At 66.7% G+C, this 47,356-nt stretch carries 35 protein-coding genes, 1 tRNA gene and 3 pseudogenes; 29 read left to right on the top strand and 10 right to left on the bottom strand.

Going from position 1 to position 47,356, the window contains the following annotated elements; all coding sequences use genetic code 11:
• From A5625_RS20515 to A5625_RS20560, 10 genes are all read left to right on the top strand, one after another.
• The coding region (locus A5625_RS20515) for a phosphopantetheine-binding protein (RefSeq protein ID WP_156748407.1) at positions 1-311 on the top strand (311 nt) is incomplete at its 5' end.
• Between the two features lie 8 nt (positions 312-319).
• Positions 320-1,081, top strand: coding sequence for a thioesterase II family protein (locus A5625_RS20520; protein ID WP_066998177.1), 762 nt, complete (start codon positions 320-322; stop codon positions 1,079-1,081).
• Between the two features lie 5 nt (positions 1,082-1,086).
• Positions 1,087-2,406, top strand: coding sequence for a polyketide synthase (locus A5625_RS20525; protein WP_066998180.1), 1,320 nt, complete (start codon positions 1,087-1,089; stop codon positions 2,404-2,406).
• Positions 2,406-5,456 (top strand): mycobactin polyketide synthase MbtD, encoded by a 3,051-nt coding sequence (gene mbtD / locus A5625_RS20530; RefSeq protein WP_066998182.1) that lies wholly within the window; start codon positions 2,406-2,408, stop codon positions 5,454-5,456. The genes A5625_RS20525 and mbtD overlap by 1 nt, the downstream gene beginning before the upstream one ends.
• Position 5,457: 1 nt before the next feature.
• Positions 5,458-12,051 carry a non-ribosomal peptide synthetase gene (locus A5625_RS20535; protein WP_066998184.1) on the top strand — a complete coding sequence of 2,198 codons (6,594 nt, stop codon included), beginning with the start codon at positions 5,458-5,460 and terminating at the stop codon, positions 12,049-12,051.
• On the top strand, positions 12,048-16,487 hold the full coding sequence (locus A5625_RS20540; protein WP_066998186.1) for a non-ribosomal peptide synthetase: 4,440 nt from the start codon (positions 12,048-12,050) through the stop codon (positions 16,485-16,487). The genes A5625_RS20535 and A5625_RS20540 overlap by 4 nt, the downstream gene beginning before the upstream one ends.
• Positions 16,484-17,773, top strand: coding sequence for an NADPH-dependent L-lysine N(6)-monooxygenase MbtG (mbtG, locus tag A5625_RS20545; RefSeq protein ID WP_066998189.1), 1,290 nt, complete (start codon positions 16,484-16,486; stop codon positions 17,771-17,773). Before A5625_RS20540 ends, mbtG begins: the two co-directional genes overlap by 4 nt.
• Positions 17,751-17,969 carry an MbtH family protein gene (locus A5625_RS20550; protein WP_066998192.1) on the top strand — a complete coding sequence of 73 codons (219 nt, stop codon included), beginning with the start codon at positions 17,751-17,753 and terminating at the stop codon, positions 17,967-17,969. The genes mbtG and A5625_RS20550 overlap by 23 nt, the downstream gene beginning before the upstream one ends.
• A 232-nt stretch (positions 17,970-18,201) precedes the next feature.
• Positions 18,202-18,741, top strand: coding sequence for a hypothetical protein (locus A5625_RS20555; protein WP_066998194.1), 540 nt, complete (start codon positions 18,202-18,204; stop codon positions 18,739-18,741).
• 281 nt (positions 18,742-19,022) lie between these two features.
• A complete protein-coding gene (locus A5625_RS20560; RefSeq protein WP_066998196.1) occupies positions 19,023-19,544 on the top strand; it encodes a hypothetical protein in 522 nt (173 codons plus the stop codon).
• On the opposite strand, the gene A5625_RS20565 is transcribed toward A5625_RS20560, so the two are convergent.
• The 3 genes from A5625_RS20565 to A5625_RS20575 all read right to left on the bottom strand — a co-directional run bounded on the left by A5625_RS20565 (position 19,538) and on the right by A5625_RS20575 (position 21,425).
• Positions 19,538-20,428 carry a sigma-70 family RNA polymerase sigma factor gene (locus tag A5625_RS20565; protein ID WP_197516169.1) on the bottom strand — a complete coding sequence of 297 codons (891 nt, stop codon included), beginning with the start codon at positions 20,426-20,428 and terminating at the stop codon, positions 19,538-19,540. The genes A5625_RS20560 and A5625_RS20565 overlap by 7 nt on opposite strands.
• The gene (locus A5625_RS20570; RefSeq protein ID WP_066998218.1) at positions 20,425-21,033 is read right to left on the bottom strand and encodes a carboxymuconolactone decarboxylase family protein; all 609 of its coding nucleotides are present in this window, start codon (positions 21,031-21,033) and stop codon (positions 20,425-20,427) included. The genes A5625_RS20565 and A5625_RS20570 overlap by 4 nt, the downstream gene beginning before the upstream one ends.
• Before the next feature lie 77 nt (positions 21,034-21,110).
• The gene (locus A5625_RS20575; protein WP_064933122.1) at positions 21,111-21,425 is read right to left on the bottom strand and encodes a type II toxin-antitoxin system VapB family antitoxin; all 315 of its coding nucleotides are present in this window, start codon (positions 21,423-21,425) and stop codon (positions 21,111-21,113) included.
• 250 nt (positions 21,426-21,675) lie between these two features.
• On the opposite strand from A5625_RS20575, the gene hrcA reads away from it, so the two are divergent.
• From hrcA to A5625_RS30260, 9 genes and pseudogenes are all read left to right on the top strand, one after another.
• The gene (hrcA, locus tag A5625_RS20580; protein WP_066998221.1) at positions 21,676-22,707 is read left to right on the top strand and encodes a heat-inducible transcriptional repressor HrcA; all 1,032 of its coding nucleotides are present in this window, start codon (positions 21,676-21,678) and stop codon (positions 22,705-22,707) included.
• Positions 22,708-22,764: 57 nt separating this feature from the next.
• Positions 22,765-23,910 carry a molecular chaperone DnaJ gene (gene dnaJ / locus A5625_RS20585; protein WP_066998224.1) on the top strand — a complete coding sequence of 382 codons (1,146 nt, stop codon included), beginning with the start codon at positions 22,765-22,767 and terminating at the stop codon, positions 23,908-23,910.
• Between the two features lie 24 nt (positions 23,911-23,934).
• Positions 23,935-24,783: a 16S rRNA (uracil(1498)-N(3))-methyltransferase gene (locus tag A5625_RS20590; RefSeq protein WP_066998227.1), complete on the top strand. Its 849-nt coding sequence runs from the start codon at positions 23,935-23,937 to the stop codon at positions 24,781-24,783.
• Positions 24,784-24,839: 56 nt separating this feature from the next.
• Complete coding sequence (locus A5625_RS20595) at positions 24,840-25,898, top strand: PhoH family protein (protein ID WP_066998231.1); 1,059 nt, start codon at positions 24,840-24,842, stop codon at positions 25,896-25,898.
• Between the two features lie 19 nt (positions 25,899-25,917).
• Complete coding sequence (gene ybeY / locus A5625_RS20600; protein ID WP_066998233.1) at positions 25,918-26,451, top strand: rRNA maturation RNase YbeY; 534 nt, start codon at positions 25,918-25,920, stop codon at positions 26,449-26,451.
• Complete coding sequence (locus A5625_RS20605; protein ID WP_066998235.1) at positions 26,448-27,716, top strand: hypothetical protein; 1,269 nt, start codon at positions 26,448-26,450, stop codon at positions 27,714-27,716. Before ybeY ends, A5625_RS20605 begins: the two co-directional genes overlap by 4 nt.
• Positions 27,713-29,023, top strand: a complete 1,311-nt coding sequence (locus A5625_RS20610; protein WP_066998237.1) for a hemolysin family protein — start codon at positions 27,713-27,715, stop codon at positions 29,021-29,023. The genes A5625_RS20605 and A5625_RS20610 overlap by 4 nt, the downstream gene beginning before the upstream one ends.
• Complete coding sequence (gene era / locus A5625_RS20615) at positions 29,016-29,915, top strand: GTPase Era (protein ID WP_066998239.1); 900 nt, start codon at positions 29,016-29,018, stop codon at positions 29,913-29,915. Before A5625_RS20610 ends, era begins: the two co-directional genes overlap by 8 nt.
• Positions 29,916-30,133: 218 nt before the next feature.
• Positions 30,134-30,250: pseudogene (locus tag A5625_RS30260) on the top strand (oxidoreductase); the annotation flags it as partial.
• A gap of 90 nt (positions 30,251-30,340) precedes the next feature.
• Here A5625_RS30260 and A5625_RS20620 read toward each other — a convergent pair.
• Complete coding sequence (locus tag A5625_RS20620) at positions 30,341-31,798, bottom strand: aminotransferase class I/II-fold pyridoxal phosphate-dependent enzyme (protein WP_066998241.1); 1,458 nt, start codon at positions 31,796-31,798, stop codon at positions 30,341-30,343.
• A 28-nt stretch (positions 31,799-31,826) separates the two neighbouring features.
• The gene (locus A5625_RS20625; RefSeq protein WP_066998244.1) at positions 31,827-33,296 is read right to left on the bottom strand and encodes an amidase; all 1,470 of its coding nucleotides are present in this window, start codon (positions 33,294-33,296) and stop codon (positions 31,827-31,829) included.
• A gap of 61 nt (positions 33,297-33,357) precedes the next feature.
• Here A5625_RS20625 and recO point away from each other — a divergent pair, with 61 nt between their 5' ends.
• Genes recO through A5625_RS20640 form a run of 3 tightly spaced genes read left to right on the top strand, consistent with a single transcriptional unit; the run spans position 33,358 to position 35,493 of the window.
• Positions 33,358-34,155 (top strand): DNA repair protein RecO, encoded by a 798-nt coding sequence (recO, locus tag A5625_RS20630; RefSeq protein ID WP_066998247.1) that lies wholly within the window; start codon positions 33,358-33,360, stop codon positions 34,153-34,155.
• Entirely contained in the window at positions 34,148-35,065 is a 918-nt protein-coding gene (locus A5625_RS20635; RefSeq protein WP_082984487.1) for a decaprenyl diphosphate synthase, read from the top strand. The genes recO and A5625_RS20635 overlap by 8 nt, the downstream gene beginning before the upstream one ends.
• Positions 35,065-35,493, top strand: coding sequence for a hypothetical protein (locus tag A5625_RS20640; protein WP_066998250.1), 429 nt, complete (start codon positions 35,065-35,067; stop codon positions 35,491-35,493). The genes A5625_RS20635 and A5625_RS20640 overlap by 1 nt, the downstream gene beginning before the upstream one ends.
• 3 nt (positions 35,494-35,496) lie before the next feature.
• Here A5625_RS20640 and A5625_RS20645 read toward each other — a convergent pair whose 3' ends face one another.
• The gene (locus tag A5625_RS20645) at positions 35,497-35,892 is read right to left on the bottom strand and encodes a Fur family transcriptional regulator (RefSeq protein WP_066998253.1); all 396 of its coding nucleotides are present in this window, start codon (positions 35,890-35,892) and stop codon (positions 35,497-35,499) included.
• Between the two features lie 49 nt (positions 35,893-35,941).
• A complete protein-coding gene (locus A5625_RS20650) occupies positions 35,942-36,304 on the bottom strand; it encodes an ArsR/SmtB family transcription factor (RefSeq protein ID WP_369830029.1) in 363 nt (120 codons plus the stop codon).
• A gap of 260 nt (positions 36,305-36,564) precedes the next feature.
• Here A5625_RS20650 and A5625_RS20655 point away from each other — a divergent pair, with 260 nt between their 5' ends.
• The 3 genes and pseudogenes from A5625_RS20655 to A5625_RS30265 all read left to right on the top strand — a co-directional run.
• Positions 36,565-37,956 carry a glycine--tRNA ligase gene (locus tag A5625_RS20655; RefSeq protein ID WP_066998259.1) on the top strand — a complete coding sequence of 464 codons (1,392 nt, stop codon included), beginning with the start codon at positions 36,565-36,567 and terminating at the stop codon, positions 37,954-37,956.
• Positions 37,957-38,208: 252 nt separating this feature from the next.
• Entirely contained in the window at positions 38,209-39,438 is a 1,230-nt protein-coding gene (locus A5625_RS20660; RefSeq protein WP_066998262.1) for a PPE family protein, read from the top strand.
• A gap of 503 nt (positions 39,439-39,941) precedes the next feature.
• Positions 39,942-40,101, top strand: a pseudogene (locus A5625_RS30265) (hypothetical protein); the annotation flags it as partial.
• A 177-nt stretch (positions 40,102-40,278) separates the two neighbouring features.
• Here A5625_RS30265 and A5625_RS20670 read toward each other — a convergent pair.
• Positions 40,279-42,267, bottom strand: a complete 1,989-nt coding sequence (locus A5625_RS20670; RefSeq protein WP_066998267.1) for a TPM domain-containing protein — start codon at positions 42,265-42,267, stop codon at positions 40,279-40,281.
• Between the two features lie 143 nt (positions 42,268-42,410).
• Here A5625_RS20670 and A5625_RS20675 point away from each other — a divergent pair, with 143 nt between their 5' ends.
• The 3 genes from A5625_RS20675 to dnaG all read left to right on the top strand — a co-directional run bounded on the left by A5625_RS20675 (position 42,411) and on the right by dnaG (position 46,366).
• A complete protein-coding gene (locus A5625_RS20675) occupies positions 42,411-43,676 on the top strand; it encodes a deoxyguanosinetriphosphate triphosphohydrolase (RefSeq protein WP_066998270.1) in 1,266 nt (421 codons plus the stop codon).
• A gap of 66 nt (positions 43,677-43,742) precedes the next feature.
• Positions 43,743-44,381, top strand: a complete 639-nt coding sequence (locus A5625_RS20680) for a superoxide dismutase family protein (protein ID WP_156748409.1) — start codon at positions 43,743-43,745, stop codon at positions 44,379-44,381.
• Between the two features lie 29 nt (positions 44,382-44,410).
• Complete coding sequence (dnaG, locus tag A5625_RS20685) at positions 44,411-46,366, top strand: DNA primase (RefSeq protein ID WP_066998273.1); 1,956 nt, start codon at positions 44,411-44,413, stop codon at positions 46,364-46,366.
• On the opposite strand, the gene A5625_RS20690 is transcribed toward dnaG, so the two are convergent.
• Positions 46,350-46,628 carry a hypothetical protein gene (locus A5625_RS20690; protein ID WP_066998276.1) on the bottom strand — a complete coding sequence of 93 codons (279 nt, stop codon included), beginning with the start codon at positions 46,626-46,628 and terminating at the stop codon, positions 46,350-46,352. The two genes, dnaG and A5625_RS20690, sit on opposite strands and share 17 nt — an antisense overlap.
• Positions 46,629-46,795: 167 nt before the next feature.
• On the opposite strand from A5625_RS20690, the gene A5625_RS20695 reads away from it, so the two are divergent.
• Positions 46,796-46,868: transfer RNA gene (locus tag A5625_RS20695), tRNA-Asn, on the top strand.
• A 46-nt stretch (positions 46,869-46,914) separates the two neighbouring features.
• Here A5625_RS20695 and A5625_RS20700 read toward each other — a convergent pair.
• Positions 46,915-47,356, bottom strand: a pseudogene (locus A5625_RS20700) (F420-dependent methylene-tetrahydromethanopterin reductase); the annotation flags it as partial.

The following is a 47,356-nucleotide window of genomic DNA, read 5'->3' on the forward strand; positions in this document are numbered from 1 at the left end:
CACTGGTAATGATTTTCGGTGATCTACTCGGCCGGGAAAACGTCGGAGTCGACGATGACTTCTTCGCGCTCGGCGGCGATTCGGTGCTGGCCACCCAGGCGGTGGGGCGGATTCGGGCGTGGCTGGATGCACCGGACATCATGGTCGCCGACATCTTCGCCAACCGAACCGTGTCGGCGCTGGCCACGGTGCTCAGTGCCGCCGAGCGCGACCCGGGCCGCCTCGACCAGGTCGCCGAGCTGTATCTGGAGGTTATCGGCATGGATGCCGAGTCGGTTTTGGCGTCCTCTCAGCAACCCACGAAATCGTAAACAGCACAATGACATTGAATAATCTTATCGCCGTGTCTGCCACGTTCCCATCCTGGATCAAACTGACCCCGGGCCGCCACAACGGGTCATCCACCGGCGCCATCGTGATCTTTCCGCATGCCGGCGCGGCCGCGACAAGCTACCGGATACTGGCAGCCGCGCTGGCCGCCGGCGCCGATACCTACATCGTGCAATACCCGCAGCGGGCCGACCGCCTCAGCGAACCCGCTCACGACAGCGTGCACGACCTTGCCGTCAGCCTGTTTCGGTCCGCACCATGGCCCAGCGTCGCGCCACTGCAGTTGTTCGGGCACAGCATGGGCGCGGTGGTCGCCTTCGAATTCGCCCGGGTCGCCGAAATGCACGGTGCTGCCGTGCACAAGCTCTGGGTATCGGCGGGCCCGCCGCCATGCGTCGTCGCCGACATGCCCGAACTGCCGACCAGTGACGACGGCTTGCTGGCCGATATCGCCGACTTGGGTGGTACCGACCCCGAACTGCTGGCCGACGAAGAGTTCTCCGAATTGCTGACCACCGCGGTGCGCGCCGACTACCAGGCCTTCAACGGGTATGAGCCCAGCCCGGATGTTCGGATCGGTGCCGACATTCACGTGCTGGGTGGCCGTGATGACCACCGCATCGCGACCGGTGTGCTCCGGCAGTGGCAAAAGCACACCGCCGGGTCCTTTGCCATGTCGTTGTATGACGGCGGGCACTTCTACGTCTATGACCATGTCGAAGCGATCGCCGCGCAGGTGAATGCCGGGTGATATCAATGCCTGACGACCGGGTCGACGCCGAGCGTGCCGACCCGGTGGTGATCGTGGGGATGGGTGTGGAGGCACCCGGTGGGATCGAAACCGCCGAGGATTACTGGGATCTGTTGGCGCACGGCCGTGAGGCGCTGGGTCCGTTTCCCACCGACCGCGGCTGGGCAGTGCGCGAACTGCTCGCCGGATCGCGCCGTAACGGCTTCAAAGAGATTCATGACCGTGGTGGTTTCCTCACCGGGGCAACCACATTCGACCCGGAATTCTTCGGCATCTCACCCCGTGAGGCCGTCGTGATGGATCCCCAGCAGCGGGTCGCGCTTCGCGTGGCGTGGCGCGCGTGTGAGAACAGTGGCATCAACCCCGACGACCTGGCCGGCCACGATGTGGGCTGCTTTGTCGGCGCCTCTGCCACCGGCTATGGCCCGGAGATGGCCCAATTCTCGGAACACAGCGGTCATCTGCTGGCCGGCACCGCACTCAGCGTGATTTCGGGCCGGATCGCTTACACGCTCGGGCTGACGGGTCCGGCGCTGACCCTGGATTCCTCGTGCGCGTCCGCGTTGGTGGCGTTCCACGTCGCGGTGCGCTCCCTGCAAAACGATGACTGTGATCTGGCCATAGCGGGTGGGGTCAACGTGCTGGGCTCACCGGGCTTCTTCGTCGAGTTCTCCAAACAACACGCGCTCTCCGATGACGGCTACTGTCGTCCCTACAGCGCGCAGGCCAGCGGAACCGTCTGGGCGGAGGGAGCGGCAATGTTTGTGCTGCAACGCAAATCGTCCGCGCTGCGCGCCGGCCGGCAGATCGTGGCCGAGGTGCGGGCCACCGCGATGAATCAGGACGGGCGCAGCGCCGGTCTGAGCGCGCCCAGCGGCGATGCCCAGATCCGGCTGTTCCAACGGGCCATCAACCAAGCCGGGATCAAGCCCGCCGAGGTAGGAATGATCGAGGGGCACGGTACCGGTACCCGACTCGGTGACCGAACCGAATTACGCTCGCTGGCCCAGACTTACGGCGAGACCGAGCCCGATGCCGGAGCGCTGCTGGGTTCGGTGAAATCCAACGTGGGCCACTCTTTGGCTGCCGCCGGAGCCCTGGGGCTGGCCAAGGTGCTGGTCTCCGCCGAACACGGCGCCGTCCCGCCGACCCTGCACGCCAGTGAAGCCAGTCCCGAAATCGAATGGGACAGACAAGGGTTGCGGCTAGCGCAGACCTTGACGCCGTGGCCGGCCATCGACGGGCATCGCACTGCCGCAGCCTCGGCGTTCGGGATCGCCGGCACCAACGCACATCTGATCGTCTCGGTGCCCGAGGTCGCGTGATGCTTACCCATCGGCTGCCAGACGGGCGCATCCCGGTACTGCTCAGTGCGCACGACCCGGAGCTGATCCGCCGCGATGCCGCGGCGATCACCGATTACCTGGGCCGCGTCGATGATTCGGCGGACATGACCGCCGCGGTCGCCGCCACCCTGCTGCGGTTGCGCAGGGTGCGACGGCACCGGGCGGTGGTACGAGCGGCATGCAGCGCGGAACTCGTCGCGGGATTGTCCGCGATCGCACGTGGCGAGGAGCACGAGCTGGTCACGTACTCCGCGGCGACAACGCCGCCGCGCATCGCATTCGTGTTTGCGGGCCAGGGCAGTCAATGGCAGGCGATGGGAACCGATGCCTACCGGACGTTGCCGGCCTACCGCGAAGCGGCCGACCGGTGCGCGCAGGCGTTCGCCGCCGCCGGATTCCCTTCTCCACTGCCATATCTGGTGGGGGAGGAAGAGCAGAGCTGGTCACGCCCCGAGATACAGGGAGCGCAGTTCACCCACGCGGTGAGTCTGGCCGAAGCATGGCGCTGCTATGGGGTGCGGCCCGATATCACTATTGGCCACAGCCTCGGCGAGGTGGCGGCGGCCTATGTGGCGGCGACGATTTCATTGCCGGATGCGGTCGCTTTGGTGGTTGCGCGCGCCACCGTTGTCGACCAGCTTTCCGGCCGCTATGCGATGGCGGTGCTCGGAACCGGCCTCGACGTCGCGGAGTCGCTGCTGGCCGAGACACCCGGCTGGCTGGAAGTTTCGGCCGTCAACGGGCCGTTGTCCACCGTGGTCGCCGGCGATCACGAAGCAGTAGCCGCCGCGGTCGTGCTGGCCCAACAGCGCGGCATCTTCAGCCAGCAGTTGGCCGTCGACTATCCCGGCCACACCAGTGCACTCCGACCGTTGCGTGCGCGCCTGGCTGAGCTGACGCCGAAATCGGCTTTCCGGGACGGCCCGGTGAGGTTCATCGGCTCCACGCTGGGCACCGAGTTGGGCGATGCAACCGACTTCTCTCAGTACTGGTATGAAAACCTCTGTGGCACAGTGAGGTTTGATCTCGCCGTGCAGTATGCCCGCGGCTGCGGGGCTGACACTTTCGTCGAGCTCTCGGCGCACCCGTCCTTGCTCTACCCGCTGGGCGGCGTCGTCGACGACGACTCGACCGTCATCGTCGGCTCGGGGCACCGTGACCGATCCATCGCCGATTCGCTGTCGGCGGGCATCACCGCCATCGCGACCGCCGACCCCGGATGCAAGTGGACCAACGCCGTCCCGCCGGCCAATCGCCCCGTGCTGCGGGGATTCCCGAACGCGCCGATGCGGGCGGTGCACCTGTGGGCGGCACCGGAACGAATGATCGAAGCGGGGCCGACGCCCACCGTGGCCGTCGAGGGTTGGCAGCCCACCACGTCTCCGGTCGCAGCGAACACAACGACGCGCGACATCGGTTTCTTCGGTGCGGACGCAATGACCAGCCGACTGGTTGACGCGGTTGCGGCACACGGCGGCTGCCGAGCGGTGCCGCCGCGCGAGGCGGAAATCCTGGTCATCGCCGCCCCAGCACTCGACCAGCTCGACGCCATCGCCGCGATCGAGCAGATCGCCGGCCGGCCCGATGCGGGGCTGCCCGACTACCCCGCCCTCATCGGCCCACGATGCCGGTCCGTGTGGTTGCTCACCGCCGGTGCCGAACACGTGGCGCGGGATACCTGCAGTGTCTCGCCGGCGCAGGCTGCGCTGGCGGCAATGCATCGCAGCGTCGGCTTCGAATTCGCGGAACAGGCGTTCGGACACCTAGACCTGAGCGACCGAGATGTCGATGCCGCCACGGCACAAGCCGCGGTCGACGTGCTGCTCGGTCAGGCGGCCGAGGTCGCATTGCGCGGCGGTGGATCGCCGCGACGCCACATCCGGACGTTCAGGGCGTGCCGCGAATCGGCCACCCCGCGCCCCCTCGATGCCACCACGCTGGACGATGTGGTGATCACCGGCGGTAACGGAGCCATCGGATTGCAGTACGCGCGGTACTGCCTGCAACGCGGGGCCCGGATCGTCACCCTGTTGAGCCGCAACGGTGTTGATCCGGCCGTACTGCATGAGCTCGCCGGGAGATATGACGCCCAGCTGCGTGCCCCGCAGTGCGATATCACCGATCACGTCGCGCTGTCCGCGGTCGCCGCCGAATATGGCGGCAGCGGCGCGTCCTTGCTGATTCACACCGCGGGCATCGCGCAGGCGCGCTCGCGTTCGGATCTCACCGGTGCGGATGTGGCGGCGGTCTGCGCTGCCAAGGTCCGCGGGTTGGCATCGATGGCCGATGTATGGCCGCTGCGGCCGGACTGCCGAATCCTGGCCTGCTCCTCGGTATTCGGGGTGTGGGGCGGGTATAGCCACGCGGCATACGCAGCATCCAACCGGATGCTGGACGTGCTGGCCGCCCAGCTGCGTGCCAAAGGCCGTGACTGCACGGCGATCCGGTGGGGGCTGTGGCAAGGCGCCGGGGTAGTAGTGGGCAACGAGATCACCCGCACCGAACGCTCGGGTTTGATGGCGATGGATCCGGGTCAGGCGATCGAAGCCAGTCTGTACCGCTACGACGGCGATCCGCTGATTTTCGACGCGGACTTCGAGCGGCTCCAGGTGTTCTTCGAAAGTCAGGGCATGACAATGCCGTTCAGTGTTTCGCACGCCGGCGGTGCCGGTGGCGGGGCGGAAACCGATGAGTCCGTTGCGAAGCCACTTGCCGAAATCGTTCGCGCCGAATTGGCCGCGACGCTGCATTTGGGGGATTCGCTATCGATTGACCCGGGCACGCCGCTCATCGACTTGGGCGTTGACTCGTTGCTCGCACTGGATTTACGTAAGCGGTTGCGCCGTGCGGTGGGAAACTCGGTTCCGGTGGCTCGCATGCTCGGCGGCATCACACTGAATGAGCTGGTCGAAGCGTTGCAGGCCGACTCAGCCGATGGGCCAGCGGCGCCACCGGCACTCGAGCGCATCGGGGCTGCAAACGGTGCGCAACACTCCTCGCTCACGATGCTCGAAAGGTTAGATTCCTAGCGTGAAAGACACCACCAGCGCCGACGCCCGTCTCGACGATGAGCGCTTGGAATTATTGCGCCGCAAGCTCGCTGAACGCGGCCTGACCCGGCCGACTGGTGGCGCGGCCGTGGCAACCTCTGACGAGCCGCGTATGTCAGTCGGTCAGCACCGAATGTGGTTCGTGCAGTCGGTTGATACCGACAGCGCTCTGCTCAACATCTGCGTTTCCTACCGCGTGACCGGAACCGTCGACGCCGCACGGCTGCATCACGCGGTCGATGCCGTCGCCGCGCGACATCCCGTTCTGCACACGACCTATGACACCACCGCCGATGGCGACCCGCGTCCGGTGCTCCGCAGGGATCTGCGACCCGACTGGGCCGAACACGACCTGACCGGGCTCACCGATCAGGCCCGTCGCTTGCGCCTGCGCGTGCTGGCGCAGCGGGACTTTGGCCGACCATTCGACCTGAGTAAGGATTCGCCGCTGCGAGTCGCATTGGCGCACTTGGCCGCCGATGAACTGATGCTGCTGATCACCGCCCATCACATTGCCTGGGACGACGGTTCTTGGGCACCGTTTTTCACCGATCTGACTCGCGCGTACACCGACCCGGACGGCTTCGCCGCCGGGCCGGTGCTGCCGGCCTTTTCCGCGGACCCGACCGCAATTCCTCAGGCGGACCTGGACTACTGGCGACCGCTGATGGTCAACCTTCCGGAGCCACTCGAGCTTCCCGGCGCCAACGGCTCGGTGGTGCCCACTACCTGGCGCGCTGAGCGCGCATCCGCGCAGTTGCCGGTTGACATCGTCGATCGCGCCGCCGCGCTGGGCCGCGAGACGGGCGCCACCACGTACATGGTGTTGCTGGCCGCGTTCGGCGCACTGGTGCACCGCTACACCCAGTCGACCGACTTCCTGGTTGCTGTGCCGGTGCTGAACCGCGGAGTCGGAACCGAAGACGTCATCGGGTACTACGGCAATACCGTCGTGACCCGGCTGCAACCCCAGTCACACCAGACGTTCCGTGAACTGCTGGCCCAAACCCGGGACGGTGCGATGGGCGCTTTCGCTCATTCGCGTGCCAACCTGGATTGGCTGGTGCGCGAAGCGAACCCGGACCGCCGGCACGGCGCGGACCGAATGACCCGGGTGAGCTTCGGCCAGCGTGAGTCCGCTGGCGCCGGGTTCTGCCCGCCGGGCGTGCACTGCGAGCGCGGTGAGCTGCGCGGGGATTTCAACCAGCTGCCGCTGAGTCTGATGGTTGAGCTGAACCGTACGCCGGATGGCTCCGGCGAGGGCCTGGTGGAAGCCGAATATCTGGTCGAGGTGCTGGATCAGCAGTTGGTGGAGCAATTGCTGCGCCACTATGCCGCCCTGCTGGACAGCGTGCTGTCCAACCCCGACGCGAAGCTGTCGGCCTGCTCGTTGATGCGCGAAGACGAGGCCGAGTGGCTGCGCGCTGTGTCGACCGGCGAAGAATTCGTCACTCCGGCCAGCACGTTGCCCGAGCTGGTCGGCCGGAGGGCGGCGCTGACGCCCGATGCCGTCGCCGTCGTCTACGAGGGCCGCGCCTACACCTACCGCGAAATCGACCAAGAGTCGAACCGGTTGGCGCACTGGCTCATTGAACAAGGCATCGGCACCGAGGATCGCGTTGCGGTGCTGCTGGACAAGTCCCCCGAATTGGTCATCACGGCGCTCGGGGTGCTCAAGGCGGGCGGCGTATACCTGCCGGTGGATCCGACCTATCCCGAGGACCGGCTGAGCTTCATTCTGGGGGACGCCGACGCCAAACTTGTGCTGCGCGAACCCGTTACCGACATTGCGCAGTATCCCGGTACCGCGCCCGCCGAGTTGGTCCGACCGCTGAGCCCGCAGAACACCGCGTACCTGATCTACACCTCGGGTTCGACCGGGTTGCCCAAAGGCGTACCGGTGCCCCACGCACCAATTGCCGAGTACTTCGTGTGGTTCGGCGACGAGTACCGGATCGACGACACCGATCGGCTGCTGCAGGTAGCATCGCCCAGCTTCGACGTGTCGATGGGCGAGATCTTCGGCACCTTGATCATGGGTGCCCGGTTGGTGATTCCGCGGCCCGACGGGCTGCGCGACATCGGCTATCTGACCGAACTGCTGGCCCGTGAAGGCATTACGTCGATGCACTTCGTGCCGTCGCTGCTGGGGCTCTTTCTGTCGCTGCCCGGCGTGAGCCAATGGCGCACCCTGCGACGCGTGCCCATCGGCGGCGAAGCGCTGCCCGGCGAGATCGCCGACAAGTTTCACGCCACCTTCGACGCGTCGCTGTACAACTTCTACGGACCGACCGAGACGGTCGTCAACTGCACCAGCTACCCGGTGGAGGGTACCCAGGGTACTCGGGTGGTGCCGATCGGCCGGCCCAAGATCAACACGCAGGTGTACCTGCTCGACAATGCGCTGCAGCCGGTCCCCATCGGGGTGATCGGTGAAATCTACATCGCGGGAACACATGTCGCACACGGATATCACCGCAGGCCGCAGTTGACGGCCGAGCGCTTCGTCGCCGACCCGTTCACATCGGGTGGCCGCATGTACCGCTCCGGTGACCTGGCCCGCCGCAACGCCGAGGGCGACATCGAATTCGTCGGCCGCGCCGACGAGCAGGTGAAGATTCGCGGCTTCCGCATCGAGTTGGGTGAAATCGCCGCCGCCATCTCGGTCGACCCCAGCGTCGGACAAGCGGTTGTGCTGGCCATGGACCTGCCCCAGTTGGGCAAGAGCCTGGTGGGATATGTGACGCCGGCCCAGGGCGGCGACACCGAAACGGTTGACGTCGAACGCATCCGCGCCCGGGTGGCCGCCGCACTGCCGGACTACATGACCCCGGCCGCCTACGTGGTGCTCGACGAGATCCCGATCACCGCACACCAGAAGATCGACCGGTCCGCGCTGCCGGAGCCACAGATTGCGGCTGCCACCGAATACCGCGGTCCGACGACTCCCACCGAACATCGCATCGCCCAACTGTTTTCCGGGCTGCTCGGCCACGACCGGGTGGGCGTCGACGACTCGTTCTTCGATCTGGGTGGCCACTCGCTGGTCGCCACCAAACTGGTCACCGCGATCCGCGCGGAGTGTGGTGTCGAAATCGGCATCCGGGACGTGTTCGAACTCGCCACGGTGGGCTTGTTGGCCGAGCGGGTGGACCAGCTCAGTTCGGGCGAACTGATGCAGTCGCGACTTAGGCTGAAAGCCACCGCACACGACGGGCCCATGCCGCTGTCGGCATCACAGCTGCGCAGCTGGTTCGCCTACCGCGTGGACGGGCCGAGCCGGGTCAACAACATCCCCTTTGCCGCGAAGTTGACCGGTCCGTGGGACATCGACGCGCTGATCGCCGCCGTCGGCGATGTCGTTGCCCGGCACGAAATCCTGCGCACCAGCTACGTCGAGTTGGACGGCATGCCGTATCAGCTGGTAGGCCCGGCCGACGCCGAGATTCCGGTGCGCCGCGAGGTCGGCCCCGACGACGCCTGGCTGCAGCAGCAGCTCGACGTCGAGCGGTGCCACTGCTTCGAACTGGACGCCGAATTGCCCATCCGGGTCGCGGTGCTGCGTGCGGAGAACGCCGCAGAGCATGTGCTGTCGCTGGTCGTGCACCACATCGCCTCTGACCATTGGTCGGCCGGCGTGCTGTTCTCCGACGTGATGACGGCCTATCGCGCCCGGCGCGGCGGCGAAGAGCCGTCCTGGGCCCCGCTTCGCGTGCAGTATGCCGATTACGCGGAATGGCAGCGCACCTTCCTGGGTCTGGATTCCGATGCGAACGGCCAGGAATCAGCGATCGCCGCCGAACAGCGGGAGTACTGGACTCGACAGCTGGCCGGGCTGCCCGAGGACACCGGGCTGCGCCCGGACTTCCCGCGCCAGCCGGTGCCCAGCGGCGACGGCGAATCCGTCGATTTCCGCATCGACTCGGCCACCCGCGACAAGCTCAACGAGGTGTGCCGCGAGCTGGGCATCACCGAATTCATGCTGCTGCAGTCGGCGGTCGCGGTGGTTCTGCACAAAGCCGGTGGCGGAGTGGACATTCCGCTGGGCACTCCGGTCGCCGGTCGCACCGAAGCCGAGTTAGACCAGCTGATCGGTTTTTTCGTCAATATCTTGGTGCTGCGCAACGACTTAGACGGCAACCCGACGCTGCGAGAACTGCTCAAGCGGGCCCGCGAGACCGCCCTGGCCGCCTACGCTCACCAGGACCTGCCGTTCGACCGGGTGGTCGACAGCGTCAGCCCGGTGCGGTCGCTGTCACGCAATCCGCTGTTCCAGGTCGTCGTGCATGTCCGAGATCACCTGTCGGCCACCCAGGTCATCGAGACCGCACCCGCCGGCAGCGCCCAGCAGGATACCGTGTGCACCTCGCTGGCCCCCGTCTTCGACATGGCGCACGCGGATTTGAGCGTCAACTTCTTCGGCACCGACGGCTCCGACGACATCGGCTACAACTGCAATGTCATCTTCCGCACCGAGCTCTACGCCAGAACCACCATCGAGCGGCTGGCCGGGTGGCTGACCCGGGCGCTCACCGCGTTTGCCGATGATCTCGATCAGACTTTGCGTGACGTTGAGCTGATCGACGCCGGCGAACAGCGACGCATTCTGCAGGAGTGGAGCCGCGGCGAGCAGGCGCCGCATGACCGGCCGCGCACCATCCCGGAATTACTGGAGCCCAGTCGGGCGTGGGGAACCGACCGGATCGCGGTGCGCTGCGGCGACGAGACCATCGATTACCCTACACTGCACCGCCGTTCGGACCACCTGGCCGCGCTCCTGGTCAAGAACGGAGTAGGCCCCGGGTCGTTGGTCGGGCTGTCGACCCGGCGGAGCATCGATCTGGTGGTGGCACTGGTAGCCATCATGAAGACCGGCGCCGGTTACTTCCCCATCGACCCCGGTTATCCGCTGGCGCGAAAGCAATTCATGCTCGACGATGTGCAGCCGCCGGTCGTGGTCGCAACCGGCGAAGCGGTGGACACCATGCCGCAGGTGTCGGGTGTCCAGCTGATCTCGCTGGACGATCCACAGGTGCGCGCCCTGTTGGACAGCGATGACGTAAATCCGCAGCCCAGGGATTTGCCGCTACCGCATCCCGACGACCCGATGTACCTGGTGTTCACCTCCGGGTCCACCGGTAAGCCGAAAGGTGCAGTGGGAACGCATCGCTCGATGGCGGCCCGGCTCGATTGGCAGCTGCGCCACTACCCCCCGCGAACCGACGACGTCCGATTGGCGCAGGCTTCGATCACCTTCCTGGAAGGCGGCATGGAGATGCTGGCCGGCCTGGCGGCCGGCGCGACCATGATCCTGGCCGACGATGCCGAGCATCGCGACCCGGAGGCAGTCGCGGACTTGATGAACCGGCATTCGGTCGCTCAGGTAACCGCGGTGCCCAGCCTGGTGTCGGCATTGGTGGACAGCCGGCCCGATGCCGTGCGCTCGCTGTCCCGGCTGGTATGCGGTGGCGAGCCGGTGAGCACTGCGCTGCTGCAGCGGCTGGCGTCGGCGTGCGCCGACGGAGACGGTGTCGGCACCGAGCTGTTGAACAACATCGGCTCCACCGAGACCTCCGGAGCGGTATCACGCGGGCGGTTGGGTCTCCCGAATCCGCTTGTGGGAAAGCCGGTTCCGGGTGCCGAGGCCTACCTGCTCGACGACGGATTGCGTCCCGTACCGGTCGGTGTGGTTGGCGAGCTGTATTACGCCGGTGACCAGTTGGCTCGCGGGTATTGGAAACGCGCGGGCCTGACCGCGTCACGGTTTGTTGCCAATCCCTATGGTGCCGAGCCGGGTTCTCGGTTGTACCGCAGTGGCGACTTGGCCCGGTGGACCGAGGACGGCCAACTGGAGTTCGTAGGGCGGTCCGATCACCAGGTGCAGGTCCGCGGTTTCCGGGTCGAGCTGGCCGAAGTCGAGGCCGCACTGGCGGCGGTCGACGGCGTCGCCGCCGCGGCGGCTCGCACCTGGGAGGTGCACGGCGGCACATCGCTGGCCGGATACGTTGTGCCGCAACGACCGATCGTCGATGACTCGGAGAAGGCGGCATTCGCGGGGGAGGTGCGCGCCGCGATCGCAACCAGCCTGCCGGGCTACATGCTGCCGTCGTCGCTGACCGTGCTCGACGTCTTGCCCAAGACCGAATCGGGCAAGCTGAACCGGCCAGGCCTGCCGCGGCCGACGGTCAGCACCGGCGGTCAGATCGAACCGGCACGCACGGACACCGAACGGAAGCTGGCCAAGGTGTTCGCCGATCTGTTGTCGACTTCCGAAGTGGGGCGCTTCGACGACTTCTTCGCCCTGGGCGGCGACAGCATCCTGTCCGTGCAGCTCGCCTCGCGGGCACGGGCGGCCGGCCTGGCGGTGAGCCCGCGGATGATCTTCGAGAATCCGACGGTGCAGCAACTGGCCGCCGCGCTGGATGCCCTGGGCGACGAAGATGATGTCGGCGCCCAGCTGGGTGAACAGGCCGGCGATACCCGTTTCGAGCCGATGAGCGCCTCCGGGCTATCGTCCTCGGATTTGGCTGCTGTGACGCAACTTTGGTCGTCGACACGCGAAGGCACGACATGACTGCTGCCAAGACCGACGTCGCACCCGGCATCGAGGACGTGATGGCGTTGAGCCCCCTGCAGGAGGGCTTGTATTCGCTGACCACGCTTGCCGAATTCGCCGACGGCGAACCGGCGGACGACCCCTACGTGATCGGGATAGCGGCCGACATCTCCGGCGAACTCGACGTCGCACTGTTAGGTAATTGCGCCGAGAAGATGTTGGTGCGGCATCCGAATCTGCGGGCCAGCTTCTTCAGCCGGGGCATCCCGCGCCCGGTACAGATCGTGCCTTCGCGCGTCGAACTGCCATGGCGAATCGTCGCCGCCGCGCCCGAGGACGTGCCGACGCTGGAAACCGGCGAACGCCGGCGACCGTTCGATTTGGAACACGGTCCGGCCATCCGCTTCCTGCTCATCGAATTGCCGTGCGAGCAATGGCGTTTGGTGCTCACCGCCCATCACATCGTGATCGACGGATGGTCGTTGCCGGTGTTCGTCAACGAGATGATGATCCTGTATCAGGCCGGCGGGGATCTGTCGGCGCTGCCGGTCGCACCGCGGCCCTACCGCGACTACATCGGCTGGCTGGCGAGCCGCGATCCGGAAACCAGCCATCGGGTCTGGCGCGAGCACCTTAGGGATCTGCCGGGACCTACCCTGTTGGCGGCTGCGCTGGGGTCCGTCGAGCCGGCAGAGGGGCAGCAGAGGTCGCTGCCGCGCACCACCCAATTGCGGTTGCCGGCCGAGACCACCGCGCGGTTGGTCGAGGACACCCGATCCCGCGGCATCACCGTCAACACCCTCATGCAAATGGCGTGGGCGCTGGTGTTGTCCCGCTTGACCGACAGCCGGGATGTGATCTTCGGCGTCACGGTTTCCGGCAGACCGCCCGAACTGACCGGCGTCGAAACCATGGTCGGTTTGTTCATCAACACCGTGCCGCTGCGGGTGCGGCTCGACCCGGCCGCGCGTGTCGACGAGCAATGCCGCGCCGTGCAGCGCAACGCCGCCCTGTTGCGAGAGCACAGCTACCTCGGGCACGCGCAACTTCGCGCCCTCGGTGGGGTCGGGGAGATGTTCGACACCCTGCTGGTCTACGAGAACTTCCCGATGGACGGCTTGACCGCCGGCGGCGAATTGACCGCCGGCGGTGCGACATTCCGTCCGTCCGCGCTGCAAACCTTGTCCCATTTCCCGATCGCCGTCGCCGCCCACATGGAAGGCGGCGAACTGGTGTTGCTGATCGAAGCGATCGACGGCGCACTGGGCGCCATCTCCGCTGACACATTCGGGCGGCGGGTGTTGACCACCGCCGAGCGACTACTGCAAGGCTGGGTGCGACCGATACGCGAGGTCAGTGTCCTGCTGGAAGGCGAGTCGGACCCGCTGGGCGCCGACGGCGCACCGCTCCGGCCGTCACCGTTGAGCATCCACGCCCGGTTCGCCGACGTGGTGGCCGCGGCGCCGGACAACCCGGCGGTCAGCTGGGCGGGCGGCACGCTCACTTATCGCGAACTGAACGACCAGGCCACCCGGCTGGCGGCGCAACTTGCCCGCAGCGGCGTCCAGCCCGAAACACCGGTGGGCATAAGGCTTTCCAGGGGTCCGCACTACATCGTCGCAATCCTTGCCGTGCTCAAAGTGGGGGGCATGTGCGTGCCGATGGAGCCGGGTATGCCCTCGGAGCGGGTGAACTCGATTCTGCGCCAATCCGGCGCGCTGATCGTGTTGGACGAGGCGAAAACCGAGGAACTGCTGCGGGCCGGCGAACCCCACCATGGCGACTTCGACCCGGTCGACGTTGCACCCGAGCAGGCCGCGTATGTCGTGTTCACCTCGGGTACGACGGGAGAACCCAAGGGCGTCATCGGAACTCACGGTGCTGTAAGCGCTTACGCCGACGATCATCTGGACCGCGTGTTGCGGCCCGCCGCCGGCCGCCTGGGCCGGCCGCTGCGCATCGCACACGCGTGGTCGTTCGCCTTCGACGCCGCCTGGCAGCCGTTGGTCGGTTTGCTCGGCGGGCACGCGGTGCACGTGGTCGATGAGCAGGCCCAGACCGATGCCGAGGCGCTCGTCGCGCTGATCGCCGCGGATGGCATCGACATGATCGACACCACCCCGTCGATGTTCGCCCAACTGCAGGCTTTCGGTTTGTTGAGCGCGGCGCCGCTGACGGTGTTGGCCCTGGGCGGCGAGGCCGTCGGTAGCGCCGCGTGGACTCGGATCCGCACTACCTGCCGCGCCTCGCCGATGACGGCGTACAACTGCTACGGGCCCACCGAGACCACAGTCGAGGCGGTGGTCGCCGCCATCGCCGAGCATGACGAGCCGTCCATCGGGCGGCCGACCCGGCACACCCGTGGCTACGTGCTGGATTCCGCGCTGCGCGCGGTGCCGTGCGGCGCAACGGGAGAACTGTATCTGGGTGGTGCGCAGCTGGCCCGCGGTTATTTGGGCCGCGCTGCCGAGACCGCTTCGCGCTTTGTCGCCAACCCGTTTGCCACCGGCGAGCGGATGTACCGAACCGGCGACCTGGTGCGCCGGTTACCCGACGGCTCACTGCAATTCGTGGGACGCGCCGATGCCCAGGTCAAGATCCGCGGCCACCGCGTCGAGCCCGGAGAAATCGCGGCCGTCCTCGAATCGCATCCGGCCGTCCGGCACGCGGGCGTGCTGGTACAGCAGCGCCAGGGCGTCGCGCGATTGACCGCCTACGTGGCCGCCGACCCGTCAGCCGGGCAGCCCGCGGCATCCGAGCTGCGCGGTATGCTCGGCACCCGGTTACCGCGCTACATGGTTCCGCAGCGCATCGTGATGGTCGACGAAATACCGTTGACCCCTAACGGAAAGCTTGACGAAACGGCATTGGCCGCCGTGGACGCCGCCGAGTCCACGGCCGGGGCGGCGACGCCAGAGACCGCCACGGAATCGGCGCTGGCCGAACTGCTCGCAGAGCTGCTCGGCCAACCGCAGGTCGACGTCAGCGCCGACTTCCTACAGCTGGGCCTGGACAGCATCATGGCGTTGTCGGTGGTGCAAGCGGCCCGGGCGCGGGGAATTGCGTTGCGCGCCAGGCTTATCCTCGAGTGCAGCAACGTCCGCGAGCTGGCTGAGGCCATCGATTCGGAAAGCACGGCCGCTGCCCAACAGGTGGACGGCCGAATCGGCCCAATGCCATTGCTGCCCAACGGTCGATGGCTTTATGAATATGGCGATCCGCGCCGGCTTGCCCAGACCGAAGCCATCCGATTGCCCGCGACGCTGCGCCGCGAACAGTTGGATGCTGCGCTTGCCGGCATCATCGAGAGCCACGAGGTGCTGCGCACCCGAGTGGACCGCCGCACGATGACGCTGATTCCGGTACCGGCCGCCGATATCCGGACCGAACTCAAAGAGGTTGAGGTGCTTGACGACCTGGCCGCGGCGGTGCCGACCCACGTCGCCCAGGCAGTCAACCGCCTCGACCCCGAACGCGGAACGCTGCTGTCCGCGGTGTGGCTTCGGCCGCCGACCGGAGAGAGCGTTCTGCTGCTGGCTGCGCATGTCGTGGCGCTGGACCCGGCCTCGTGGCGAGTGATCCTCGGCGAACTGGGCGCCGCCCTGACCGCCTCGGCCACCGGTCACTCACCCGCACCGATTCGCGAGCACACCAGCTATCGGCGTTGGGCCGACGCGGTGAGCGCGCGTGCGCACCGCTTGGACACCGTGCAATTCTGGGCGTCCCAACTCGACGGCGACGATCCCGATCTGGGTGCTCGCCGGCTGGATCCGAGCCAAGACCGGGCGCGCGATCTGATCGTCCGCAACGTGGCCACCGACGCCGACCTCACCCGCCGGTTGCTGGAGTCGGGTCTGCCATTGCCCACCCTGCTGGTCGCCGCGACCGCGGCGACGGTGACCCGCTGGCGCCGGCTGCGCGGCCAGCCCACGCCACCGCCGCTGCTGGCGCTCGAAACACACGGCCGGGCAGACAGTTTGGTGGACCAGCCGGGTGCGCACACCATCGATACCGGCGACACGGTCGGACTATTGAGCTCCATCTACCCGATCCGGCTGGACTCGGTCGATCCGCGCCAGGTGGGGGAGAAGTTGGCGGCGATCCCGGGCGACGGCCTCGACTTTGGGCTGCTGCGCTACTTGCGGGCCGACACCGCCGAGCGGCTCGCCGCCTTGCCAACCCCGCAGCTGCTGCTCAACTATCTCGGGGCCGCCCACACCGACGGCGGCACCGGCCTGACGCTTCACCGCGAGCTACTCGCCGGGGTGTCGCCGGTGCCGGAGCCCGGGCTGGCGGTGCGCCACGAGCTCACCATCGCCGCGATGGTGTTGACCTGGGACGGGGAGCGGGTTCTGGCCGCGCAATGGCGTGCCCTGCCCGACATTCTCAGTGAGGCGGATATTACTGCGCTACAAGAACTTTGGGTTGAATCACTGCGGGATATGGTGAAATGAGCACACTTGCCATCGTGGGCGCCGGCGCCAAGGCGGTGGCCGTGGCCGCCAAGGCTTCGGTGCTACGCGAAATGGGCATCGAGGTTCCTGACGTGGTGGCCGTGGAGCGGATCGGAGTCGCGGCGAACTGGCAGGCCAGTGGCGGCTGGACCGACGGCGCGCACCGGCTGGGCACCAGCCCGGAAAAAGACGTCGGGTTTCCCTACCGCTCGGCGCTGGTGCCACGGCGCAATGCCGAACTGGACGAGCGGATGACCCGCTACAGCTGGCAGTCCTACCTGATCGCGACGGCATCGTTCGCCGAGTGGATCGACCGAGGCAGACCGGCACCGACGCATCGCCGATGGAGCCAGTACCTGAGTTGGGTCGCCGACCACGTGGGAATGAATGTGGTGCTCGGTGGCGTCGAACGACTGGCGATCAGCGGCGATCGCTGGGCGTTGCACACTCACGAGGCCACCGTGCACGCCGATGCGTTGATGATCACCGGTCCCGGCCAGGCCGAAAAGTCTTTGCTTCCCGGGAATCCGCGGATGCTGTCGATCGCCCAATTCTGGGATCGCGCCGCGAACAACGACCGGATCAAAGCGGAGCGGGTGGCGGTGATCGGCGGCGGTGAGACGGCCGCAACGATGCTCTATGAGCTGTTCCGGCACCGGGTGTCGAGCATTACCGTGATTTCGCCGCAGGCGACGTTGTTCACCCGTGGCGAGGGATTTTTCGAGAACTCGCTGTTCTCCGATCCCACCAATTGGCCGGCCCTCACGCTGGCCGAACGTCGCGATGCGTTGGCGCGCACCGACCGCGGGGTGTTTTCGTCGAACGTGCAAGAGGCATTGCTGGCAGACGATCGCATTCACCACCTGCGTGGCCGCGTCGCCCACGCGGTGGGCAAGGAAGGGCAGATCCGGTTGACGCTGTCGACCAACCGCGGCAGCGAAAATCTGGAGACGGTGCATGGGTTCGACCTGGTCATCGACGGCTCCGGCGCCGACTCGCTTTGGTTCACACCATTGTTCAGTCAGGATGCGCTTGATCTGCTGGAACTCGGTCTCGGTGGGCCCCTGACTTCAGAGCGGCTGCAGGAGGCGATAGGTTATGACCTGGCCGTCACAGACGTGACACCCAAGTTGTTCCTGCCGAACCTGTCAGGACTTACCCAGGGGCCCGGGTTTCCCAACCTGAGCTGCCTAGGACTGCTATCCGACCGGGTGTTGGGATCCACCGTCAGCCCGTCCAGGTATCCCGTGAGAAGGAGATATGATGAGCGCCGCCAACCCCTTTGACGACGAAGACGCGACGTTTGTGGTGCTGGTCAACGACGAGGAACAGCACAGCCTGTGGCCGACTTTCGCTGACATGCCGGCCGGATGGCGGGTGGTATTCGGTGAAGCCAGCCGCGCGGACTGCCTGCAGTATGTGGAACAGAACTGGTCGGACATCCGGCCCAAGAGCTTGATCGACGCCCTCGCCGAGCAGTAGCCGGCCGCGCGCCGGGGGTCTGCGGTAAATTTCGCCGTTACCTGCTTGCGGCACAGAGTATTAACGGGTTTGCACACGTCGCGGCCGTAGCGTCGTCGTAACGTGACCCGCCTGAGACACAAAAACCGTTGGCGCAGGGCACACTTACACCATCTTCAACCATGGAGACGTGTGACCGCGTGTGGCCGTCCGTAGGATCCCGCCACGGTCCATGTGCATCGAAGGGGGACCTGTGAAATCCGTGAAGTCCATTGCCACGGGCGTGGCGGCGCTGACCGCCATTGGCGGCGCCGCCGCCGGTGTGGCTTCCATTGCAGCACCGTTGGATCAACTCCAACTGGCGGCGGTCGGCATGCCACTGCCGCAGGATCCGCCACCGCCGCCGCCCCCGCCGCCCGCGCCGCCGGGTGCGCCAGGGCAATTGCCGACGGCTGACCAGTTGGCCAACCTGTGCACCCAAGTAACCGACCCCGGCGTTAACTACCGGGACAAGGCCAACCTCGTTGAAAACGGCGTCCCTCAAAACGAGGGTATGGTCGCCGACCACGACCTGAGGAAGGCCTACCGGAACGGGAACTTCCCCGAGCAGTTCAACGTGACGAACATTGCGCCGGCGGGGCCGAACATGGCTCAAGCCGATGTGGGCATCACCGGGCCGAAGTTCGCCGGGCCGGTCAACAAGCACCTGGTGTTCGTCAACCAAAACGGGAACTGGGTCTTGCAACACGACGCGGCGCTCGCCCTCTTGCAGGCGGCGACCGCAACGAACTAGTCATACCGACGCCAAACCCCATGCGCCGCGGAACGTGGCGCATGGGGTTTGGCATATCAGGACACGGCCGCAATGAGCGGGCGACCGGGGAATTCGGCACGCCCTCGCACAGCCGACGCACAGTTTTCTCATGATTTCCGCACATCGGACCGCCGTAACGTATCGATGCCGAGACACGAAGTACCAGACGCAACCGGCACGCTGACACCATCCACACCGCCACCAATGGGCGTGAGGATTGCCAACTGCGCGTCAACATTCGTGCCACCGAAGGGGGAACCATGAAAACCGTCAAAGTCCTTGCCACCGGCCTGGCAGCCCTGGCCATCGTCGGCGGCGCCGCGGCCGGCGTCGCCTCTGTCGCGACGCCGAGTGTGCGGGCCGCCGGGGTGCGGCTCGCCGCCGTCGACGCGCCGCTGCCCCAGGATCCGCCGCCGGCCCAGCCGATCGCGGGTGCTGATGTGCCGACTTCCGATCAGCTGACGGGCGTGCTCAACAGCCTTGCCGACCCGAAGGTCTCGTTCACCAGCAAGAGCAACCTGGTGCAGGGTGGCATCAGCGGGATGGAAGCGCACGTCGCCGACAAGAAGCTGCAGAAGGCGGCCAAGAACGGCGACCTGCCGCTGTCGTTCAACGTCACGAACATCCAGCCGGCCGCCGCCGGTTCGGCCACCGCCGACGTCGCGGTCTCCGGTCCGAAGCTGCCGTCGCCGGTCACGCAGAACGTCACCTTCGTCAATCAGGGTGGCTGGGTGCTGTCGCGGGCGTCGGCGATGGAGTTGCTGCAAGCCGCCGGTCAGTGATCGGCGGCCAACCCGCGCAGGTCTAATTTGGCGATGCGGGCCGGATCCGCCAGCACATCGATCGCGCGGATCTGGCCGCCGCGCACCACGAAGGCCATCACGGATGCCGCGCGGCCGGCGAAGAAAATCACCGCGCCCGCGGCACCGTTGACGGTCGCCGCATGCACCTCGCGCTCGGGTCCGGCGTAACTGCGAGCCAGCTCGGCCACCGAGGCCGAGCCCTGAGCGCGGTAAGGGGCCGCGGCGGCACCGAAGTCGCCGCGCAACACCACGTCGGGATGTAGCACCGACACCAAGCGGTCGAAGTCGCCGCTGCGCCCCGCCGCGAAGAAGGCGTCGACGACCTCGCGTTGAGCGGCCAGCGTCCCGTCCGGAACCGGATCGGCCTGTTCGATTCGCCGTCGGGCCCGACTGGCCAGCTTGCGGGCCGACTCCGGCGTCCGGTCGACGATCGCGGCGATCTGATCGAAGGGCACGGTGAAGACGTCGTGCAGCACGAACGCCAGCCGCTCCGCCGGCGGCAACGTATCCAGCACCACGAACAGCGCCAGCCCCACCGCGTCGGCGAGCATCGCGCGGTGCTCGGGGTCGAATTCCCCCGGGGCCTCCACGATCGGATCGGGCAGGTGACCAACCAGCTCCTCACCGCCGTGAATCCGGCGGTGGCGCAACACATTCAGACAGATGCGGGCCACCACCGTAGTAAGCCAGGCGTCCAGGTTGGCGATGCCGGCGTCGGATTCGGCGCTGCGGCTCAGCCGCAACCACGCCTCCTGCACCGCATCCTGAGCGTCCTCGATCGAGCCCAGCATCCGGTAGGCGATGGCCCACAGCTGTGGCCGGGCCGCCTCAAAGCGGGCCGCCAGCGACGCATCCGCCGTCACGGCCGATCGGTCTCCGGTAACGCGCAGACCTGATTGCCGGAGAAACCCGACGAGCCGATGTCGAGCGCGATGTTGAATCGGGCACGAAGATTGCCGAGCGTGATGACGTGGGTCAGGCCGACCAGCTGGGCGGTATCGAAGTGCGCGCGCAGCGCATCGAACAGTTGAGCGCTCACCTCAACCGGCGTGCGGCTGATCGCGGTGGCGTACTGCAGGATCAGCTTGTCGGCTTCGGAAAAGCACGGCGCGTTCTGATAGTCGGCTTGGGGTCTCGACAGGGCCAACAGCTCTTCGTCGGTGATGCCCCAGCGGCGGGCGATCTGTGAACCGAGGTCGATGCAGTATTCGCAACCCACCGTCGTCGCCGACTTCAGCTCGGCCAGCGCCCGCTGCCGGGGACTGAGAACGTCCAGTTTCGACTCGGCCTGCTCCAACTTGCCGTAGGCGTTCAGCAATCGCGGGATGTGCGCATACATCCGCAGCGGTTCCAGCATCCCGGCGGTTTCCAGTCCGGTCATGTGTGCGAGCTTGCGCTTGGTGAAAAAGAAGGCGATCTTGGCGCCGAGGCGGGCGTCGCGGTCGGAGACTCCTTGCAGCCGTGGCATGGCGGTCCTCCTGGCAAGTTGTGGTGTGAACCAACGTCCTTACTAGGTCGACACGCGGCGAGGCCCGAACGTGACCATCAGCCGGGCTGGCCCAGCGGCATGTCCATGTCGAACACCCGGGCATGCAGCACGGTGCGGTTCCGCAGCGCCGCGCGCACCGCGCGATGCAGGCCGTCTTCCAGATAGGTGATGCCTTTCCACCGCACCGCATGCGGGAAGAGATCCCCGTAGAAGGTGGAGTCTTCGGAGAGCAGCCGGTCCAGTGCGAGGACCGTTGTGGTGGTGACCAATTCGTCGAGACGGATCTGCTGCGGCGGTATCTGCGACCAATCCCGATAGGACAGGTTGTGCTCGGGGTACGGCTTGCCGTCGCGCACGCCCTTGAAGATCATCGGCGGCCGACCTTTCCCGACTCATTGCTGTGGCCCGACCGGTTCATTCTGAAAAGGTTAGCCGGACGAATAGTCGTCAGCACCGATGCGTACGACGAAAGTCGCGCGACGGCCGCTGCCGGCCCGGTCACGACTGCGGCCCGCGATCCCGGCGGCCACCGTCTTGGCCGAACGGCCGCGATAACGGTCGGTGTCGCCCGAGCCCGTAAAATGAATCCGGTCCAGGCGGTATCGAAGGAGGTGGCGGCCGGTGGGAAGTGCCGATGACCGTCGGTTCGAGGTGTTGCGTGCCATCGTCGCCGACTTCGTCGCCACCAAAGAACCGATTGGTTCCAAGACGCTGGTCGAACGCCACAACTTGGGCGTCTCGTCCGCGACCGTGCGCAACGACATGGCGGTGCTCGAGGCCGAGGGATACATCACCCAGCCGCACACCAGCTCCGGTCGGGTGCCTACCGAGAAGGGCTATCGCGAGTTCGTCGATCGGCTCGATGACGTCAAGCCGCTGTCCTCAGCCGAGCGGCGCGCGATCCAGGCCTTCCTCGAGTCCGGCGTCGACCTCGACGACGTGCTGCGCCGCGCGGTCCGGCTGCTCGCGCAGCTGACCCGGCAGGTGGCCGTGGTCCAGTACCCGACGCTGTCCTCGTCGACCGTGCGGCACCTCGAAGTGATCGCTTTGACACCCGCGCGGCTGCTGATGGTCGTCATCACCGACTCCGGACGGGTCGACCAGCGTGTCGTCGAACTCGGCGATGTGATCGACGAGCACGAGCTTTCGCAGCTGCGGGAAATGCTCGGTCAGGCCCTGGTCGGCAAGAAGCTGTCGGCCGCCTCGGTGGCGGTCGCCGACCTGGCCGGACAGTTGCGCAGCCCGGACGGCCTCGGTGACGCCGTCGGCCGGTCGGCGACGGTGTTGCTGGAATCGCTGGTCGAGCACACCGAAGAACGCTTGCTGATGGGCGGCACCGCCAATCTGACCCGCAACTCCGCCGATTTCGGTGGCTCGTTGCGGTCCATCCTGGAAGCCCTGGAGGAGCAGGTGGTGGTGCTGCGGTTGCTGGCGGCCCAGCAGGAAGCCGGTAAGGTGACGGTGCGCATCGGCCATGAGACGGCCGCCGAGCAGATGGTGGGCACTTCCATGGTGACCACCGCCTACGGCACCTCCGACACCGTTTACGGGGGAATGGGTGTGCTGGGGCCCACCCGGATGGACTATCCGGGAACTATCGCCAGCGTTGCTGCGGTTGCCCTATATATCGGCGAAGTCCTGGGTGCTCGATGATCGCGCACCCGCACTGTGGCTAGGCGCGGATAAAGACCAGGTATAGGAGAAGCAAGCGTGGCACGCGATTATTACGGGCTGCTCGGCGTGAGCAGAAACGCCAGCGACGCGGAGATCAAGCGCGCGTACCGCAAGCTGGCGCGCGAACTGCATCCCGACGTCAACCCGGATGAGGCCGCGCAGGCGAAATTCCAGGAAATCAGCGCCGCCTACGAGGTGTTGAGTGACCCCGAGAAGCGGCGGATCGTCGACCTGGGCGGGGATCCGCTGGAGAACGCGGCCGCGGCGGGCGGCGGTTTCGGCGGATTCGGCGGCCTGGGTGATGTATTCGAAGCCTTCTTCGGCGGCGGCTTCAGCGGCGGTGCGACCTCCCGCGGCCCGATCGGGCGCGTCCGGCCGGGCTCGGACTCGCTGCTGCGGATGCGGCTGGACCTCGAAGAGTGCGCCACCGGGGTGACCAAGCAGGTCACCGTCGACACCGCGGTGCTGTGCGATCGGTGCCAGGGCAAGGGCACCAACGGCGATTCGGTACCGGTCCCCTGCGACACGTGCGGCGGTCGCGGCGAGGTTCAGACCGTGCAGCGTTCGCTGCTGGGCCAGGTGATGACATCACGGCCGTGTCCGACCTGCCGTGGCGTCGGCGTCGTCATCCCGGACCCGTGCCATCAATGCATGGGCGACGGCCGGGTGCGGGCCCGCCGGGAGATCAGCGTCAAGATCCCCGCCGGTGTCGCTGACGGTATGCGTGTGCGGCTGGCCGCCCAGGGCGAGGTCGGGCCCGGCGGAGGGCCGGCCGGAGATTTGTACGTCGAGGTGCATGAACAGCCCCACGACGTCTTCGTCCGCGAGGGTGACGACCTGCACTGCACGGTTTCGGTGCCGATGGTCGACGCAGCGCTGGGCGCCACCGTCACCGTCGACGCCATTTTGGACGGCGTCAGTGAGATCACCATCCCGCCCGGTACCCAACCGGCCTCGGTCATCACGCTGCGTGGCCACGGCATGCCGCACCTGCGCTCGGGCACCCGGGGCGATCTGCATGTGCACGTCGAAGTGGTGGTGCCCGCCCGGCTCGACCACCGCGACACCGAATTGCTGCGCGAGTTCAAGGCGCGCCGCAGTCGCGATGTGCCCGAGGTCCGCTCGACCCACGCCGGCGGCGGATTGTTCAGCCGGCTCCGCGAAACCTTCACCGGGCGCTAGCCCGCGGCCCGCGAAGGCGCGCACATGGTCGCGACGCTGTTTTACCTCGACGATCTGCCCGAACCCGGCGCGCTCGCCGTGCTGGCCGGCGGCGAGGGTTTTCACGCCGCCACCGTGCGCCGCATCCGTCCCGGCGAGCAACTCGTGCTCGGTGACGGCGCCGGAGCCCTGGCCCACTGCGAAGTGGAGCACGCCGGGCGCGACGGACTGCGCGCGCGGGTGCTGCAACGCTGGAGCGTCGCCCCCGGCTCGCCGCGGGTGACGGTGGTGCAGGCCCTGCCGAAGTCGGAACGCTCTGAGCTGGCCATCGAGTTGGCCACCGAAGCCGGCGCCGACGCGTTCCTGGCTTGGCAAGCCGCTCGTTGCGTCGCCAACTGGCAGGGCAACCGGGTCGACAAGGGCCTGCGCCGGTGGCGTGCCGTGGCCCGCTCAGCGGCCCGGCAATCCCGCCGGGCGCATATCCCGCCGGTCGACGGCGTGCTGTCCACCGCGCAGCTCACCGAGCGGATCCGCGACGACGTGGCCGCCGGCGCGACGGCGCTGGCCTTGCACGAGTCGGCCACCGGCCGACTCGCCGGCATCGAGCTGGCCCAAGCGAAATCAGTGCTGCTGGTGGTCGGTCCCGAAGGCGGCATCGCCGAAGACGAGATGGCCGCGCTGTCCGACGCGGGAGCCGTGGCGGTGCGGCTTGGCCCCCAGGTGCTGCGGACGTCGACCGCTGCGGCGGTGGCGCTGGGCGCCCTCGGTGTGCTGACCCCCCGGTGGGACCAGCGCGCCGACATCCCGGGCAACGGCCACACGCTGCAGGTTCGCGACACGGCCACGTCGTCGAGTACGTTGCTGAACACTGACCAACCGGGGCCCTCGGCGTAGACTGAGACGGCCCAGCAACCGACCGACAAGCCGAGAAAGCAGGCATCGAGAGCCACGTGACGCCCCGCGAGACCAGCGCTGCTGACGCAGCCGGAGCCGTCCCGGCCTCTGCTCAGGTTCGCAGCAGCATCGACGTTCCGCCCGATGCCGTCATGGGCCTGTTGGGTTCGTCGGACCAGAACCTGCGGGCCCTGGAACGCAGCCTGAATGCCGACCTGCACGTGCGCGGCAATGCGGTCACCCTCGCCGGTGAGCCTGCCGACGTCGCGCTCGCCGAGCGGGTGATATCCGAGCTGATCGCCATCGTTGCCAGTGGTCAGCCGCTGACACCGGAGGTGGTTCGGCATAGCGTCGCCATGCTGGCCGGCACCGACAACGAGTCACCGGCCGAAGTGCTCACGCTGGACATCTTGTCGCGGCGCGGAAAGACGATCCGGCCCAAAACGCTCAACCAGAAGCGCTACGTCGACGCCATCGACGCCAACACCATCGTCTTCGGGGTCGGCCCGGCCGGCACCGGCAAGACGTATCTGGCGATGGCCAAAGCGGTCAACGCTCTGCAGACCAAACAGGTCAGCCGGATCATCTTGACTCGGCCGGCCGTGGAAGCCGGTGAGCGCCTCGGGTTTTTGCCCGGCACGCTCAGCGAGAAGATCGATCCGTATCTGCGGCCGTTGTATGACGCGCTGTACGACATGATGGATCCCGAGCTGATACCCAAACTGATGACCGCCGGTGTCATCGAGGTGGCGCCGCTGGCCTACATGCGCGGGCGCACCCTTAATTCCGCGTTCATCGTCCTCGACGAGGCGCAGAACACCACCGCCGAGCAGATGAAGATGTTCCTCACTCGACTCGGCTTCGGATCGAAGATCGTCGTCACCGGGGACATCACCCAGGTCGACCTTCCGGGCGGCGCCAAGTCCGGCCTGCGCTCGGCGATGGAAATCCTGGACAGCGTGGAGGACATCCACGTGGCCGAGTTGACCAGCGTGGACGTGGTCCGCCACCGGCTGGTCTCGGAGATTGTCGACGCCTATGCGAAATTCGAAGAGCCCGGCCTGACGATGAACCGGGCGTCGCGGCGGGCGACCGGCTCGCGCGGTCGTCGATGATGGTGCGGTGAGCGGTTTTATGAGTATTGAGGTATCCAACGAGTCGGGTATCGACGTCTCTGAAGCCGAGCTGATCAGCGTCGCGCGGTTCGTCATCGCCAAGATGGACGTCAATCCGGCGGCCGAGCTGTCGATGGTGCTGTTGGACACCGCCGCGATGGCCGACCTGCACATGCGCTGGATGGACCTGCCCGGGCCCACCGACGTGATGAGCTTCCCGATGGACGAGCTCGAGCCCGGTGGGCGTCCGGACGCCCCCGAGCCCGGGCCCTCGATGCTGGGCGACATCGTGCTGTGCCCCGAATTCGCGGCCGGCCAGGCCGCCGCGGCGGGGCACAGCCTGGGGCACGAACTGGCCCTGCTGACCATCCACGGGGTACTCCATCTGATCGGCTACGACCACGGTGAGCCGGACGAGGAAAAAGAGATGTTCGCTCTGCAGGACCGGCTGCTCGAGGAGTGGGTCGCCGAGCAGGTCGAGGCCTACCACCAGGACCGCCAACAGGAGCGGGACCGTCGATTGCTCGACAAGTCAAGGTATTTCGACCATTGAGGCCACTCAGCATTCTGGCGGCAGCCGCCATCGCATTCGCACCGCTGGCGGTGTTGGTCACCACCACCGATTCGGTGGCGCAGGCGGCGCCGTGTGCGGGCGCGGGATCGAATCCGGTTGCCTGCCAGCACTGCATGTTCTACGTGAACGCCTACCACACCGCGAACGTGTGCAACGAGGATCACCGCGGGGTGGAGGGGCCACCGAGTAACGCGCCGACGCGGCCTCCGGAAGTTCCCATTCCGGTGTACGAGCCGCCTCCACTACCTGCCCCGCCGCAGGGCCCACTGGTCCTGCCGCCGCCCAACTCGGGTCAAACCATCCCGGTGCTGGAGATCCCTCCGCCGGGTCCGGACGCGCCACGTAACGCCCCGGTGGTGGCACCGCCGCGCGGGCTGGAGGCGCCGTCGCTGGCGATCGCGGCGGCCAAGGCCGCCCCGGTGACGCGCGTCGACCCGGCCAACCCGCCGAAGCCGCCGACCCAGGTCGATTTCAACCAGCAGGTGCAAAACGTCGTGAGCTCCCACCGGGATAACGTCGACATCCTGAAGATTGACGATCAGCGGTTCGTGCGGCCGCGGCACTGGGACTACCTCGACTACGACGACGCCTATCGCCGCCCGACCATCTACAACCCGCTCAATCAGCCGATCACGTTCCGCTACGTCTACAACGGCGCCGAACAGCAGGCGTACCTGCCGCGCGGCGCCCGAATGGTGCTCGATGCAGCGACAGTCGGCGTTGTCCCGTTCACCGCAGTGGGTGACAGCTATGTCGCGTCCGGCAGCTTCTACGGCGGCGGATCGATACCGCTGAACGGGTACAACGGCCCGCCCCCACCCGACTTCAAGCCCCCGGCGCCACCGAAGCTGTACGAGAACGTCACGGTGTTTGTCCCCGCCAAAGACGAGACCGTGGAAGTGGGCCACGTAGCGGTGGTGGGTCACGACGGGAGCCAACCGGCGGGCAGCCAGGACACGTTCCTGCTCGACGACTCCACCCTGGCCTGGGGACAGGTCGACAACTCCAGCAGCGCCCCCGCCCAGATCAGGGCGATCAAGACCCAGCCGTTGCCGCGCGTCGGGCCGACCGATGACGGCAGCTTCTTGGTGCTGCTTGCCGTTCACCACCAGGAACCGGGTCTGCCCCACCAAGCCGGATGGCTCTTGGCACTGCGCTACGGCGGATTTGCGGTGATCGTATGCGGGGTTGCCTGGCTACTCGCTCGCCGCAGCCGGACCATGGAGCAGAACGCTGACCAATGACCGGCTGGTCTGAACTGCTCGGTGCAATTGCACTGATCGTGCTCGGCGGATTGTTCGCGGCCATCGACGCGGCCATCAGCACGGTGTCGCTGGCCCGGGTTCAGGAATTGGTGCGCGACGAGCGTCCCGGCGCGGTGGCATTGTCCAAGGTGATGTCGGAGCGGCCCCGCTACATCAACCTGGTGGTGCTGCTGCGGATCACCTGCGAGATCACCGCGACCGTGCTGCTGGTGGTATTCCTCTACGACAACTTCGGACTGCGCTGGGGATTGTTCGGCGCGGCGGCGATCATGGTGGTGACCAGTTTCGTCGTCATGGGGGTGGGGCCGCGTACCCTCGGGCGTCAGAACGCCTATTCCATTGCGCTGACGACTGTCCTTCCACTGCAAGCGATCTCGTGGCTATTGATGCCGATCAGCCGATTGCTGGTGGTGCTGGGTAACGCGGTGACCCCCGGCCGGGGGTTGCGGAACGGGCCATTCGCCTCCGAGATCGAATTGCGCGAAGTCGTCGACCTGGCCCAGCAGCGCGGCGTGGTCGCCGCCGAAGAGCGCCGGATGATCCAGTCGGTCTTCGAACTCGGTGACACCCCGGCCCGCGAGGTGATGGTGCCGCGCACCGAGATGATCTGGATCGAAAGCGACAAGTTCGCCAGCCAGGCCATCAACCTGGCGGTTCGCAGCGGGCATTCGCGGATCCCGGTCATCGGCGAGAATGTCGACGACATCGTCGGAGTCGTCTACTTGAAAGACCTTGTCCAGCAGACAGTTTTGTCGGGCGACGGCGGCCGGACCCCGCAGGTGTCGCAGGTGATGCGGCCGGCCGTCTTCGTGCCGGACTCCAAGCCCTTGGACTCGCTGCTGCGGGAAATGCAGCGCGACCGCAACCACATGGCTTTGCTCGTAGACGAGTATGGCGCCATCGCCGGCCTGGTCAGTATCGAAGACGTGCTCGAAGAGATCGTCGGCGAGATCGCCGACGAGTACGACCAGGCGGAGACCGCGCCGATCGAAGACTTGGGCGACAAGCACTTCCGGGTGTCGGCGCGGTTACCGATCGAAGACCTGGGCGAGTTGTACGGCGTGGAGTTCGATGACGATCTCGACGTCGACACCGTCGGCGGCCTGCTCGCCCTGGAACTGGGCCGGGTACCGCTGCCGGGCGCGGAGGTGGTTTCACATGGTCTGCGGCTGCAGGCCGAAGGCGGCACCGATCACCGCGGCCGGGTCCGGATCGGCACCGTCCTGCTCAGCCCAATCCAGTCCGACCAGTCATCCGACGGCGAGGAACCCGACCAGCATGACTGAATTCCGTTCCGGCTTCGTGTGTTTGGTCGGTCGCCCCAACACCGGGAAATCGACGCTGACGAACGCGCTGGTGGGGACCAAGGTCGCGATCACCTCGATGCGGCCCCAGACCACCCGGCACACCATTCGCGGCATCGTGCACCGCGACGACTTCCAGATCATCCTGGTCGACACGCCGGGCCTGCACCGGCCGCGAACCCTGCTGGGCAAGCGGCTCAACGATCTGGTGCGCGACACCTACGCCGAAGTCGACGTGATCGGGCTGTGCATCCCGGCCGACGAAGCGATCGGTCCGGGAGACCGGTGGATCGTCGAGCAGATTCGCGCGACCGCACCGAAGACAACCCTGGTCGCCATCGTCACAAAGATCGACAAGACGCCCAAAGACAAGGTGGCCGCGCAGTTGGTGGCGGTCAGCGAACTGGTCGGCGACTCATCCGAGATCGTCCCGGTGTCGGCGGTGACCGGATCGCAAGTCGACATCCTGATCGATGTGCTGGCCGCGGCGCTGCCGCCCGGCCCGGCGTACTACCCCGACGGCGAACTGACCGACGAACCCGAAGAGGTTCTGATGGCCGAGCTCATCCGGGAGGCCGCTCTCGAGGGGGTTCGCGACGAGCTGCCGCATTCCTTGGCGGTCGTCATCGACGAGGTCAACCCGCGAGAGGATCGCGACGACCTGATCGACGTACACGCGCTGCTCTACGTCGAACGCGACAGCCAGAAGGGCATCATCATCGGCAAGGGTGGTGCCAGGCTGCGCGAGGTCGGGACCGCTGCGCGCGCCCAAATCGAAAAGCTGTTGGGCACAAAGGTTTACCTCGACCTGCGCGTCAAGGTGGCCAAAAACTGGCAGAGCGACCCCAAACAGCTTGGCCGGCTGGGCTTTTAGCACTGCCACCGGTGGGGTGGTCACCCGCTCGCTGTCGCCCGTCCCTGCGCCGCGTGTGGCCGACCAATAGGTCAGTTCCATGCGTGCTAGCGCCGGTGCTAGCGCACTTGGAAATGGCCACATGCCAGGCAGACGCTACGCAGCCGGCCGATGTGTTTGTTGGCGAACCGCTGGTGGCAGTCGGGTTTGGTCACCTTTGTGCCGCGTAGCCGCGCCCTATGAAACAACAACTCGCCCTAATGACGGGCGCGTCCAGCGGCATCGGATTCGAACCGGCCAAGCAGTTCGCCCAACATGGCTATGACCTGGTCGTCGCCGCCGAGGACGGCGCCATCACCGCGCTGATGCCTGGACCGACCGACACCAACTTCTTCGGCCGCGCCACGTTGGTAATCGGGTCATGTCCAAGCCGCGGGGCAAGTGCGTCAGGCGAGCACCCGAATCGTTCTCATCGACGGATCGGCAGCATCCGGGGTATTCATGCCGGCGCGCACCCCGGAACACAAGTAGTTCAGCACAGCATCATTGAGACGCTCACCGGGCACCACGGCGGGGATGCCGGGGGGATAGGGCGTCACCTGTTCGGCGGCAACCCGCCCGGCGGCCTGGTCGGTGGGCACCGCCTCCACTTGCCCGAAGAACGCGTCGCGGGGCAGACAGACTGTCTCCAATTGCAGCTCGTCGGGGGAGGGCAGGTCGATCTGTGGCGGGGGGTCGAAGTCGTCGGCCGCTTTGCGCCACGCCGTCAGCGCATCGGTGAGACGGCTCGCGGTGGTCTTGTCGTCCGCGAAGGACAGGGTGGCCAGAATGCGGCGATGATCGCTCATCCCGGTGTCGACGTGAGTGTTAGCGCGCAGCCAGTCGGCGGCCTGGTAGCCGGAGGTGCCCGTGTCGGATACATCCATCAATATCTGTAATCGGTCCAGGTCGTGGGATGCCTGCACTCCGAGTAACTCGTCGTCGAGCACCTCGACGCCCGGAAGGGTTTCGATGTCTGAGCGCAACTGATGCGCGAGATCCAGTGCAGCGCCGAGCAATTCGTGTCCCTGCTGGACCATCTGTCGCCGCCATCCGTCCATGGCCGAATACACCAAGACGTTGGGGCTGGTGGTCATCAGCAGATCCGCGCAGGCCGAAAGGCGATCCTGGTCGATACGGTCGCCCTGCACGTGGAACACCGAGCCTTGTTCGAATCCGGCGCCCATTTTGTGCACGCTCACCACGCAGACGTCGGCGCCGGCGTCCATCGCCCAGGTCGGCAGGTCGTCATGGAACGGCAGGTGCGCCCCCCAGGCTTCATCGATGATCAAGGGCTTGCCCCGCGCGTGGCACACGTCGGCGATTCCGGCGATGTCGGCGCAGGTGCCATACGGGCTGGGGCTCACGATGAGCGCACCGGCGGCGTCGGGATGCTTGTCCCACGCTTCTTCGACCTGCTGCGGTGACGGCGGATGGGAGAAATGGTGTTCGGCGTCCCAGCGGGGCGTGATCCACCGCGGTTGCACGCCGGAGAAGATCAGCCCCGCGACGATCGACTTGTGGCTGTCCCGGCTCACCAGCAGACCGCCGTCGCCACCGGCCACCGCCATCATCGCGGCCTTCACCGACAGAGAACTGCCGCACGTTGAGAACCACGCGATATCGGCACCAACGGCTTCAGCCATCAGGTCCTCTGCGCGCTTCAAATACTGATTGCTGGTTTTGCGGTCATCGAGTCCACCGCTCGCCAGCACGTCATCGAGGAACGGTTCGCGGCCAAGAACCTGCAGGACGCGGTTGTCGGTGCCGCGACCTTGGCGGTGGCCCGGCGGCGTGAATCCGTAGCGGTTCTTCGCCCGATAATCGGCCAGCGCATCGAGAAGGGGAGCCGTCGATTGGTCCATCGCGAACGAATACCCGAGTTGTCAGCGGCTAATTCGCGTCCGTGGTCTGGTCCCACCACGACTGCGGCTGTTCGTTCGCCCAGCCGCAGACGGCTTCCAGCTCGGCGGCCAGCGAGATCAGCATGCCTTCGCTGTTCTCCGGACCCATCAGCTGCACACCGATCGGTAAGCCGTCGGACGTGAAGCCCGCCGGAATATTGATCGATGGCCAGCCCAGGACGTTCCACGGGAAGGTCAGCGGGCACGCCGCAATCATGGCGCGGTCGGTGCCGAAGCCGCTCAACCGGTCGAAGGCGCGCGCCAGCGGTGGGGGCTGCGCCGTGGTGGGTGCCAGTACCACGTCGACGATGTCGAAGATCGATCCCACCCGCCGCTGGTCGGCCTCTTCGTGGCGGCGTGCGCTGCGCAGGAGCGCCTGTCCGAGGACAGCACCCGTGCGCAGGTTGGACACGGTGCGGGGGTCCAGCACGACGCCGTCGCCCAGCCGCTCTTCCCAATCCCGCAGGCCCGCGGTGGACCGGCAGAGAAAATCCCACGACAGCCGCATCCCGTAGTCGGGGTTGCCGGGCTCCACGGTATGGCCGAGCAGTTCGAGCTGTTTACCGACCGCTCGGGTCGCGGCCAGGATCTCCGGGTGCAGTTTGGGCCGGAAACCGGTAAAGGGAAACCGGGTGGACAGCGCGATATTCAGTGGTCCGGGCGCTATCCCGACGTAGTCGGAGGCGGTAATCGGGGGCGGCTGGTGCCGGTCTCCCTCGACGTTGCCGGACGCGGCGTCGAGCACCAATGCCGCATCGGCGACGGTCCGGGCCAGTACGCCGTTGACCGTAATGCCGTTGAACGCCTCCGGCAACGGCCAGGTCGAGATGCGTCCACGCTGCGGCTTGATGCCCACCAGGTGCGTCCACGCCGCGGGGATGCGGATGCTGCCGGCACCGTCGGAGCCGATGGCGGCGCTGACCAGGCCGGCCGCCACCGCCGCGGCACTGCCGCCCGACGATCCGCCCGGGGTGTGCCTGCGCGACCACGGGTTGCGGGTGTGCCCGAAACCGGGCCCGCTGGTGAACGGCCATTGGCCGAGCTCGCAGGTGTTGGTCTTGCCGACGATCACCGCGCCGGCCGCCTTGAGTCTGCGCACCACCTCGGCGTCGTGCAGCGCGGGCGGCACCGACCCTTCGGTGCCGAAAGCGGTGGGCACCCCAGCAACGTCGACATCGTCTTTCACGGCGATCGGAATGCCCAGCAGCGGGGCGGTGTCCCCGGCCGCGCGCCGCCGATCGGCCTCGGCCGCGTCGGCCAGCGCCGACTCGGTGAGCACCACCCGGAAGGCGTTGAGCGTGGGCTGACTGGCATGGATGGCGTGCAGGGAGCGACCCACCAATGTGGTGGACGTCACCGAGCGGCTGGCCAGCTGATAAAGCAGGTCAGTGAGTGTGGGCAGGCGCCGGTGGCCGGATCCGGAAATGGATCCGGGACCCAACCCAGAAGCGCCAATCACGGGGTACGAGACTAACGGCGCGGATACCCATAATGTCGCGGCGGGGTGCAAAACTATTGTGATGCGGCTATACCGAGACCGAGCTGTTGTGCTGCGCCAGCACAAGCTCGGCGAAGCCGACCGGATCGTCACCTTGCTCACCCGTGATCACGGGCTGGTCCGCGCGGTGGCCAAGGGCGTGCGCCGCACTCGCAGCAAATTCGGCGCGCGACTGGAGCCGTTCGCGCATATCGACGCGCAACTGCATCCCGGCCGCAACCTCGACATCGTCACCCAGGTCGTCTCGATTGACGCGTTCGCCACCGACATCGTCAACGACTACGGCCGTTACACCTGCGGATGCGCCATGCTGGAAACCGCCGAGCGCCTCGCCGGTGAGGAGCGCGCACCCGCCCCCGCCCTGCACCGGCTGACGGTGAGCGCGTTACGGGCGGTGGCCGATGGCCGCCGGTCCCGGGACCTACTGCTGGACGCCTACCTGCTGCGTGCGATGGGCATTGCCGGATGGGCGCCGGCGCTGGGCGAGTGCGCCCGTTGCGCCACACCCGGTCCGCATCGCGCGTTTCATGTCGGCGCCGGCGGCAGCGTCTGCCCACACTGTCGCCCGGCCGGTTCGACGACACCGCCGCCGGGGGTGCTGGATCTGATGTCCGCGCTCCATGACGGCGATTGGGACTTCGCTGAAAAGTCGCCGCAATCGCACCGCAACTACGTCAGCGGTCTGGTGGCCGCGCATCTGCAGTGGCATTTGGAGCGGCAGCTCAAGACGTTGCCGCTCGTAGAACGGACATATCGCGTCGACCGCACCATCGCCGATCAGCGGGCAGCGCTGATCGGGCAGGATATGGATTGTGGCTAAACTCTGGGCCGGCGGGGATAGCCGGAAGGCTGAGCGCGCCACGGCGTCAGCCGATTTCCCGCAGCTGCCCCCCGCGCCCGAGGACTATCCGGTGTTTCCCGACAAGTCGACCTGGCCGGTCGTCTTTCCGGAGTTGCCGCCGTCCGCCGACGGCGGCCCGTGCCGGCCGCCGCAGCACATCTCCAAGGCGGCCGCACCCAAGATCGAGGCCGATCGATTGCCCAATCATGTGGCCATCGTGATGGACGGCAATGGTCGTTGGGCCACCCAACAGGGATTAACGCGTACCGACGGCCATAAGGCGGGCGAGGCGGTTGTCATCGACATCGTCTGTGGTGCAATTGAACTCGGCATCAAATGGCTCAGCCTCTATGCCTTCTCCACCGAAAACTGGAAGCGTTCCCCCGAGGAGGTCCGCTTCCTGATGGGATTCAATCGCGACGTGGTGCGCATGCGCCGGGTGAACCTGAAGACGATCGGAGTCAAGATCCGATGGGTGGGTTCGCGGCCGCGCCTGTGGCGTAGCGTGATCAATGAACTCGCGATTGCCGAAGACATGACCAAGGACAACGACGTCATCACCGTCAATTACTGCGTCAACTACGGCGGCCGAGCCGAAATCGCGGACGCCACAAAGGAAATCGCGCGGTTGGCCGCTGCCGGCCGACTAAATCCGGAACGCATCACCGAGTCGACCGTGGCGCATCACCTGCAGCGGCCTGACATCCCGGACGTGGATCTGTTCTTACGGACGTCGGGGGAGCAGCGGTCCAGTAATTTCATGCTGTGGCAGGCCGCGTACGCCGAGTACATCTTCCAAGACAAGTTGTGGCCCGACTACGACCGCCGCGACTTGTGGGCGGCCTGTGAGGAATACGCTTCCCGCAACCGCAGATTCGGGAGCGCATAATGCCTTCGCTGCAGGCGCGCCTGGCCTCGATACTCGGCGAAGTCCTTCCGCTTGAGGAGGAGGCCGACGGCGCGGTGACGGTGCGCCATGACGGCACCATCGCCTCGTTGCGGGTGGTGAACATCACCGAGGGGCTGGATTTGATTTCGCTGACCCAGATATTGGCGTGGGATCTGCCGCTGACCAAAAAGCTCATCGAGCAAGTGGCCAAGCAGGCCCGGGACAGCAATTTCGGCAGTGTGAGCCTGATCGAGAAGATCAATGAGAAAGCGGTGCAACGTAATTCGGGTAGAAGCGCGGCAAAAATCGCCGACGTGATGTTGCGCTATAACTTCCCGGGCGGCGGCCTGACCGACGACGCCCTGCGGACCTTGATCCTGTTGGTGCTGGACACCGGCGCCGAAATACGTCGCACGCTCACGACGTAATCGCTAGCGGCCCTTGCAATCTGAACAGGTGCCGAAGATTTCGATGGTGTGGCTGACGTCGGAGAAGCCATGTTTGGCGGCCACTTCGGCCGCCCACTCCTCGACTTCGTGATCGCCCACTTCGATGGTGGCACCGCAACTGCGGCAAACCAGATGGTGGTGATGGTGCTCCGAACACCGGCGATAGACCGATTCGCCGGTGTCGGTACGCAGCGTGTCGACCATTCCTGCCGCGGCCATTGACTGCAGCGTGCGGTACACGGTGGTCAAGCCGATGTTCTCGCCGCGGCGGCGCAGCTCGTCGTGCAACTCCTGGGCCGAGCGGAATTCGTCGAGCGTCTCCAGCAACGTGGAGATCGCGGCGCGCTGACGAGTGGAGCGGACACTCGCTCCGCTCATGGGCGCGGCTCCTTCTCAGCGCTACGCGCTGCATCATCGCCGACGCGGCTCATGGGCGCGGCTCCTCACTGGCGTGCGCGACGGCATCCACCACGATGTGCGCGAGGTGGTGATCAGCGAGCCGGTAGAGCACTTCGCGCCCGGATCGCTCCCCGGTGACCACCCCGGCCGCCTTCAAAATCTTCAGGTGCTGGCTGACCAGCGGCTGGGGCACCCCCAGCGCATCCACCAGTTCGTGCACGCAGCGGTGCGACTCGCGCAATTGCAGCACGATGGCGATTCGGACCGGCGCGGCCAGCGCCCGCAACAACTCACCGGCGGCATCAAGGATGTCCCGCGGCGGGGGCACCGGGTATGCGGCCGCTCCGGAGTGCCCGGTGCCGCCGAGCGCGTCGTGGTCGTGGGCGACCATGCTCAGCTCCGATCCCATACCGTCGTCGGCGGTCGGTATCGAGGGAGAAGGCGACGGAGACGTCATCATGGGAGCGGCATCACCTCGAGAAGTGGCAGGTAGTGGGAAAGTTTGCGCCATTGAACATCGTTGTCGGCTGTCCTCCACTGTCACATGCATGATGACGCATGTCAAAGACGCGGGCGCCGATCGCTACCATGACTGATGCTCTGCGCACGGCGGCCGATTCCCGCGCGTGCCCGCCCAGACCCGGAAAGGGAGTGCACCACCCCGTGGCGTCCGTCATCGACACCGTAGTGAACCTGGCCAAACGGCGCGGCTTCGTCTTTCCCTCGGGGGAGATCTACGGCGGCACCCGGTCGGCGTGGGACTACGGCCCGCTGGGCGTGGAGTTCAAAGAGAACATCAAACGGCAATGGTGGCGCACGGTGGTCACCGGTCGCGACGACGTCGTCGGCCTGGATTCGTCGATCATCCTGCCGCGGCAGGTGTGGGTGGCCTCCGGCCACGTCGAGGTCTTCCACGACCCGCTGGTCGAATCGTTGATCACCCACAAGCGCTATCGCGCCGACCACCTCATCGAGGCGTACGAAGCCAAACACGGACACCCGCCGCCCAATGGGCTGGCCGACATCCGCGACCCGGACACCGGCGAACCCGGCCGCTGGACCGAGCCGCGCGAATTCAACATGATGCTCAAGACCTACCTGGGTCCGATCGAGACCGAGGAGGGCTTGCACTATCTGCGTCCGGAGACCGCGCAGGGCATCTTCGTCAACTTCGCAAACGTGGTGACGACCGCCCGCAAGAAGCCGCCGTTCGGCATCGGTCAGATCGGCAAGAGTTTCCGCAACGAGATCACCCCGGGCAACTTCATTTTCCGGACCCGCGAGTTCGAACAAATGGAAATGGAGTTTTTCGTCGAGCCCTCGACGGCGAAGGAATGGCATCAGTACTGGATCGACACCCGGCTGCAATGGTATGTCGAGCTGGGCATCAATCCAGAGAACTTGCGGTTATTCGAGCACCCGCCAGACAAGCTGTCGCACTACTCCGACCGGACCGTCGATATCGAGTACAAGTTCGGTTTCGCCGGAAACCCGTGGGGTGAGCTGGAAGGTGTGGCCAACCGCACCGATTTCGACTTGTCGACGCATGCAAAGCATTCCGGGGTCGATCTGTCGTTCTACGACCAGGTCACCGACACCCGGTACACCCCATACGTCATCGAACCGGCGGCCGGCCTGACCCGGTCCTTCATGGCGTTCTTGATCGACGCCTACATGGAGGACGAAGCCCCGAACGCCAAGGGCAAGATGGAAAAACGCACGGTTCTGCGTCTAGACCCGCGGCTGGCTCCGGTCAAGGCAGCGGTGCTGCCGCTGTCCCGGCACACCGACTTGAGCCCCAAGGCGCGAGACTTGGCAGCCGAGTTGCGCAAATTCTGGAACATCGATTTCGATGACGCCGGCGCCATCGGGCGACGTTATCGGCGCCAGGACGAGATTGGCACGCCGTTCTGCGTGACGGTGGATTTCGAGTCACTCGAGGACGATGCCGTGACTGTGCGTCGGCGCGACGACATGTCCCAGGACCGAGTCGCGATCAATGCGGTGGCCGATTATCTGGCGGCGCGGCTCAAGGGCTGTTAATCGGCTACTTGTCAGGCCTCTTGGAGAGTGCCTGTCCCGCTGCGCCTAAGCACCTCTCGTCGATGGCCGGGGCGACGATACGCCGGCGCTGATGCCGCATTCTGCGAAATAAGGTTTGCTTAAAAGTCCGCTTTTCGCGCTGGGGTACCTTAGGATCCCCGGTGGGGCATAAATAGATAGCTAATGGCCGCGGGCGGACGTCTGGCCGTCCGCGGCGGAGCCGTTAACTCGGCGGGTTGGTTGGGGTTGCGCATGATTCCCGCGTTTGTGTTCTTCCCTCCTGAAATCAACTCCGCCTTGATATCTGGCGGTCCGGGGGCCGGCCCCTTGTTCGAGGCGGCTTCGGCATGGGATGGGCTGGCGGTTGAGCTGTCGTCCTCGGCCTCGTCATTTCACACCGTGGTGTCGGATTTGGCCGGTGGCGCCTGGTTGGGGCCATCGTCGATGTCGATGACGGCGGCCGCGGCCCCCTATGTGCAATGGCTGATCATCGCGGCGGCGCAAGCAGAGGTGGCGGCTTTGCAGGCCCGGCTGGCGGCGCTCGCCTTCGAGGGGGCGGTGGTGGCGACGGTGCCGCTGCCGCAGGTGTTGGCGAATCGGGCCCGGCTGCTCGTCTTGATCGCGACGAACTTCTTGGGCCAGAACACGGCGGCGATCGCACAGACCGAGCTCGAGTACGTCGAAATGTGGGCGCAGGATGTGGCCGCGATGCTGGGCTATCACGCCGGGGCGCAATCGGTCGTAGAGACTTTGCCGTCGTTCAGCGTGCCACCCGCGGCCCTGGGCGGTAGCGCACCGTCCGCGGGGTTGGCGGGCCTGGCTGGATTGGTGACCGCACCCCTGAGCTTCGCGTCGCAGTTCTTACAGGGGTTGGCCTCGCTGGGAACCACTTTCGCTTCCGAGCTGCAGTCGGTGTTCTCGGCGCTCCCGCCCGCCCTCTCGTCGCTGACGTCATTGATTTCGTCGACACCGGTGGCGACATTGACTACCGTCGCCCAGGCCGGAATGTACCCGGCCACCGCGCTGATGACGCCCATGGCGACGCTCGCCCACAGCGCCGGCCCGTCGGCGGCGCCCCCGGCGGCACCGGCTCATGCACCGGCGTTGGTCGGTGCCGCCGGCGCGCCCGTCGCTGCGCCCCATAGCGCGCCCAGCGTTCTATCGGACTTGCCGCCGTTGGCCGGCGGAGGGTTGGGCGCCCTGGGCGTTGCGACGGCCGGCTTGGGTAGCGCGCGGTTCGTCGGGGCGATGTCGGTGCCCGCGACGTGGCAAGGGGCCATGCCGGCCTATATCGCGACCCCTGCGATGTCGGGCGTGGGCGGCGGGGCGCCGGCCACCACCGCGGCCGGCGGGTCGAGCAGTAACGTGCCGGTGACAGCGATGCCGGTGGGCGACAAGAAGCCCGAGGGCGAGGACCGCGGGACCAAGGCAGAAGTGGTGCGGTCTCGTCCTAAGGTGGTGCCGCGCAACCGTCCGGGATAGAGCGGCGGGGCGGCTGTTGCAGACGTTAATAGTGTGCAAAACGCCGAGGAATCAATGCTTTTGGTTATGCGTGCTTAGCGGCTAACCGGTGCCGTATCCGTAACGGGAATTCGAATGATGCGTGTTGTAAAAACTCACGCGACCGGTCTACTTGCTCATCGTGCTTGCCGGGCGCGAACCGAATGCCGGCACCGGCCCGAAAACACCGTTGCGCCCCTCGGTTCCATGGCTTGCTAAACCCTTGCGCGGCAATAACTTTGCGCCAAGTCGATCCGACGACTCGGGCCTCCGGTCGGGAAGCACTTTGCTTCGCCCATGCGGATGGCGATACTCGGCGGCTGTCATCGCCAAACTGCGCGGCGGCCGTTGTTCTGCACACGCTCGAAGAGGAAAGATTGGCAATTCCCGCAGATTTTCTTCGGTTTGTCTTACCATATGACCGGTTGATGCATTAAGTTCGCCACAGCGCCCGAACGCTCTATTGGCTGTGGAAGGGGGCAGGGGTGCTTTTGCCTCTTGGTTCGCCGTTGCCGGACGACACGGTATCGGCAGTTCGAGGTGAGTCCGGCATGCTCGGTGGCTTGTCGGTCCCACTCTTATGGGGTGTGGTCGTTCCGCCGGATGACTACGACCACTGGGCGCCGAAGGCGGAAGCCGGCGCCGAGGCCCCCGAAGAGATGCCTGACCTTCCGCGCCCTACAGCGGTTGCCGACGGCGGGTGGAGCGGTTGGGAAGGCGATCCGGTGTCACGGGCGCCGGGCGTCATACCGCATTCCCCGGCGGCCGGCTAGACCGGTAATACCTGAAGCCGCTGCGAATTGCCGATGTTGGCCTCGCGGCTCAGAATCGACCGCCACCACCCATGAAATCGCCGCCCGACCAGCTCGGGCTCCCGCCGAACGAGGTGGGACTCCAGCCGCCGAAGCCGCCCCGCATGCCTCCGCTGAGCAGGTCACCGATGATGATGCCGCCGAGCATCGCACCCATGTCACTGCCGCCCCGGCGACCGTAGGCCCGCTGCGCTGATTGCACGTCGTCGTTGGCCAGCGACTGCGCGGTGGCGGCCAACGTCGACGCCGCATGGGCGTGGGCGACCGCCTCAGCTGGGTGCGTCGATCGTTTGTCTTCAGCGGCCTGCAGGTGCCGTTTGGCTTCGGCCAGCCGGGTGCGCGCTTCCGGCCCGATGCTGCCCCGGCGCGTGTCGATGTAGTCGGACACCGCCCGCACCCGCGACTGCGCGGTGAACAACGCCTGCTCCAATGACCGGTTCAGCTGCTCGGCGGCGGCCTGCTCCTGGGCCGTGGTGGCCAGCAACCCGTTGAGCGCGGCGTCGGCCTTGGTCAGTTGTCCGAACGCGCCCAGCGGATCGTCGGAAGCCCCGGCCCGTGCGCTCTCGACGGCCCGGATCGCCGCGTCGCGGGCGGCGCGCAGGTCACTGGTGTGAGCGGTTTTGGCGTTCTGGGTTTTTCGCAGCAGTTCGTCGGCGCGCTGGATGTCGTTCTGGATGTCGGTCATCGCCGACGGCAGCCGGTCGATGGCGTGCTGTATGTCGTTGGCCGCGTTGTCCACCGCGTCGAGCAACGCGCGCGCTTGGCCGAGCGCTGATTCGGCGGCATGGACGGCATCGACCAAATAGGTTTGTTGTCCGCTGACAGCTTGAGCGGCAAGTTCACGGCCGCTGGCGATGTTGCGGTCGGCGAACTCCAGCCGTTCCTTGGCCGACGAGACGTTGCCGGACACCGACGTCAATGCTGCAGCGCTGAAGTCGTTGTACAGCATGGCAAGTCGTTGTTCGCCTGGGGCTATGCGGCTGGTGAGTTCCACGTACTGCTGCGTCAACGAGTCCAGCTTGGTGGGGGCGTTGATCACCAGGTCGCGCAACTTCTCGAATGCCTCGGTTTGTGACTCGAGTTCGCGGTCGGCACGCGCCGCCGAGACGATCACCTGGGTGAGCAACTCTCGGCGCTGCGCCGGCGTCTCGGGTATGGCGTCGTCGAGTTGTTGCCGGACGTTAAATGCCTGGGACAGAGCCGCTTTCGCGTTGGTGACGGCGCGGGTGAAGGGCTGGGTCCGGTCCTGGCCGAACTCTGCGACCGCCAGGTCCAGTTCATTGGCGCTGGTGCGTACTGCATTGTCGACGTCCACCACCAGTTCACGGGACAGGTCGTCGAGTGTCTGCGGCGACACGGCGGCCAGCGCGTTGACGTCGGTAGGGTCGAGCCGCCGTGCCGCGGCCAGCCCCGCGGCGCGGCGGCGCCGCCCGCGATAACGCATGACCAGCAACAGGATTGCCAACGCGACGAGAACGCCCGCCAGTACGACCAGCAGTGCTACCCGACCCGACGCACTGGGCGAGGCGTCGAGTCCGGTGGCCGCCGCCACGGCAGCACCGCTCCAATCGCCGTTGTGCAGCGCGGGCTCGATCTTGTTGCGCCGCAACGTATCGATCTGACGTGCGTTGACACTTTTGATCGTGGACGGCACCAGGAAGGCGTATTCACGGCTGGCGGTGCCAACGGCCAGCAGCGCGTCGTAGGGGCCCAGGTCGCTGCCGCGCATGGTGCGTTGTGCCCACCCCGCCGGGGTTTGCCCGGAGAAGTTGTCGACGTAGACCACCCACAGCCGGATGTGGCGGTCGGTGTACAGCTTGTTCAGGGCGGACGTCACCGCGCTGCGACCGGAATCCGAGAGGGCGCCCGCATTGTCAGTGATGTAGTCGGTCAACCGGAACGGTGGTTGCGCGTCGGCGGGCGGCGCCAACAGCAGCCCGCCACCGAAGGCGACCGTGAGGACCGTCGCAATCGCGGCGATCAGGCGAGCGATGCGCATAGGGCCAATCTAGCCCCGCGCGTTGTCGGCCAGTAGGGCTGAGGAGGACCGACGTATCGGGTGAGCGGTCCGGTCCACAACACATCCAGTCGGCCTGAGTCGAGCCGGACTTCGGCAGGCATTCCCTGGCAGACTGTGCGTCGGTGACGCGGAATCAGCACGACCCATACGAGGACTTCGACCGTCAGCGACGGGTGGCCGAAGCGTCCAAGACTGCGGGTCTGCCGGGTACCGAAGGTCAGCACCGCACCGATTTCGCGCGGGATCGTGCCCGCGTCCTGCACAGCGCCGCATTGCGCCGATTGGCCGACAAGACCCAGGTGGTCGGACCCCGTGAGGGTGACACGCCGCGCACCCGGCTGACGCACTCGCTCGAGGTCGCCCAGATCGGGCGGGGAATGGCGATAGGGCTGGGCTGCGACCCCGATCTGGTCGAGCTGGCGGGATTGGCCCACGACATCGGCCACCCGCCCTACGGCCACAACGGCGAACGCGCGCTCGACGAGGTGGCCGCGGACTACGGCGGCTTCGAGGGTAATGCCCAGAACTTTCGAATCCTGACCAGCCTTGAGCCCAAAGTGCTTGACGCACAAGGCAACAGCGCGGGGCTGAATTTGACTCGCGCGTCCTTGGACGCGGTGACCAAATATCCGTGGCCGCGCGGCGAAGGTAAACGGAAATTCGGGTTCTACGACGACGACCGCGATCCGGCCGCCTGGGTTCGAGCCGGTGCGCCGGAAGGCCGGATGTGCCTGGAAGCACAGGTTATGGACTGGGCTGACGATGTGGCGTATTCGGTGCACGACGTCGAGGACGGCGTGGTGTCGCAACGCATCGATCTGCGGGTGCTCGCCGATGACGATGATGCCGCGGCTCTGGCAAAACTGGGCGAGAGCGAATTCTCCCGGGTACGTGCAGACGATTTCCTGGCAGCCGCACGACGGCTCTCCGGTCTACCGGTGGTCGCCGCCGTCGGCAAATACGACGCCACGCTGGCGGCCTCGGTCGCGCTCAAGCGGTTGACCAGTGAGCTGGTGGGCAGGTTCGCCTCGGCCGCCATTGCCACCACCCGCGCGGCGGCCGGTCCCGGACCACTGGTGCGCTACCGGGCCGAACTGCAGGTTCCCGACCTGGTGCGCGCCGAGGTCGCCTTGCTGAAAATCCTGGCGTTGCAGTTCATCATGTCCGATCCGCGACATCTGGAAACCCAGGCCAGGCAGCGCGCCCGCATCCACCGGGTGGCGCACTGGCTGTATGCCGGCGCGCCCCGAACGCTCGATCCGGTCTTTGCAGCGGCCTTCAACACCGCGGCCTCGGACGGCGCCCGATGGCGCGTCATCGTCGATCAGATCGCCTCGTACACCGAGGGGCGGCTGGAACGGATCGACTCCCGCCAGGCCGGTCCCTAGTGGCCGGCTGGAATTAAGCCCTGCGCCTGCGAACCAGTGTGGCCGTCGCGAGTTAGGCTGCCGGGCATGATGAAATTCAGCGGCTCGCCTTGCATGGCGGCCCTCTTGATGGGGCTGCCCGTCGTCGCCATGACTGCCTGCAGTTCACCGCAGCATGCAAGCACCCAACCGGGCACCACCCCTCCCGCGAAGAGCGCCGCGCCGACGTCGCCCGGCGAGACCACGACCCCGGCACCCGGCGGGGCGAACCCGGCACCCGGCGGCAACTCACTCAGCGCGGAACTGAGGACGCCCGATGGCCGCTCGGCGGCCACCGCGACCTTCGACTTCACCGGCGGCTATGTCACCGTCACCGTGAAGACGGTGGCACCCGGCATCCTGACGCCGGGCATCCACGGTCTGCACGTACACCAGATCGGCAAGTGCGAGCCGAACTCGACGGCCCCCAGCGGCGGTGCACCCGGCAACTTCCTGTCCGCCGGTGATCACTACCAGGCCCCCGGCCATACCGGTAAGCCGGAAAGTGGCGATCTGGCCTCGCTCCAGGTCCGTCAGGACGGTTCGGGGTACTTGGTCACCACCACCGATTCGTTCACCCGGGACGATCTGCTGGCGGGTAACAAGACTGCGCTGATGCTGCACGGCGCCCAGGACACCGAAAACGCCATGGACCGGGTCGCCTGCGGTGTCATCGGTACCGGCTAGCTTTCACTGTCGCGCCTTACACTGAGCCGATGTCCAGCCCGGCAGGTTCACGCGCGGAGGGCGATGGCCGCGCCCGGGGCCGCGGCCGGATTCCCGATCGCGACATCGCCGCCATCCGCGAACGGGTGCGTATCGACGAAGTCATCGGCGATTACGTCCAATTGCGGCGCGCGGGTGCCGATTCGCTCAAGGGCCTGTGCCCGTTCCACGACGAGAAGTCGCCGTCGTTTCACGTCCGCCCCAACCACGGCCACTTTCACTGCTTCGGCTGTGGCGAAGGCGGCGACGTGTACGCGTTCATCCAGAAGATCGAACACGTCACGTTCGTCGAAGCGGTCGAACTGCTCGCCGACCGGATCGGCCACACCATCAACTATTCCGGCCCGGCGACCAGCGTGCAGCGCGACCGCGGTAGTCGCAGCCGGCTGGTCGCCGCCAACGCGGCCGCGGCGGAGTTCTACGCGGCGGCACTGGAGTCGGCCGAGGCCGCACCGGCCCGCCAGTATCTGACCGAGCGGAACTTCGATGCCGAGGCGGCCCGTCACTTCGGTTGCGGATTCGCACCCTCAGGCTGGGACTCGCTGACAAAACACTTGGTGCGCAAAGGTTTTGAGTTCAAAGAATTGGAAGCGGCCGGGCTGTCGCGGCAGGGCCGCCGCGGTCCGATGGACCGCTTCCATCGCCGGTTGTTGTGGCCCATCCGCAGTTCGGCCGGCGAGGTGATCGGTTTCGGTGCCCGACGGCTGTTCGACGACGATCCGATGGAAGCCAAGTACATCAACACGCCCGAGACGTTGCTGTACAAGAAGTCGGCGGTGATGTTCGGCATCGACTTGGCCAAACGTGACATCGCCAAGGGACACCAGGCCGTCGTCGTCGAGGGCTACACCGACGTGATGGCGATGCATCTAAGCGGGGTCACCACCGCCGTCGCATCGTGCGGCACCGCGTTCGGCGACGAGCATCTGTCGATGCTGCGCCGACTGATGATGGACGACAGTTTCTTTCGCGGCGAACTGATCTATGTTTTCGACGGCGACGCTGCCGGGCGCGCCGCCGCCCTCAAGGCTTTCGGCGGTGAACAGAATCTGGCCGGGCAGTCCTTCGTGGCGGTCGCCCCGGACGGGATGGATCCCTGCGATTTGCGGCTGAAGTCCGGCGACGGCGCGCTACGTGATCTGGTGGCTCGGCGAACACCGCTGTTCGAGTTCGCGATCCGTTCGGCGCTCGCCGAGATGGACCTGGACAGCGCCGAGGGCCGGGTGGGCGCGCTGCGCCGCTGCGTACCCATGGTGGGTCAGATCAAGGACCCCACGCTGCGCGATGAGTACGCCCGCCAGCTCGCCGGCTGGGTCGGCTGGGACGACGTCGCACAGGTCATCGACCGGGTGCGCAGCCAGTCCAAGAGCTCCAACAGCCAGGCCCGCAGCGGCTCTACCGCCAAGGCTGCGCGCCGCGGGACGCAGCAGGTCCCCGCCGCGGCCCAGCCTGCCGCCAATCGTCCCGATCCACGTGATCCCACGCTGTGGCCCCAGCGGGAGGCGCTCAAGGCGGCCTTGCAGTACCCGGCGTTCGCGGGACCGGTGTTCGACACGCTGACCGTCGAGAGCTTCACTCATCCCGGGTACGCGGCCATCCGCGCGGCCATCGAGACCGCCGGGGGCACCTCGAGCGGGGTCACCGGCGCGCAATGGATCGAGGCGGTGCGTGATCAGGCCGCCGCGCCGCTGACCGCGAGCCTGGTCAGCGAGCTGGGTGTGGAGGCCATCCAGGTCGATGAGGAGAAACTGCCGCGCTACATCGGCGGTGTCCTGGCCCGCCTCCAAGAGGTGTGGATGGGCCGGCAGATCGCCGAGGTGAAGTCGAAGTTGCAGCGTATGTCGCCGATCGACCAGGGCGACGAGTATCACGCCCTATTCGGCGACCTGGTGGCGATGGAGTCGTACCGGCGCAGCCTGTTGGAGCAGGCTAGCGGCGACGATTAGACGGCGTCAGCGCGTCGTCGACCGACCGCTCGACGTCGCGTTCCATAATGGCCGTTTGATCGTCGATCTCCGCCAGCGTGACGAAACCAGCGTCGGGGGAGATCCGATTCGCGATCTTGCGGCGGCCCCCTTCGATCATCGATTTGGCCACCGGACTGCTGGTCAGCGCGCGATACGTGCCGACAAGCTGCTCGTATCGGCGCCGCCCGGCTTTCGAGCCCAGCACGTAACCCAGTCCAAGCACCACGACATACCGGATCAAAAGTGTCCTCCCGACTATCGATGGCTCCATCCTGCCTCACCGCCCGGTGCTCCGCTGCGCCCGGCGGTGCCGCGCTCGCGACCGCGACGAACCCGAGGGTGGCGGTGGTCCACGCTAGTTGGGTGCGGTCGTGCCAGTACGCTAGAGTCGTCCCGCGATCGGGTTAGTCCCCTGTAGCTCAATTGGCAGAGCATTCGGCTGTTAACCGAAGGGTTCCTGGTTCGAGTCCAGGCGGGGGAGCAGTTTTCTCCCTATCTCGGTGGCGGGCGCTCGACCCGCCGAGCGATCAACCTGTGGCGCGACGGCCTTCGAAGTTGCCGACGCCGCCCGGATGCCCCGTCTGCCCCGGCGTGCGGGATAAGCCCAGATGCTCGCGCAATGTGTGGCCGCGGTATTCGGTGCGGAAGCTACCGCGCTCTTGCAGCAGCGGAACCACCTTGTCGACGAATTCATCGAGGCCGTGCGGCGTCAGGTGCGGTACCAGGATGAAGCCGTCGCAGGCATCCGACTGCACGTAGCGATCGATCTCCGCGGCGACCTGGCCCGGAGTTCCGACGAACTGCTGGCGGCTGGTCACCTCGATGATCAGCTCGCGGATCGACAGGTTTTCGGCCTCCGCCCGGGCCCGCCAGGTCACGGCGACCGTCTTGGGGTCGCCGTGCCGGACCCGCCCTCGGGTGATGTTCGGATTCTCGACGGGGTCGACGTCGGGCAGCGGCCCGTCGGGA

Origin of the sequence: Mycobacterium sp. 1465703.0 (genome assembly GCF_001672975.1) — a bacterium.
Taxonomy (GTDB): Bacteria; Actinomycetota; Actinomycetes; order Mycobacteriales; family Mycobacteriaceae; genus Mycobacterium.

Excerpts from the sequence above, each read along its gene's own strand:
- A5625_RS20520 (WP_066998177.1), top strand. The coding sequence starts at position 320 with ATGACATTGAATAATCTTATCGCCGTGTCTGCCACGTTCCCATCCTGG.
- A5625_RS20525 (WP_066998180.1), top strand. The coding sequence starts at position 1,087 with ATGCCTGACGACCGGGTCGACGCCGAGCGTGCCGACCCGGTGGTGATC.
- mbtD (WP_066998182.1), top strand. The coding sequence starts at position 2,406 with ATGCTTACCCATCGGCTGCCAGACGGGCGCATCCCGGTACTGCTCAGT.
- A5625_RS20540 (WP_066998186.1), top strand. The coding sequence starts at position 12,048 with ATGACTGCTGCCAAGACCGACGTCGCACCCGGCATCGAGGACGTGATG.
- mbtG (WP_066998189.1), top strand. The coding sequence starts at position 16,484 with ATGAGCACACTTGCCATCGTGGGCGCCGGCGCCAAGGCGGTGGCCGTG.
- A5625_RS20550 (WP_066998192.1), top strand. The coding sequence starts at position 17,751 with ATGAGCGCCGCCAACCCCTTTGACGACGAAGACGCGACGTTTGTGGTG.
- A5625_RS20560 (WP_066998196.1), top strand. The coding sequence starts at position 19,023 with ATGAAAACCGTCAAAGTCCTTGCCACCGGCCTGGCAGCCCTGGCCATC.
- A5625_RS20570 (WP_066998218.1), bottom strand. The coding sequence starts at position 21,033 with ATGCCACGGCTGCAAGGAGTCTCCGACCGCGACGCCCGCCTCGGCGCC.
- A5625_RS20575 (WP_064933122.1), bottom strand. The coding sequence starts at position 21,425 with ATGATCTTCAAGGGCGTGCGCGACGGCAAGCCGTACCCCGAGCACAAC.
- A5625_RS20590 (WP_066998227.1), top strand. The coding sequence starts at position 23,935 with ATGGTCGCGACGCTGTTTTACCTCGACGATCTGCCCGAACCCGGCGCG.
- ybeY (WP_066998233.1), top strand. The coding sequence starts at position 25,918 with ATGAGTATTGAGGTATCCAACGAGTCGGGTATCGACGTCTCTGAAGCC.
- A5625_RS20610 (WP_066998237.1), top strand. The coding sequence starts at position 27,713 with ATGACCGGCTGGTCTGAACTGCTCGGTGCAATTGCACTGATCGTGCTC.
- era (WP_066998239.1), top strand. The coding sequence starts at position 29,016 with ATGACTGAATTCCGTTCCGGCTTCGTGTGTTTGGTCGGTCGCCCCAAC.
- A5625_RS20620 (WP_066998241.1), bottom strand. The coding sequence starts at position 31,798 with ATGGACCAATCGACGGCTCCCCTTCTCGATGCGCTGGCCGATTATCGG.
- recO (WP_066998247.1), top strand. The coding sequence starts at position 33,358 with ATGCGGCTATACCGAGACCGAGCTGTTGTGCTGCGCCAGCACAAGCTC.
- A5625_RS20640 (WP_066998250.1), top strand. The coding sequence starts at position 35,065 with ATGCCTTCGCTGCAGGCGCGCCTGGCCTCGATACTCGGCGAAGTCCTT.
- A5625_RS20645 (WP_066998253.1), bottom strand. The coding sequence starts at position 35,892 with ATGAGCGGAGCGAGTGTCCGCTCCACTCGTCAGCGCGCCGCGATCTCC.
- A5625_RS20650 (WP_369830029.1), bottom strand. The coding sequence starts at position 36,304 with ATGGTCGCCCACGACCACGACGCGCTCGGCGGCACCGGGCACTCCGGA.
- A5625_RS20660 (WP_066998262.1), top strand. The coding sequence starts at position 38,209 with ATGATTCCCGCGTTTGTGTTCTTCCCTCCTGAAATCAACTCCGCCTTG.
- A5625_RS20670 (WP_066998267.1), bottom strand. The coding sequence starts at position 42,267 with ATGCGCATCGCTCGCCTGATCGCCGCGATTGCGACGGTCCTCACGGTC.
- A5625_RS20680 (WP_156748409.1), top strand. The coding sequence starts at position 43,743 with ATGATGAAATTCAGCGGCTCGCCTTGCATGGCGGCCCTCTTGATGGGG.
- dnaG (WP_066998273.1), top strand. The coding sequence starts at position 44,411 with ATGTCCAGCCCGGCAGGTTCACGCGCGGAGGGCGATGGCCGCGCCCGG.